56 protein-coding genes (2 of these 56 running past the window's edge) are annotated in these 57,093 nt (G+C 65.3%); 20 read left to right on the forward strand and 36 right to left on the reverse strand.

Annotation, left to right across the window (positions count from 1 at the left end; genetic code table 11):
• Positions 1–392: the 5' portion of an RNA polymerase sigma factor gene (locus shn_RS14170; protein ID WP_024270843.1), read on the reverse strand. Its footprint begins 163 nt before the window's first position; only the first 392 of its 555 coding nucleotides appear in the window; the start codon lies at positions 390–392; its stop codon lies off the left edge, out of view.
• A 7-nt stretch (positions 393–399) separates the two neighbouring features.
• Entirely contained in the window at positions 400–579 is a 180-nt protein-coding gene (locus shn_RS14175; protein ID WP_245337296.1) for a NepR family anti-sigma factor, read from the reverse strand.
• Positions 580–740: 161 nt separating this feature from the next.
• Between shn_RS14175 and shn_RS14180 the strand changes: the two genes are divergently transcribed.
• Entirely contained in the window at positions 741–1,535 is a 795-nt protein-coding gene (locus tag shn_RS14180; RefSeq protein ID WP_064330985.1) for a response regulator, read from the forward strand.
• A 325-nt stretch (positions 1,536–1,860) separates the two neighbouring features.
• Here the strand turns inward: shn_RS14180 and shn_RS14185 are convergent, their stop codons facing one another.
• The 9 genes from shn_RS14185 to shn_RS14225 form a co-directional block, all read right to left on the reverse strand.
• Positions 1,861–3,444: an FGGY-family carbohydrate kinase gene (locus shn_RS14185; RefSeq protein ID WP_064330986.1), complete on the reverse strand. Its 1,584-nt coding sequence runs from the start codon at positions 3,442–3,444 to the stop codon at positions 1,861–1,863.
• Entirely contained in the window at positions 3,444–4,136 is a 693-nt protein-coding gene (locus shn_RS14190; RefSeq protein WP_064332608.1) for an HAD family phosphatase, read from the reverse strand. Before shn_RS14190 ends, shn_RS14185 begins: the two co-directional genes overlap by 1 nt.
• Positions 4,137–4,215: 79 nt before the next feature.
• Complete coding sequence (locus shn_RS14195) at positions 4,216–5,700, reverse strand: mannitol dehydrogenase family protein (protein WP_064330987.1); 1,485 nt, start codon at positions 5,698–5,700, stop codon at positions 4,216–4,218.
• A gap of 57 nt (positions 5,701–5,757) precedes the next feature.
• Positions 5,758–6,531 carry an L-iditol 2-dehydrogenase gene (locus shn_RS14200; protein WP_064329354.1) on the reverse strand — a complete coding sequence of 258 codons (774 nt, stop codon included), beginning with the start codon at positions 6,529–6,531 and terminating at the stop codon, positions 5,758–5,760.
• Complete coding sequence (locus shn_RS14205) at positions 6,528–7,529, reverse strand: ABC transporter ATP-binding protein (protein WP_064329353.1); 1,002 nt, start codon at positions 7,527–7,529, stop codon at positions 6,528–6,530. Before shn_RS14205 ends, shn_RS14200 begins: the two co-directional genes overlap by 4 nt.
• A gap of 23 nt (positions 7,530–7,552) precedes the next feature.
• Complete coding sequence (locus shn_RS14210; RefSeq protein ID WP_064329352.1) at positions 7,553–8,377, reverse strand: carbohydrate ABC transporter permease; 825 nt, start codon at positions 8,375–8,377, stop codon at positions 7,553–7,555.
• A gap of 69 nt (positions 8,378–8,446) precedes the next feature.
• A complete protein-coding gene (locus tag shn_RS14215) occupies positions 8,447–9,319 on the reverse strand; it encodes a carbohydrate ABC transporter permease (RefSeq protein ID WP_064329351.1) in 873 nt (290 codons plus the stop codon).
• A 256-nt stretch (positions 9,320–9,575) separates the two neighbouring features.
• Positions 9,576–10,889 carry a sugar ABC transporter substrate-binding protein gene (locus shn_RS14220; protein ID WP_064330988.1) on the reverse strand — a complete coding sequence of 438 codons (1,314 nt, stop codon included), beginning with the start codon at positions 10,887–10,889 and terminating at the stop codon, positions 9,576–9,578.
• 159 nt (positions 10,890–11,048) lie between these two features.
• Positions 11,049–12,002, reverse strand: coding sequence for a sugar-binding transcriptional regulator (locus shn_RS14225; protein WP_064330989.1), 954 nt, complete (start codon positions 12,000–12,002; stop codon positions 11,049–11,051).
• Between the two features lie 246 nt (positions 12,003–12,248).
• Here shn_RS14225 and shn_RS14230 point away from each other — a divergent pair, with 246 nt between their 5' ends.
• Both shn_RS14230 and preA read left to right on the forward strand, forming a co-directional pair.
• Positions 12,249–13,610, forward strand: a complete 1,362-nt coding sequence (locus shn_RS14230) for an NAD(P)-dependent oxidoreductase (RefSeq protein WP_064330990.1) — start codon at positions 12,249–12,251, stop codon at positions 13,608–13,610.
• A gap of 15 nt (positions 13,611–13,625) precedes the next feature.
• Positions 13,626–14,939 carry an NAD-dependent dihydropyrimidine dehydrogenase subunit PreA gene (preA, locus tag shn_RS14235; protein ID WP_064330991.1) on the forward strand — a complete coding sequence of 438 codons (1,314 nt, stop codon included), beginning with the start codon at positions 13,626–13,628 and terminating at the stop codon, positions 14,937–14,939.
• A 267-nt stretch (positions 14,940–15,206) separates the two neighbouring features.
• Here preA and shn_RS14240 read toward each other — a convergent pair whose 3' ends face one another.
• Positions 15,207–15,845, reverse strand: a complete 639-nt coding sequence (locus shn_RS14240; RefSeq protein WP_064330992.1) for an exopolysaccharide biosynthesis protein — start codon at positions 15,843–15,845, stop codon at positions 15,207–15,209.
• A 162-nt stretch (positions 15,846–16,007) separates the two neighbouring features.
• On the opposite strand from shn_RS14240, the gene shn_RS14245 reads away from it, so the two are divergent.
• Positions 16,008–16,937 (forward strand): DMT family transporter, encoded by a 930-nt coding sequence (locus shn_RS14245; protein ID WP_245337297.1) that lies wholly within the window; start codon positions 16,008–16,010, stop codon positions 16,935–16,937.
• A gap of 78 nt (positions 16,938–17,015) precedes the next feature.
• A complete protein-coding gene (locus shn_RS14250) occupies positions 17,016–18,239 on the forward strand; it encodes an OpgC family protein (RefSeq protein ID WP_064330993.1) in 1,224 nt (407 codons plus the stop codon).
• On the opposite strand, the gene shn_RS14255 is transcribed toward shn_RS14250, so the two are convergent.
• The gene (locus shn_RS14255) at positions 18,220–18,870 is read right to left on the reverse strand and encodes a TetR family transcriptional regulator C-terminal domain-containing protein (protein WP_064330994.1); all 651 of its coding nucleotides are present in this window, start codon (positions 18,868–18,870) and stop codon (positions 18,220–18,222) included. The genes shn_RS14250 and shn_RS14255 overlap by 20 nt on opposite strands.
• Before the next feature lie 269 nt (positions 18,871–19,139).
• On the opposite strand from shn_RS14255, the gene shn_RS14260 reads away from it, so the two are divergent.
• The 4 genes from shn_RS14260 (at position 19,140) to shn_RS14275 (ending at position 22,523) form a co-directional block, all read left to right on the forward strand.
• Positions 19,140–20,390 carry a Zn-dependent hydrolase gene (locus shn_RS14260; protein ID WP_064330995.1) on the forward strand — a complete coding sequence of 417 codons (1,251 nt, stop codon included), beginning with the start codon at positions 19,140–19,142 and terminating at the stop codon, positions 20,388–20,390.
• A 101-nt stretch (positions 20,391–20,491) separates the two neighbouring features.
• Positions 20,492–20,686 (forward strand): hypothetical protein, encoded by a 195-nt coding sequence (locus tag shn_RS14265; RefSeq protein ID WP_064330996.1) that lies wholly within the window; start codon positions 20,492–20,494, stop codon positions 20,684–20,686.
• Positions 20,687–20,697: 11 nt separating this feature from the next.
• Entirely contained in the window at positions 20,698–22,152 is a 1,455-nt protein-coding gene (gene hydA, locus shn_RS14270) for a dihydropyrimidinase (RefSeq protein ID WP_064330997.1), read from the forward strand.
• A complete protein-coding gene (locus shn_RS14275; RefSeq protein WP_064330998.1) occupies positions 22,149–22,523 on the forward strand; it encodes a hypothetical protein in 375 nt (124 codons plus the stop codon). The genes hydA and shn_RS14275 overlap by 4 nt, the downstream gene beginning before the upstream one ends.
• Before the next feature lie 215 nt (positions 22,524–22,738).
• Here the strand turns inward: shn_RS14275 and shn_RS14280 are convergent, their stop codons facing one another.
• Positions 22,739–23,152 (reverse strand): cupin domain-containing protein, encoded by a 414-nt coding sequence (locus shn_RS14280; RefSeq protein WP_064330999.1) that lies wholly within the window; start codon positions 23,150–23,152, stop codon positions 22,739–22,741.
• A 122-nt stretch (positions 23,153–23,274) separates the two neighbouring features.
• On the opposite strand from shn_RS14280, the gene shn_RS14285 reads away from it, so the two are divergent.
• From shn_RS14285 to shn_RS14320, 8 genes are all read left to right on the forward strand, one after another.
• Positions 23,275–24,078 (forward strand): ABC transporter ATP-binding protein, encoded by an 804-nt coding sequence (locus shn_RS14285; RefSeq protein ID WP_064331000.1) that lies wholly within the window; start codon positions 23,275–23,277, stop codon positions 24,076–24,078.
• Positions 24,078–24,413, forward strand: coding sequence for a hypothetical protein (locus shn_RS14290; RefSeq protein WP_064331001.1), 336 nt, complete (start codon positions 24,078–24,080; stop codon positions 24,411–24,413). Before shn_RS14285 ends, shn_RS14290 begins: the two co-directional genes overlap by 1 nt.
• Positions 24,414–24,416: 3 nt before the next feature.
• Complete coding sequence (locus shn_RS14295; RefSeq protein ID WP_064331002.1) at positions 24,417–25,301, forward strand: ABC transporter permease; 885 nt, start codon at positions 24,417–24,419, stop codon at positions 25,299–25,301.
• Positions 25,298–26,167, forward strand: coding sequence for an ABC transporter permease (locus shn_RS14300; protein WP_064331003.1), 870 nt, complete (start codon positions 25,298–25,300; stop codon positions 26,165–26,167). Before shn_RS14295 ends, shn_RS14300 begins: the two co-directional genes overlap by 4 nt.
• Before the next feature lie 25 nt (positions 26,168–26,192).
• Positions 26,193–27,185, forward strand: coding sequence for an ABC transporter substrate-binding protein (locus tag shn_RS14305; RefSeq protein WP_064331004.1), 993 nt, complete (start codon positions 26,193–26,195; stop codon positions 27,183–27,185).
• 317 nt (positions 27,186–27,502) lie between these two features.
• A complete protein-coding gene (locus tag shn_RS14310) occupies positions 27,503–28,708 on the forward strand; it encodes an efflux RND transporter periplasmic adaptor subunit (protein ID WP_084438020.1) in 1,206 nt (401 codons plus the stop codon).
• Between the two features lie 198 nt (positions 28,709–28,906).
• The gene (locus shn_RS14315; protein ID WP_064331005.1) at positions 28,907–32,218 is read left to right on the forward strand and encodes an efflux RND transporter permease subunit; all 3,312 of its coding nucleotides are present in this window, start codon (positions 28,907–28,909) and stop codon (positions 32,216–32,218) included.
• Positions 32,219–32,367: 149 nt separating this feature from the next.
• The gene (locus tag shn_RS14320) at positions 32,368–33,048 is read left to right on the forward strand and encodes a Crp/Fnr family transcriptional regulator (protein WP_064331006.1); all 681 of its coding nucleotides are present in this window, start codon (positions 32,368–32,370) and stop codon (positions 33,046–33,048) included.
• A gap of 21 nt (positions 33,049–33,069) precedes the next feature.
• Here the strand turns inward: shn_RS14320 and ureG are convergent, their stop codons facing one another.
• From ureG to shn_RS14430, 22 genes are all read right to left on the reverse strand, one after another.
• Complete coding sequence (gene ureG / locus shn_RS14325) at positions 33,070–33,681, reverse strand: urease accessory protein UreG (RefSeq protein ID WP_064331007.1); 612 nt, start codon at positions 33,679–33,681, stop codon at positions 33,070–33,072.
• A 94-nt stretch (positions 33,682–33,775) separates the two neighbouring features.
• Positions 33,776–34,447 (reverse strand): urease accessory protein UreF, encoded by a 672-nt coding sequence (locus tag shn_RS14330; protein WP_064331008.1) that lies wholly within the window; start codon positions 34,445–34,447, stop codon positions 33,776–33,778.
• Positions 34,440–34,910, reverse strand: a complete 471-nt coding sequence (gene ureE, locus shn_RS14335; protein WP_084438025.1) for an urease accessory protein UreE — start codon at positions 34,908–34,910, stop codon at positions 34,440–34,442. Before ureE ends, shn_RS14330 begins: the two co-directional genes overlap by 8 nt.
• A gap of 105 nt (positions 34,911–35,015) precedes the next feature.
• On the reverse strand, positions 35,016–35,849 hold the full coding sequence (locus shn_RS14340; protein WP_064331009.1) for a GGDEF domain-containing protein: 834 nt from the start codon (positions 35,847–35,849) through the stop codon (positions 35,016–35,018).
• A 141-nt stretch (positions 35,850–35,990) separates the two neighbouring features.
• A complete protein-coding gene (gene ureC / locus shn_RS14345) occupies positions 35,991–37,697 on the reverse strand; it encodes an urease subunit alpha (RefSeq protein ID WP_064331010.1) in 1,707 nt (568 codons plus the stop codon).
• Positions 37,698–37,699: 2 nt separating this feature from the next.
• Positions 37,700–38,392 (reverse strand): hypothetical protein, encoded by a 693-nt coding sequence (locus tag shn_RS14350; protein WP_064331011.1) that lies wholly within the window; start codon positions 38,390–38,392, stop codon positions 37,700–37,702.
• An 11-nt stretch (positions 38,393–38,403) separates the two neighbouring features.
• Entirely contained in the window at positions 38,404–38,838 is a 435-nt protein-coding gene (locus shn_RS14355) for a lysozyme inhibitor LprI family protein (RefSeq protein ID WP_371328565.1), read from the reverse strand.
• Between the two features lies 1 nt (position 38,839).
• Positions 38,840–39,145: an urease subunit beta gene (locus shn_RS14360; RefSeq protein WP_064331012.1), complete on the reverse strand. Its 306-nt coding sequence runs from the start codon at positions 39,143–39,145 to the stop codon at positions 38,840–38,842.
• Between the two features lie 10 nt (positions 39,146–39,155).
• Complete coding sequence (locus tag shn_RS14365) at positions 39,156–39,410, reverse strand: DUF1272 domain-containing protein (RefSeq protein WP_064331013.1); 255 nt, start codon at positions 39,408–39,410, stop codon at positions 39,156–39,158.
• A 4-nt stretch (positions 39,411–39,414) separates the two neighbouring features.
• Complete coding sequence (locus tag shn_RS14370; protein WP_064331014.1) at positions 39,415–39,717, reverse strand: urease subunit gamma; 303 nt, start codon at positions 39,715–39,717, stop codon at positions 39,415–39,417.
• Positions 39,718–39,814: 97 nt separating this feature from the next.
• Positions 39,815–40,666, reverse strand: a complete 852-nt coding sequence (locus shn_RS14375) for an urease accessory protein UreD (protein WP_064332613.1) — start codon at positions 40,664–40,666, stop codon at positions 39,815–39,817.
• Positions 40,667–40,874: 208 nt separating this feature from the next.
• Complete coding sequence (locus shn_RS14380) at positions 40,875–41,993, reverse strand: branched-chain amino acid ABC transporter substrate-binding protein (protein WP_064331015.1); 1,119 nt, start codon at positions 41,991–41,993, stop codon at positions 40,875–40,877.
• Positions 41,994–42,105: 112 nt separating this feature from the next.
• Positions 42,106–42,450, reverse strand: a complete 345-nt coding sequence (locus shn_RS14385; RefSeq protein ID WP_064331016.1) for a DUF6867 family protein — start codon at positions 42,448–42,450, stop codon at positions 42,106–42,108.
• A gap of 106 nt (positions 42,451–42,556) precedes the next feature.
• The gene (locus tag shn_RS14390; RefSeq protein WP_064331017.1) at positions 42,557–43,282 is read right to left on the reverse strand and encodes an ABC transporter ATP-binding protein; all 726 of its coding nucleotides are present in this window, start codon (positions 43,280–43,282) and stop codon (positions 42,557–42,559) included.
• Entirely contained in the window at positions 43,282–44,190 is a 909-nt protein-coding gene (locus tag shn_RS14395; protein ID WP_064331018.1) for an ABC transporter ATP-binding protein, read from the reverse strand. The genes shn_RS14390 and shn_RS14395 overlap by 1 nt, the downstream gene beginning before the upstream one ends.
• On the reverse strand, positions 44,190–45,578 hold the full coding sequence (livM, locus tag shn_RS14400; RefSeq protein ID WP_064331019.1) for a high-affinity branched-chain amino acid ABC transporter permease LivM: 1,389 nt from the start codon (positions 45,576–45,578) through the stop codon (positions 44,190–44,192). The genes shn_RS14395 and livM overlap by 1 nt, the downstream gene beginning before the upstream one ends.
• Positions 45,579–45,581: 3 nt before the next feature.
• Positions 45,582–46,484, reverse strand: coding sequence for a branched-chain amino acid ABC transporter permease (locus tag shn_RS14405; RefSeq protein ID WP_064331020.1), 903 nt, complete (start codon positions 46,482–46,484; stop codon positions 45,582–45,584).
• 284 nt (positions 46,485–46,768) lie between these two features.
• Positions 46,769–49,195, reverse strand: coding sequence for an FAD-dependent oxidoreductase (locus shn_RS14410; RefSeq protein ID WP_064331021.1), 2,427 nt, complete (start codon positions 49,193–49,195; stop codon positions 46,769–46,771).
• Positions 49,196–49,317: 122 nt separating this feature from the next.
• Positions 49,318–49,872 (reverse strand): sarcosine oxidase subunit gamma, encoded by a 555-nt coding sequence (locus shn_RS14415; RefSeq protein WP_064331022.1) that lies wholly within the window; start codon positions 49,870–49,872, stop codon positions 49,318–49,320.
• 10 nt (positions 49,873–49,882) lie between these two features.
• Positions 49,883–52,840, reverse strand: a complete 2,958-nt coding sequence (locus tag shn_RS14420) for a sarcosine oxidase subunit alpha family protein (RefSeq protein ID WP_064331023.1) — start codon at positions 52,838–52,840, stop codon at positions 49,883–49,885.
• Positions 52,837–53,112, reverse strand: a complete 276-nt coding sequence (locus shn_RS14425) for a sarcosine oxidase subunit delta (RefSeq protein WP_064331024.1) — start codon at positions 53,110–53,112, stop codon at positions 52,837–52,839. The genes shn_RS14420 and shn_RS14425 overlap by 4 nt, the downstream gene beginning before the upstream one ends.
• A 7-nt stretch (positions 53,113–53,119) precedes the next feature.
• Complete coding sequence (locus shn_RS14430) at positions 53,120–54,370, reverse strand: sarcosine oxidase subunit beta family protein (RefSeq protein WP_064331025.1); 1,251 nt, start codon at positions 54,368–54,370, stop codon at positions 53,120–53,122.
• A 203-nt stretch (positions 54,371–54,573) separates the two neighbouring features.
• Here shn_RS14430 and cysQ point away from each other — a divergent pair, with 203 nt between their 5' ends.
• From cysQ to shn_RS14445, 3 genes are all read left to right on the forward strand, one after another.
• Positions 54,574–55,380 (forward strand): 3'(2'),5'-bisphosphate nucleotidase CysQ, encoded by an 807-nt coding sequence (cysQ, locus tag shn_RS14435; RefSeq protein WP_064332614.1) that lies wholly within the window; start codon positions 54,574–54,576, stop codon positions 55,378–55,380.
• Positions 55,381–55,571: 191 nt separating this feature from the next.
• Positions 55,572–56,984, forward strand: a complete 1,413-nt coding sequence (locus tag shn_RS14440) for a hypothetical protein (protein WP_133035756.1) — start codon at positions 55,572–55,574, stop codon at positions 56,982–56,984.
• A 24-nt stretch (positions 56,985–57,008) separates the two neighbouring features.
• A protein-coding gene (locus tag shn_RS14445; RefSeq protein ID WP_084438027.1) for an ABC transporter permease crosses the window boundary here: on the forward strand, positions 57,009–57,093 show its 5' end (the start). The gene runs 710 nt beyond the window's last position; only the first 85 of its 795 coding nucleotides appear in the window; the start codon lies at positions 57,009–57,011; its stop codon lies beyond the right edge, outside the window.

Below are 57,093 nucleotides of genomic sequence, written 5' to 3' on the forward strand. Positions count from 1 at the left end.
TAGGAAAAGCCCGACGCGCCGACGAGGATAATCGCCTCGCGCTGCTCGTCCGGCAGCTTTTCCAGCGCCTTCTTGAAGTCCTGCATGTCGAGCGAACCATATTGCGAGGGGTGCTGCGCCATGTTCTCCGTGAAGAGACCATCGGAATCCTGCACCTCGCGGCCGCGCTTGCGCATCTTGCTGTAAAGCTCGTTGCGCAGGATCGTGAAGAGCCAGGCCTTCATGTTCGTGCCCATCTCGAACTGTTCCTGCTTGGCCCAGGCCTTCATGATCGTGTCCTGCACGAGATCGTCGGCCTGGTCGTGCCGGCCGATCAGCGAAATGGCGAAGGCGCGCAGGCTTGGCAGAACCGCCAGCAGCTCCCGCTTGAACGTCGTCTGTTCCTGATCCATCGTACCCTCACTCGACCCGTTGGACGCGGCTTTCCACAGCATCCAGTTTTTCGAGAAGATCAAGGAACCTTTGGGGAAGCGCCTCATCCTGTACCTGATGGTAGAAGGCGCGAAGCTTCATCGCAATCTGTGCATTGGGATCGTCGCTCGCGGGAGATCGTTTCCCGCCTCTTTTCTTCTTGTCCACGCTATTCACTGTGCCACTCTCATTTTTCATTCGCGCCTTGTGACGAATTCGGCGTGAAAATGCCTGGCTTCAAAAAAAGTTCCCGTCCCCGGAACCTTAATTTGGCTTCCGCGTTCAAACCGTCAACTGCCACTCAAACAAATTCAGAACAGGGGACCACCATGCCGATTTCCGACCGCATCGGACCGCACCTTCCGGCGCTTCGCCGCTATGCCCGCGCCCTGACCGGAACACAGCCCTCCGGCGATGCCTATGTGGCCGCGACCCTCGAAACCATTCTTGTCGATCCCTCCGTGATGCCGGAGGGCGAGGACGACAAGGCGACGCTCTTCGGTCTTCTCAGCCGCATCATTTCCTCCCTCCCCGTTTCGGTAAGCCGGGGCGCCGGCACCATCTCGCCCGGCACGGAGGCCCCGTTCGACCTGTCCGGCGTTCCCCCGCTCGCCCGGCAGGCGCTGCTGCTGGCGACGGTCGAGGGCTTTACCGTCGAAAAGACCGCGGCCATCCTCGATGCCGAGCCGACCACCATCCGCACCCTGCTCGACGCCGCCTTCGCGGAAATCGCCGCGCAGGCCGAGACCGGCATCATGATCATCGAGGACGAGCCGCTGATCGCCCTCGACCTTGCCCACATGGTCAACGGCATGGGCCACCGCGTCACCGGCATCGCCCGCACGCAGAGCGAAGCCGAAATATTGTGGAGCGACAGCCGACCCGGCCTCATCCTTGCCGACGTGAAGCTCGCCGACGGAAGCTCCGGCATCGATGCGGTGAATTCCATCCTCACCCGCACAGGCATTCCCGTGATCTTCATCACCGCCTATCCCGAGCGGCTTCTCACCGGCGAGCGCCCGGAGCCGGCCTTCCTCGTTTCCAAACCGTTCAATCCGGAGCAGGTGAAGGTGCTCATCAACCAGGCTCTTCTCTTCACCCCGCAAGCGCGCGCCGCGGCCTGATCTCGCTCCCGGACGGCCGCAGCGGCGGCGCGGCCGGCGGCGGTGGGAGGCACGCCCACCGCCGCCTTTTCTTGCCTGCCATCCGGGCGACGGCAGGCATGTGCACAGCCGCTTTTCATTTTCTCGCCATGCCACAAAAGAAAACAGCCAGCGTCTGGGAGACACTGGCTGCTTGAGTATCCACGGACCGGAGGGGGACACGGTATCGTGGTCGATCACCGGTCGAGGGCCTCGCATTTGGGGGACATGCGCTGACCGGTGACGGGAAGGAAACTCTCAGCGGGGGACTTGGTTCCGGCCGATCGAAAATTTTTTCGGGACATTTTCAGTCGATCGCTTCCAGTTCGGCGCGATGCCGTTGGAGCGCCAGGAAACGGCGATAGTCCCGGTCGTAGCCGGCCTTGCGGGCGGGATCGGGAAGGAAGGTGCTGCTTCCCGGAGACATCTGCCGGCCTGCAGCCGGCAGGTCGGCGTGCACTCCGCCGGCAACCGCCGCCACCATGGCCGTCCCGAGCAGCACCGCATCGCCGGTCTGCGGCACGACGACGCGGCAGCCGGTGACATCCCGGTAGAGCTCCATCAGCAGCGGATTGCGCACATGGCCGCCGGTGACATGCAGCGTATCGAGCGGGTAGCCGCCCGCGCCGAGCTTTTCGAGGATATGACGGATGCCGAGCGCGATGGCGACCGAGGTCCGCCAGTAGAGGCGGCAAAGCCCGTCGAAGGAGGCATCGAGCGAAAGGCCGCTGATCACGCCGAGCGCGTGCGGATCGGCCAGCGGCGAGCGGTTGCCGTGAAAATCCGGCAGCACATGCAGCCGCGCGGCGAAAGCCTCGCCCTCCTGCGCCTGCATCTCGCGGATGCGCGCGACGATGCGGGCATGGTTCGCCGCCGAGGGGTCGCCGCCCGCGCTGTGCGTGCGCACGACATGGTCGAGCAGCGCACCCGTCGCGGACTGGCCGCCCTCGACCAGCCACCAGCCCGGCAGCACCGCCTCGTAATAAGGCCCCCACATGCCGAAACCGAACCGCTTCTCGCGCGAGAAGGCGACGATGCAGCTCGACGTGCCGCCGATGAGGGCAAGCTGCCGCTCCAGCACCTCCGGTGCGCCGGCAAAGGCCCCGAGCACGCCGAGCGTGCCGGCATAGGCATCGATCAGGCCCGTCGCGACCACGCAGCCCGCATCGAGGCCGAGTTCTGCGGCCGCTTCCGGCGTCAGGCGCCCGACAGCCGCGCCGACCGCCAGCGTCTCCTGCGGCAGCGCACCGCGTTCGTGCAGGTCCTCAAGGCCGATCGCCGCCAGGAAACCGTCGTTCCACGGCTGCTTTTCATGGGAGAGATAGTTCCATTTCGCCGTCATCGTGCAGCGCGAGCGGGCATTCGACCCCGTCGCCCGCCAGGTCATGAAATCGGCGAGATCGAAGACATGGCCCGTCTTCGCCCATTGCGCCGGCCGGTGGCGCTTCAGCCACATCAGCTTGGGCATTTCCATTTCCGGCGACATGACACGCCCGGAATGGGCCAGCACCGGATGGTCCGTCGCCGTGCAGAGATCGGCCTCTTCCAGCGCGCGGTGATCGAACCAGGCGATCGTGTCCCAGCGGGCCTCCTCGCCGCCGGAAACGGCCAGCGGCCGTCCCACCGTGTCCCTGACGACCAGCGAGCAGGTCGCGTCGATGCCGAGCGCCGCGATGCGGCCCGCCTCGACGCCCGCAAGCGCGCGGGCCGCCTTGATCGCGGCACAGGCCGCCTGCCAGATGTCCTCCGAATCATGCTCGGCGTGGTTCACGCTGGGCCGGCGCAGGGCGATCGGGTGTTCGGAGCGTCCCAGCAGAGCGCCGCTCCGGTCGAACACGCCGGCGCGGGCACTGCCCGTGCCGATGTCCACCGCAACGATCAGATCGCGCATCAATGCTCTTTCCCGCCGGCCTCTTCCTTGCGGACAAACTGTAACAATTCCCGCATGTCGTCAAACAGGGCGTCGGGATTGAGGCTGAGCAGCGCGTCGCGATGGCGCGGCGTGCGCGCATGGGAGCCGCCGGTGAAGGCGACCACCCGCATGCCGGCGGATTTCGCCGCCGTGATGCCGGCCGGGCTGTCCTCCACCACCACGCAATGGCCGGGCGCAACGCCCATGACCGCGCTGGCATGCAGGAAGAGATCGGGCGCCGGCTTGCCGCGCGCGACCATGCTGGCGCTGAAGATGTTCGGCTCGAACCTGTCGATGAGGCCGGTGACGGAAAGCGACAGGCGGATGCGCTCGAGCTGGCTGGAGGAGGCCACGCAATGGGCGATGCCGAGCCCGTCCACCGTCTCGGCAATGCCCTCGATGGGCTGCAGCTCGGTGCGGAACCGCTCGTAGAGCACCTTGCGCATCGCCTCCAGGAAGGCCGTATCGATCGCCAGCCCGTAGTCGGCATGCAGGATTTCCGACATGCTCTTCAGGCTGCGGCCGAGGAAACGCTCGTGGGCCTCCTCGGCGCTCATCGTGACGCCCGCCGCCGCCAGCGCCTCGACCAGTACCGCGATCGAGATCGGCTCGCTGTCGACGAGCACCCCATCGCAATCGAAGATCACCAGTTCTGTCTGTTTGGCGGCCATGACGTCCCGTTCCATTGTCAGGCCCCCGTGGTACTGTCTGCTCTCCTTGTTGGAAAGCCCCGCATTTGTGGGGATTTCCTCAATTCACCAGCCTGTCGTCCAGATATGCCTTCAGCGTTGCCCGGGTGCCCTTCTGCTGGAGGGATTTGAGGGCGGTTGTGAAGCGTCTGGCGAAGCGGTTTGATGTTGCGACGGTACCGAAGATGTCCTTGAGTTCGAGGAAGGCGCCTGGGTTGGTCGTTGCGGCGCTTGCGGCGGCGCGGATGCGCTCGATGTTGGGGTCGTTGAAGGTGATGGGCCTGCCGCTGTCCGTGGTGCCGGCGAGGTAGTGGCACCAGAGCGCGGAGACGAGCGCGAGGCCGACGACGTCCTCGCCGCGCGCCAGCCGGTCGGCGGTGGAGGGCAGGATGAACTTCGGCTGGCGGTTGGAGCCGTCCTGGGCAAGGCGCGGGATCGTGTCGGCGATCTTGGGATTGGAGAAGCGGCGTTCGATCAGCGCGAAATAGTCGTCGAGGTCGGTGTCGGGCACGGGCGGGATGACGGGGATGATCTCCTCGCGCTCGAGCTTGGCGAGGAAGGCGCGGATGTCGGGGTCCTCCATCGCCTCGTGCACGAAGTGGATGTCGAGCAGGGCGGCCGGATAGGCGATGGCGGCATGGCCGCCGTTGAGGATGCGGATCTTCATGTGCTCGTAGGGCGCGACGTCGGGCACGAACTGCACGCCGACCGTCTCCAGCGCCGGGCGGCCCTCAGGGAAACGATCCTCCAGCACCCATTGCCTGAACTCCTCGCAGAAGACCGGCCAGGCGTCGTCGATGCCGTATTCGTCCGCCACGATGCCGATCTCGCGCGGGCCGGTGGCCGGCGTGATGCGGTCGACCATGCCGTTCGGGAAGGCGACATTGGCGTCGATCCAGTCGGCAAGGTCGGGATCGGAGAGGCGGGCAAGGCCGGAGACGGCGGCGTGCGTGACCTCGCCATTGCCGGGGATGTTGTCGCAGGACATGACGGTATAGGGCGCAATGGCCTTGTCCCTGCGCGCCCTGAGGCCGGCGAGGATGAGGCCGAAGACGGTCTTCGGGTCGTCCGGGTTGGCAGCATCGGCGGCGATGGCGGGATGGGCCGGGTCGAAGAGGCCGGAGGCCGGGTTGATGAAGTAGCCGCCCTCGGTGATGGTCAGCGAGACGATGCGGATGGCGGGGTCGCAGAGCTGGGCGATGGTGGCCGCCGCATTGCCGGGCGCGAGGTAGCCGATCATCGCGCCGGTGACGCGCGCGCCGGAGCGGTTGTTGTCCTGCTCGACGACGGTGGTCAGGAAATCCTGGCCGGCCAGCTTGTCGCGCATCGCCGCGTCGGAGGGCAGCACGCCGGCGCCGATGATCGCCCAGTCGTGATCGCGGCCAAGGTTGAACAGGTCGTCGAGATAGACGGCCTGGTGCGCCCGGTGGAAATTGCCGACCCCGAAATGCACGATGCCGGCCTTGAGGCTGCCGCGCCCGTAGGCCGGAACGCCCGCGGTCCTTTCGACCGTATCGAGGGTGGCGAGCGACAGTTTCGTGGTCATGGTCCATTCCTTCCGGTTGTCCGGTCTCGTCTCGTTGCCGGTCCGCCCATGCGGGCCTCAGCTCATCCAGTTGCCGCCGTCGACATTGTAGGTCTGCGCGACGACGTAGTTGCTCTCCTTGGAGGCGAGGAAGATCGCCATGCCGGTGAGGTCGTCCGCCGTGCCCATGCGGCCGAAGGGCACCTCTTCGCCGACCAGGCGCTTCTTCTCGCCGAGCGGCCGGTTCTCGTATCTGGCGAAGAGCGCGTCGACGCCGTCCCAGTGCTCGCCGTCGACCACGCCGGGCGCGATGGCGTTGACGTTGATGCCGTGTTTGATGAGGTCCAGCCCCGCCGACTGGGTGAGGCTGATGACCGCCGCCTTCGTCGCGCAGTAGACGGCGACCAGCGCCTCGCCGCGCCGGCCGGCCTGGCTCGCCATGTTGATGATCTTGCCGCCGCGGCCCTGCGCGATCATCTGCCTGGCCGCCGCCTGCAGCGTGAAGAGCGTGCCGGCGACGTTGATCGAGAACAGCCTGTCGTAGCTTTCCCGCGTGATCTCGACGATCGGGGCGAGATCGAAGAGGGCGGCATTGTTGACGAGGATGTCGATGCCGCCGGCCTCCTTCACGCAGGCCGCGACGGCCGCATCGATCGACGCCTGCCGCGTCACGTCCATCTCGACCGCATAGGCGGCCGGCCCGATCTCGCCTGCCGTCGCCCGCGCCCGCCCGATGTCGATGTCGGCGACGGCGACGCGCGCGCCCTCGCGCACATAGGCCTCCGCGAAGCTGCGGCCGATGCCGCGCGCCGATCCGGTGATCAGCGCGCTCCTGCCCTCCAGCCGTTTCATCGGATCGCCTTCCCGGCATCGTCGAAGCGGTGGATGCGGGCCTCGTCGGGGGTGAGGAAGACGGTGTCGCCGTGGGTGACGGGGAAGTCGCCGCCGGCGCGCACGGTCACCATGCCGATGCCCTCGGCATTGACATGCAGGAACGTGTCGGAGCCGAGATGCTCGGCGACGCCGACGACGCCCTTCCAGGTGCCGCCCTCCTTGGAGAGGCGGATATGTTCCGGCCTTATGCCGACGGTCGGGGCGTTCCAGGGCCTGGCCGCCTCGCCCTTGACGAAGTTCATGCGCGGCGAGCCGATGAAGCCGGCGACGAAGAGGTTGTCGGGCTTGTTGTAGAGATCGAGCGGCGAGCCGACCTGCTCGATATTGCCGGCGTTGAGCACGACGATCTTGTCGGCCATGGTCATGGCCTCGACCTGGTCGTGGGTGACGTAGATCATCGTCGTCTTCAGCTGGTGGTGCAGCTCGGAGATCTCCAGGCGCATCGTGCCGCGCAGCGCCGCGTCGAGGTTGGAGAGCGGCTCGTCGAACAGGAAGGCCGAGGGTTCGCGCACGATCGCCCGGCCGATCGCCACGCGCTGGCGCTGGCCGCCGGACAACTGGCCGGGGCGGCGTTCGAGATAGTTGGCGAGGTTCAGGACGCGCGCGGCCTCCGCCACCTTCTTCTCGATGACGGCCGGATCGGTCCTGGCCATCTTCAAGGGGAAGGCGATGTTGTTCTTCACCGTCATGTGCGGATAGAGCGCATAGGACTGGAACACCATGGCGAGCCCGCGCCGGGCCGGGGCCTCCCCGGTGACGTCCCGCCCGTCGATCTCGATCGTGCCGCTCGTCGTGTCCTCCAGGCCCGCGATGAGGCGCAGCAGCGTGGACTTGCCGCAGCCCGACGGGCCGACGAAGACGACGAACTCGCCGTCCTCGATGGTCAGGTCGATGCCCGGAATGACCTGCGTGGCGCCAAAACTCTTGTTGACCTTTTTAAGGATGATCTTGCCCATGATGGTCCCTCCCGTCTGTTTCGTTACTTCACGGCGCCGAAGGTGAGGCCGCGGACAAGCTGTTTCTGGCTGAACCAGCCCATGATCAGGATCGGGGCGATGGCGAGCGTCGAGGCCGCCGAGAGCTTGGCCCAGAACAGGCCCTGCGGGCTGGAGAAGGAGGCGATGAAGGCGGTCAGCGGCGCGGCGTTCGTCGTCGTCAGGCGGATCGTCCAGAACGCCTCGTTCCAGGCGAGGATGATGTTGAGCAGCATGGTGGACGCAATGCCCGGCACCGCCATCGGGGTCAGCACGTAGACGATCTCGCCCCAGAGCGAGGCCCCGTCCATGCGCGCGGCCTCCAGGATCTCGCCGGGGATCTCGCGGAAATAGGTGTAGAGCATCCAGATGACGATCGGCAGGTTGATCAGCGTCAGCATGACGGTCAGCCCGACGCGGCTGTCGAGCAGGCCCGTGTCGCGGAAGATCAGGTAGATCGGCACCAGCACGGCGACGGCCGGCATCATCTTGGTCGACAGCATCCACATCAGGATGTCCTTGGTCCTTCTCGTCGGCGAGAAGGCCATCGACCAGGCGGCCGGCACGGCGACCAGCAGCGCCAGCAGCGTCGAGCCGACCGAGATGATCACCGAGTTCAGGAAGAACTTGAAGTAGTTGCTCTGCGCCTGCACGGCCGCATAGCTCTCCACCGTGCCGGACGGGACGATGCCGAAGCCCTGGATCGCCTCGGTCTCGGACTTGAACGAGGTGATGATCGTGTAGAGGATCGGGAAGAAGAGGATCAGCGCGATGATCCAGGCGGCGATGGTGAAGACGACGGTTCGTCTGGTCGAGACGGCTCTAGCCATGGTCGTATCCCCTTGATGTGAGCTGTTCCAGGAACGTGCGGAGCGGTTGTGCGTCCGGAACGGCGGCAGCTATTTGTCCAGGTTCTTGCCGACGGCGCGCATCAGGAAGAAGGCGACGATGTTGGCGAGGATGACGGCGATGATGCCGCCGGCCGAGGCGCCGCCGACGTCGTAGCCGAGAAGCGCGGTGCGGTAGATCAGGAACGGCAGGTTGGTCGAGGCATAGCCCGGCCCGCCATTGGTGGTGACGAGGATCTCCGCATAGACGCCGAGCAGGAAGATCGTCTGGATCAGGATGACGACGGTGATCGAGCGGGCAAGATGCGGCAGCGTCAGGTAGACGAAGCGCGAGACGAAGCCGGCCCCGTCCATCTCCGCCGCCTCCTTCTGCTCGCCGTCGAGCGATTGCAGCGCGGTCAAGAGGATGAGGGTGGCAAACGGCAGCCATTGCCAGGCGACGATGATGATGATCGAGAACAGCGGATACTGCGCGAACCAGTCGACCGGCTGCAGCCCGAGCGCCCGGTTGATGTCCGCCAGCACGCCGTAGCCCGGATGCATGATCATGTTCTTCCACACCAGCGCGGCCACCGGCGGCATGACGAAGAAGGGCGAGATGATCATGATGCGCACGATGCCCTGCCCCCACATCGGCTGGTCGAGCAGCAGCGCAATCGCGATGCCGCCGACCACGGTGATCAAGAGCACCCCGCCGACGATCAGCAGCGTGTTCCAGATCGACTGGAAAAAGGCCGGGTCGGTGTAGAAATACTGATAGTTGAACAGCCCGGCCCAGCTGACATTGGCCGGGTTCAAAAGGTTATAGTTCTGGAACGAGAACCACAACGTCATCGCCAGCGGCACGATCATCCAGACCAGAAGCAACCCAACAGAGGGCGCCAACATCAAACGCGCCAAACCACGCGTGTTCTCCGTCGCCATGATCTTCCTCCCGAAGCCGGTATGGCCGGCCAATGCAGTCACGACATCATTACAGGGCGAGCCGCCCCTCATCCCCCTGCCGGGACCTTCTCCCCTCAAGCGGGGAGAAGGGGCAGAACGGAGAGCCCATCGCTCCTCTCCCCGCGTACGGAGAGAGGATGCCGGCAGGCCGGTGAGAGGCAAACGCCGGAAACGACACCCCATCTATCGGCTGCCCGGAGCGCGTCCGGGCAGCCTGTCCTTGGGGAGGAGGCAATTACTTGATGTAGCCGGCGCGGGTCATCTCGCGTGTCGTGACCTGCTGGGCCTGGGCGAGCGCGTCGTCGACCGACATCTGGCCGGCGAGGGCTGCCGAGAAGAGCTGACCGACCGTCGTGCCGAGACCCTGGAACTCGGGGATCGCGACAAACTGCACGCCGACATAGGGCACCGGCTTGACGGCCGGGTTCTTCGGGTCGGCGGCATTGATCGAGTCGAGCGTCATCTTGGCGAAGGGCGCGGCCGCTTCATAATCCGCATTCGCATAGAGCGAGGAGCGCGTGCCCGGAGGAACGTTCGCCCAGCCTTCCTTCTCGGCGACGAGCTTGGTGTAGTCCTTGCTGGTCGCCCAGGCGATGAACTTCTCCGCCGCCTCGGCCTTCTGCGTGCCTGCGGGGATGGCGAGGTTCCAGGCCCAGAGCCAGTTGCCGCGCTTGCCGAGGCCCGTGTCGGGCGCCAGCGCATAGCCGACCTTGTCGGCGACCGTCGATTCCTTCGGGTTCGAGACGAAGGAGGCGGCGACCGTGGCGTCGATCCACATGCCGCAATTGCCCTGCTGGAAGAGCGCCAGGTTCTCGTTGAAACCGTTGGAGGATGCGCCCTGCGGGCCGGCATCGTTCATCAGCTTGACGTAGAAATCGAGCGTGTTCTTCCATTCCGGCTGGTCGAACTGCGGCGCCCAGTTCTCGTCGAACCAGCGGGCGCCGAAGGCGTTGGCGGTGGCGGTCAGGAAGGCCATGTTCTCGCCCCAGCCGGCCTTGCCGCGCAGGCAGATGCCGTTGATGCCGGCCGTGCGGTCGGTCATCTTGCGGGCGGCCTCACCGATGAACTCCCAGGTCGGCGCGTCGGGCATGGTGAGCCCGGCCTTCTCCATCAGGTCCTTGCGGTACATGACGAAGGAGGATTCGCCGTAGAACGGCGCAGCATAGAGCTTGCCGTCCTCGCCCGTCAGGCCCGAGCGGATGGCCGGCAGGAGGTCGTCGGCATCGTAGTCGGCGCCGAGATTGTCGAGCGCCACGAGCCAGCCCTGCTTGGCCCAGATCGGAACCTCATAGGTGCCGATCGTCATGATGTCGTACTGGCCGCCCTTCGTCGCGATGTCGGTCGTGACGCGCTCGCGCAACACGTTCTCCTCAAGCGTCACCCAGTTCAGCTCGATATCGGGGTTCTTGGCCGTAAAATCGTCCGTCAGCCCCTGCATGCGGATCATGTCGCCATTGTTGACGGTGGCGATGGTCAGCGTTTCGGCATTGGCGAAACCGCACAGGAGCGCAGCCGAGCAGGTGCCCAGCAAAAGGGTCTTCAAATTCATCATCTTCCTCCCAGAAAGGTATTGAGCATTTGCTTTGCTCATGGGCAATTACTCGCATATTGTCGCGACAAGTCAACGGCCAATCGTTGCTGCACCGCACAAAGCGAGACAGCGACCGTTGAATCTCATGGAGAATTTTTACCGGGAAGACGGTCCGGATCAGGCCGAAAGCAGGTGGCGGGCGGTGGCCTCGTCGGTGATGACGCCGTTGATCATGCGCCCGCGCAGCGCCGCCAGAAGCGCCGCATATTTGCGCTTGCCCTTGGCAAGGCCGATGACGGTGGTGGTCTCGCGCGGCGGCAGCGGCACGGAGGCGACACGCTCGTTGATGCTGCCTTCGAGCAGCTTGCCGTCACGATCGAACATCCAGCCGCAGATCTCGCCGGCGGCCCCCTCCTCCATCAGACGGGCCATCTCCTCCGGATCGAGGAACCCGTCGAGGCAGAGCGGCGCATCCGCGCCGAGCTCGCCGATGCCGACGAAGGCAACGTCCGCCTCGCGGCCGAGCTGGAGGGTCGATTGCACGAGGCTCTGCTTGTGCAGAAGGTCGCGCTCCTCCGTGGAGGAGACGAGAACCGGCAGCGGCATCGGATAGTGCCGGGCCTTCACCGCATCGGCCATGGAGAAGATGACGTTGTAGTAGGCCGCCGAACCGTCCGGCCCGATATTGCCGGTCAGCGACATGATGCGGTGCTGCGGACATTCCATCGCCGGAAGCTGGTCGATCGCCGCCTTCAGCGTGCGCCCCGTGCCGACGGCGAGCACGATCGGCTCGGATTTCTTCAACCAGCGTTCGATCTCCGCCGCGCCCGCCTCGGCGATGCCGATCGTCGTGGAAGTGGAGCCAGGGTCGCTCGGCACGATATCGACATGCACGAGGCCGAACTTCTTCTTCAGCTCCTCGCCAAGCTCCAGGCATTCGGCGATCGGATGGTCGAGCCGCACCTTGATCAGCCGCTCGGCGACGGCGAGCGAGACGAGGCGCTGCGCCGACTGGCGGGAGATGCCCATGGCGGCGGCGATCTCGTCCTGCGTGCGGCCCGCGACATAATAGAGCCAGCCGGCCCTTGCCGCATCGTCCAGCCGCCCGGTTGTTTCCGCCCGCTTCGCCATCGTTTTCCCCTGCTGTTCCAGACGATTTGCTGCATCTTTTCCGGCGACCTGTCAAACGCCATCTGATGGCGCAGCCGGAACAGCTCCCCGCAGGGCGGCAGGAAAACATAACCATAATTCTCATGTTTATTTTTGCTGGAAGCCCTGAAAAACCAGCCTTTCTTTTGAACTTTTACCGTTTGATAAAAAAATAAAGCTGGGTTACCGTTCTCTCATTCAAAAAGCCCACGCGAATGGGAGATAATCATGGGAACGACGCAATCTGGGATCCATCGGGGGCGTCTTGCGCCGACCGAATACGAGACGAACTTTTCCGACCTTCATCCGCGCCTCGACGATCACGAGGCCCTGGTCGCCGCCGACCGCTGTTACTTCTGTCACGACGCGCCGTGCATGACGGCCTGTCCCACCTCCATCGACATTCCGCTGTTCATCCGCCAGATCTCGACGGGCAACCCGATCGGCTCGGCCAAGACCATCTTCGACCAGAACATCCTGGGCGGCATGTGCGCCCGCGTCTGTCCCACCGAGACGCTCTGCGAGCAGGCCTGCGTGCGCAACACCGCCGAGCACCGCCCGGTGGAGATCGGCCGCCTGCAGCGCTACGCGACCGATGTCGCGATGACGGAGAACAAGCATTTCTACGAGCGCGCCGCCCGCACGGGCAAGGCCGTGGCGGTCGTCGGAGCCGGCCCGGCGGGGCTCGCCTGCGCCCACCGCCTCGCCATGAACGGCCACGACGTCGTCATCTTCGAGGCGCGCGAAAAGGCCGGCGGCCTCAACGAATACGGCATCGCCACCTACAAGGCGGTCGATGATTTCGCGCAAGCGGAAGTCGACTACGTGCTTTCCATCGGCGGCATCGAGGTGAAGAACGGCCTGAAGCTCGGCCGCGACTTCACGCTTGCCGACCTCACCGCCAATTTCGACGCCGTCTTCCTCGGCATGGGCCTTGCCGGCGTCAACGCGCTCGGCGCGGAGGGTGAGAACCTGCCCGGCGTGGTCGATGCGGTCGATTTCATCGCCGAGCTGCGCCAGGCGACGGACAAGGCGACCATCCCGGTCGGTCGGCGCGTCGTCGTCATCGGCGGCGGCATGACGGCGATCGACGCCGCCGTGCAGGCGAAGCTGCTCGGCGCGGAAGAGGTGACGATCTGCTACCGCCGCGGCAAGGAGCATATGAACGCCTCGGAATTCGAGCAGGACCTTGCGACCTCCAAGGGCGTGATGATCCGCCACTGGCTGCAGCCGAAGCGCGTCATCGCAAGAGATGGCCATGTCGCCGGCATCGAGGTGGAATATACCGAGATGCGGGACGGCAAGCTGACAGGCACCGGCGAGACCGGGGTGCTGGCCGCCGACCAGATCTTCAAGGCCATCGGCCAGACCTTCGAGGCTGGCGGCCTCGGTTCGCTCGCCATGGCCGGCAACCGCATCGCCATCGACGCGGAAGGCCGCACGTCCATCGCCAATGTCTGGGCGGGAGGCGACTGCGTGAAGGCCGGCGAGGACCTGACGGTTACCTCGGTTGCACAGGGCCGCGATGCGGCCGATTCCATCAACCGCATGCTGGCCGCCGGTGCGCAGCCCGCCGTTGCCGTCGCTTGAAGGGGAGGATGAAACATGGCTGATCTTCGCAACAATTTCGTCGGCATCAAGTCGCCCAACCCCTTCTGGCTGGCCTCCGCGCCGCCGACCGACAAGGCCTACAATGTCGAGCGCGCCTTCAAGGCGGGCTGGGGCGGCGTGGTCTGGAAGACGCTCGGCGAGGAAGGCCCGCCGGTCGTCAACGTCAACGGCCCGCGCTACGGCGCGATCTGGGGCGCCGACCGCCGGCTGCTCGGCCTCAACAATATCGAGCTGATCACCGACCGCGACCTCTACACCAACCTGCGCGAGATGAAGCAGGTCAAGATGAACTGGCCGGACCGGGCGCTGATCGCCTCCATCATGGTGCCCTGCGAGGAGGAGAGCTGGAAGGCGATCCTGCCGTTGGTGGAAGAGACCGGCGCGGACGGCATCGAGCTCAATTTCGGCTGTCCGCACGGCATGTCCGAGCGCGGCATGGGCGCGGCGGTCGGCCAGGTGCCGGAATATATCGAGATGGTCGTGCGCTGGTGCAAGCAGTACACCCGCATGCCCGTCATCACCAAGCTGACGCCCAACATCACCGACATCCGCAAGCCGGCCCGCGCCGCAAAGGCCGGTGGCACCGACGCCGTGTCGCTGATCAACACGATCAACTCGATCGTCTCCGTCGACCTCGACAATTTCGCGCCGAACCCGACGGTCGGCGGCAAGGGCACCCATGGCGGCTATTGCGGCCCGGCGGTGAAACCCATCGCCCTCAACATGGTCGCCGAGATCGCCCGCGATCCGGAAACCTACGGCCTGCCGATCTCGGGCATCGGCGGCATCACCACCTGGCGCGACGCGGCGGAGTTCCTGGCGCTCGGCGCCGGCAACGTGCAGGTCTGCACGGCGGCGATGACCTACGGCTTCAAGATCGTGCAGGAGATGATCACCGGGCTCTCCAGCTGGATGGACGCCAAGGGCCACCGCAGCCTCGACGACATCATCGCCCGCGCGGTGCCCAACGTCACGGACTGGCAGTACCTCAACCTCAACTACATCGCCAAAGCCCGCATCGACCAGGATGCCTGCATAAAGTGCGGCCGCTGCCACATCGCCTGCGAGGACACCTCGCACCAGGCGATCACGCAGTTCGTCGACGGCATCCGGCATTTCGAGGTGATGGAGGACGAGTGCGTCGGCTGCAACCTCTGCGTCAACGTCTGCCCGGTGGAGAATTGCATCACCATGGTGGGCCTGGAGCCCGGCGTCCTGGACCAGCGCACCGGCAAGCCGGTCGACCCGAACTACGCCAACTGGACGACGCATCCGAACAATCCGATGGCGCGGCAGGCGGCGGAGTAAGGGAAGGTTTGAGCCATGGCCGGCGCTTGGCAACAGCCCCGAAGCGCCGGCCTCTATACCCGGCGTCTGCTCCTGGCGCGACCGTTCCGGACGACCATCCTCTCTGGTCGCCCCACACTCTCCGTCATCCTCGGGCTTGACCCGAGGATCCAATGCCACAATGCAACACGGTGCCGTGACGCGTGGATCCTCGGGTCAAGCCCGAGGATGACGGAAGAGGAAAGGGCGGCGGATTATCGGAGAAAAGCGCGGCGCCCGAGCCCAATCTCACCCGAAGAAATGAAAACTCTGCCCCGCGCTATAGGCCAGAAACGCCAGCGCGGCGAAATAGACGATCGTCAGCGCCACCATCACATAGCCCGCAAGCACCACCAGCCCGTCGCGCTGCGAAATGCCGGCGGCGAGCAGGAGGATGGCGACGCCGGGAAGCGTGTTGGAGAAGGGAATGAGCCCGAGCGGCGCCATGAGCAGCAGTCCCGCCCCCATCAGCACCAGGCCGTTGACGCGGTTCATCAGCGCGCCCGTGGTGAGCGCCGTCATGCGCGGCTTGAAGAACCGGTCGATCTTGCGCAGGAACGTCACGCCACGCTCCAGCACGGGCCGGAGCTTGCCGCTTTCGAGCCGCCGGTCGGCGACCTTGCCGGGCAGCCAGGGCAGCCGGTTGAGCGTGATCGCCGCGCTGATCAGCACGATGCCGGCGCCGAAGACGGTGGAGACGCCGGGGATCGAGACGGGGAACAGGAACGGCAGAGACAGGAAGGCGCAGAGCAGCAGCAGGCCGCTTTCGCCCATCATCGCGAGCAGGTCGCGCAGCGTGATGTGCTCACCCTTGATCGACTGGATGATGTCTTCGAGCAGTTCGCTCGTCTTGCGGTCCGTGTCCTTGAAGCCGATGGCCGTCGTCATGCAATGTCCTCTCGCGTGCCGCCGGCCTATGGGCGGCGATTGCGGCTTTCCTGTGGGAGCGGCGCACCCCGATTTTTCGCACTTGCGGACGCAAGACCGCCGCGCACACTTGCCGGAATTGCTCTATGAGCATGCCGCGCCGCAGACAATAGGATGATTTTCTTGACGAAGCGTATGCCGGCCCCGGCAGGCCTTTCCATTCATGCCAAAGGCCACGAAAAGCTGAAGGGCCACCTCGCCATGCTGCTCTTTGCGGTGCTGATCGCCGGCTCCTTCTCCTTCGGGGGGCTTGCGGCGCGCTACATGGAGGCCGAGCCGCTGATGCTCTGGCGCTACATCCTGACCGTCGTCGTCATGGCGGCGCTCGCCTTCGGCGCCTTCCGGGTTCCGGTGGCCCTGCCGAAGCAGGCCTGGCGCTTCCTGCTGCTCGGCGGGCTGATCGCCGTCTACATGCTCACCATGTTCTTGGCGCTGGAATTCACCAGCCCCGTCGCCACCGGCGCCGTCTTTACGCTGATGCCGCTCCTGAGCGCCGGCTTCGCGCTGCCCGTGCTCGGGCAACGGACCCGGCCCGGCGTGCTCGCCGGCCTGCTCATCGCCGCCGCCGGCGCCGTCTGGGTGATCTTCCGCGGCAACATCCAGGCCATCCTCGCCTTCGATGTCGGCGCCGGCGAGATGATCTTCTTCGTCGGCGTCATCTGCCACGCGCTCTACGTGCCGCTGATCCGCCGCTTCGACCGGGGAGAACCCGCCGTCGCCTTCGGCTTCTGGGTAACGGTCGGCGCCGCGCTCTGGCTGGTGCCGCCGGGCATTCGCGGCCTCGTCGAGACGGATTTTTCCGCCCTGCCCTTCGCCGTCTATGCCGCCGTCACCTATCTTGCGGTGGTCACCACGGCCGGCACCTTCCTGCTGCTGCAATATGCTTCGATGCGCCTGCCCGCCTCCAAGGTACTCGGCTATGGCTACCTGACGCCGAGCTTCATCATCCTGCTCGAAGGCATTCTGGGCCATGGCTGGGCGAGCCTGCCGGTGCTGGCCGGCGCCCTCGTCACCGCCGGTGGCCTGGCGCTGATGGCGCTTCTGCCGGATTGATTTTTTCTGGAACGATTCGCCGCCTCATGCGTTGCGGACCCGTTGGGGCGCACCTTGAGTATTGGCGGAGCGCATAATTTGAAGCGGTTTGAGATCATCGACGGCATGCGGGGCTACTTCCTCGTCTTCATGCTGATCAATCACCTCGTCTTTGTCGGCGGTTACTGGATGATGGAAGTGAACCACCGCCAGTTCGCCTTCGTGGAGGACGCCCAGGGCTTCGTGTTCCTCTCGGGTCTGCTCATCGGCATGGTCTATGCCCGCAAGATGCTGAAATACGGTTATGACACCGGCCGCCAACTCATCCGCAACCGCGCCTTCGAGCTCTACCGCTACGCCATGGGCACGGTCATGGCGGTGCTTGTCGTGCAGATGTTCCTGCCCGACGCCTATCGGCTCTGGTACAACTGGCTCGGCTATACGAATTTCGACGAACCGCTGCGGCTGGCGGCGATCGCCACCTTCCTGTTCCAGCCGACGTTCATGGACATCCTGCCGCAATACATCGTCTACATGCTGTTCGCCCCGCCGCTCGTCTGGCTCTGCCTGAAGGGAAAATGGGCGCAGGTGCTGGCCGGTTCGCTGATCGTCTGGATGGCCGCGCAGCTCGGCCTGCAACGCTTCCTCACCGATCCCCTGAACACCCTGTTCACCGGCTCCGACGGCCAGGGCATCCGCGCAAGCTTCAACATGCTGGGCTGGCAGATCGTGTTCTTCTCGGCCCTGGTCATCGGTGCGCTGACCGCGCAGGACAGGATCGACTGGAACCGCATCTTCTCCCCGGAAAAGACGCGGCTGCCGAAGGTCGCGCTCGCCATCTGCCTGTTCTTCCTGCCGCTGCGCATCGTCACGGCCTGGGACCTGCTGCCGCAGTCCGTGCTCGACAAGTTCGCGACCATGGAGATCCGCGCCGATTTCGGCCCGGTCTACCTCCTGAACTTCGCGGCCGTCGCCACCGGTCTCGCCTGGCTGCTGATCGCCGGGCCGAAGCACCACAACCTTTGGGTCCGCAAGCTCGCGGGCATCGTCACCGGCGTGTTTACCCTGCGCTTCCTGCGCCTGCTCGGCCGCCATTCGCTGCAGGTCTATGTCTGGCATGTCGCCATCGTCTACGCGGTCTATTATGCGGACGGGCGCACGCCGGAACTCTCGCAGCTCACCAAGACGTCGATCGCCGTCGTCTGCATTGCGCTTCTCGCCCTGCCCGCCCTGTGGCGCGAACGCGAGCAGATCGCCGCAAGCCTCTTCGGCCAGCCCAAGGCGGAGCCGGCCAAATCGAAATCTACGCCGGCTGCTCGCTGACATTGAGGCCGGTTAGGAAAAGCTGCTCGAGGAAGCGCGCCGCATCCTCGAACCGCCCCTCGCCGGCCTGGTTCTGCCCCAGCACGGCCCGCACCTGCACGTCGAAGTCGGCATAGTGCTGGGTCGTCGACCAGATGGAGAAAATGAGGTGGTACGGGTCGCATTTGGCGATCTTGCCCGCCTTCGCCCAGGTGCGGATGACCTCCGCCTTCTCGTCGACGAGCGATTTCAGCGGCCCCTTCAGCTCGTCCTCGATGTTCGGCGCGCCCTGCAGGATTTCATTGGCGAACAGCCGGCTCTCGCGCGGAAAATCCCGTGCCATTTCCAGCTTGCGGCGGATATAGCTGCGGATCTCCGACACCGGATTGCCCTCCGCATCGAATTCGCGCAAGGGATCGAGCCAGGTATCGAGCACCCGGGTGATCAGCGCCCGGTGCATCGCCTCCTTGGTGCGGAAATAGTAGAGCAGGTTCGGCTTGGACATGCCGGCGACCTCGGCGATCTGGTCGACGGTGGCACCGCGAAAGCCGTGCAGGGAGAAGACCTCCAGTGCCGCTTCGAGGATCTGCTCCTCCTTCGCCTCCTGGATGCGCGTGCGCCGCTGTGTCCTCGCCGCCCTTGGTAATGCCATCGTGCCCCCTCGGCCATCCCGTCGCCGGGAAAAGTGCCGCCAAATTCACCAGTTTAACCAGCCGCCATTTTCTTGGATGCAGCCCAAGTTTTTGGTTTTTCGGCTTGAGTGCCGCAACGGAAGCTGTAATGTTTACCAACCGGTCAAATTATCAGACAGTTATCGCACAAAGGCAACTGCTGATCGGAAGGCGCAAAACAACAAGGGCGCCGCCAGCCGGTGGGAACGAAAATGGGGCTGCAAAAGCCCGATGACATGGGAGCATAGACATGGCCGCACCCGGCGAGAACATGCGTGTCAACGCGGACCGCCTGTGGGATTCCCTTATGGACATGGCGAAGATCGGCCCCGGCATTGCCGGCGGCAACAATCGCCAGACGCTGACCGATTCGGACGCCGAGGGCCGCCGCCTGTTCCAGGCCTGGTGCGACGGCGCGGGCCTCACCATGGGCGTCGACACGATGGGCAACATGTTCATGACGCGCGAAGGCACGGACCCCGACGCCCTGCCCGTCTATGTCGGCTCGCATCTCGATACGCAGCCGACGGGCGGCAAATATGACGGCGTGCTCGGCGTGCTGGCGGGCCTGGAGGTCGTGCGCTCGCTGAACGACCTCGGCATCCGCACGAAGCACCCGATCGTCGTCACCAACTGGACGAACGAGGAAGGCGCGCGCTTCGCCCCCGCCATGCTCGCCTCCGGCGTCTTCGCCGGCGTGCATACGCAGGACTACGCCTATGGCCGCAAGGACCCGGAGGGAAAAACCTTCGGCGAGGAATTGCAGCGCATCGGCTGGGTCGGCGACGAAGAGGTCGGCGCGCGAAAAATGCACGCCTATTTCGAATATCACATCGAGCAGGGCCCGATCCTCGAAGCGGAAGGCAAGGATATCGGCGTCGTCACCCACTGTCAGGGCCTGTGGTGGCTGGAATTCACGCTGACCGGCCGCGAGGCGCATACCGGCTCGACGCCGATGACCATGCGCGTCAATGCCGGCCTCGCCATGGCCCGCATCCTCGAAATGGTGCAGACGGTCGCGATGGAGAACCAGCCGGGCGCCGTCGGCGGCGTCGGCCAGGTGTTCTTCTCGCCGAACTCGCGCAACGTGCTGCCCGGCAAGGTCGTCTTCACCGTCGACATCCGCTCGCCGGACCAGGCGAAACTCGACGGCATGCGTGCCCGCATCGAGGCGGAGGCGCCGAAGATCTGCGAGGCGCTCGGCGTCGGCTGCTCCGTCGAGCCGGTCGGCCATTTCGACCCCGTCACCTTCGACCCGACGCTGGTCGCCACCGTCCGCAAGGCGGCCGAGGACCTTGGCTACAGCCATAGGGACATCATCTCCGGCGCCGGCCACGACGCCTGCTGGGCCGCCCGGGTGGCGCCGGCCACGATGATCATGTGCCCCTGCGTGGACGGCCTCTCGCACAACGAGGCGGAGGACATTTCCAAGGAATGGGCCGCCGCCGGCGCCGACGTGCTGCTCCATGCGGTGATCGAGACGGCGGGGATTGCGGAGTGAGCCGGGCTCGCGGGCAAGACCTGCGAACCCAGCCAATCGACGCGATTTAAGAGAACCGGGCCCCCTCTTCGGGTCAGCCTGACGTCATCGGGAGAAGCAGCATGGCAGGCAAGTCCGTTACCTTTGTCTTCACCGGCCCCAAAGCTGAGGAAGCCGCAGAAGCATTGTGGGTACAATATCTCGATGGTGGCCTCGATGAGGAGATCGAAGCGCGCCTGCTTCAGCAGGGTGTCGGAGAAACTGAATACGAATGGGATGTCGACACACGCACTGTCACCATTTCCACCAAGCAGTAGAGGACAGCGCAATGAGCACAGTCATCAAGGGCGGAACCGTCGTTACCGCGGACCTCACCTACAAGGCGGACGTCAGGATCGAGGGCGGGAGGATCGTCGAGATCGGCCCGGACCTTTCCGGCGACGAGGTGCTGGATGCGGCGGGCTGTTATGTCATGCCGGGTGGAATCGATCCGCATGTGCATCTCGAAATGCCCTTCATGGGCACCTATTCGGCCGATGATTTCGAGAGCGGCACGCGCGCCGGCCTTGCCGGCGGAACGACCATGGTGGTCGATTTCTGTCTGCCCGATCCGGGCCAGTCGCTGCTCGACGCGCTGAAGCGCTGGGACAACAAGTCGACCCGCGCCAATTGCGACTATTCCTTCCACATGTCCGTGACCTGGTGGGGCGAGCAGGTCTTCGACGAGATGAAGGCGGTGGTCGAGGAGAAGGGCATCAACACCTTCAAGCACTTCATGGCCTACAAGGGCGCGCTGATGGTGAACGACGACGAGATGTTCGCCTCGTTCCAGCGCTGCGCCGCGCTCGGCGCTCTCCCCCTCGTTCATGCGGAAAACGGCGACGTCGTCGCCGCCATGCAGCAGAAACTGATGGACGAGGGCAACAACGGGCCGGAAGGCCACGCCTATTCGCGCCCGCCCTCCGTCGAGGGCGAGGCGACGAACCGCGCCATCATCATCGCCGACATGGCGGGCGCGCCGCTCTATGTCGTGCACACCTCCTGCGAACAGGCGCACGAAGCGATCCGCCGCGCCCGGCAGAACGGCATGCGCGTCTATGGCGAGCCGCTGATCCAGCACCTGACGCTCGACGAGAGCGAATATTTCAACAGGGATTGGGACCATGCCGCCCGCCGCGTCATGAGCCCGCCCTTCCGCAACAGGCAGCACCAGGATTCGCTCTGGGCCGGCCTTGCGAGCGGCTCGCTGCAGGTGGTGGCGACGGACCACTGCGCCTTCACGACGGACCAGAAGCGCACCGGCGCCGGCGATTTCCGCAAGATCCCGAACGGCACCGGGGGCCTGGAAGACCGCATGCCGATGCTCTGGACGCACGGCGTCAACACCGGCCGTCTGACGATGAACGAGTTCGTCGCCGTCACCTCCACCAACATCGCCAAGATCCTCAACGTCTATCCGCGGAAGGGCGCGATCCTCGTCGGCGCGGATGCGGATATCGTCGTGTGGGATCCCAAGCGCTCGAAAACCATCTCGTCGAAGAACCAGCAGTCCTCGATCGACTACAACGTCTTCGAGGGCAAGGAAGTGGTGGGCCTGCCACGCTACACGCTGACGCGCGGCGTGGTCGCCATCGAGGAATCGACGGTCAAGACCCGTGAGGGGCACGGCCAGTTCGTCAAGCGTGAGCCGTTTGCGGCCGTCAACAATGCGCTGTCGACCTGGAAGGAGATCACCGCGCCGCGCAAGGTGGAGCGCAGCGGCATTCCGGCGAGCGGCGTATGATCCGCGCCGGCCGCCTCGCCCTTCTCCTCGGCATCGTTCTCGCCGGTCCGGCGGGGGCGGCGGCCGACATCGTCGATGGCAGCTATGGCGACGCGGAAGGCTGCCGCTACGCCGAGACGGGCGAAGCCTCCGGCGCCGATTTCTTCTTCCTGTTGAACAAGGAGGGCGTTACCACCGCCGCCGCCTATTGCGAGTTCAAGGGCGAAGGCAATCGGGTGGGCGGCGCTACGAAGGTCGCCGCCGAATGCCACGAGGAAGGATACGAGGAAACCACACCCTTCGAGCTGACGCTGACGCCCGACAATGGCGGCTACACCGTGAGCTTTCCGGACGGCACGCGCTGGGGGCCGCTGATGCGGTGCAAGATGTGAGGGGCCTGCAAACAGCATTTACCCCCCTCTGTCCTGCCGGACATCTCCCCCTCAAGGGGGGAGATCGGAAGGCCGGTCCGTTTTCCCGGATCATACAGGCATCGCTCGCGACAAGCGCGCATTCTGGTTTGGGGGATGATCAGCGCTCCCAGCCGATCTCCCCCCTTGAGGGAAAGATGTCCGGCAGGACAGAGCGGGGTGCGTTCCCCCGCCGCCTAAATCGCAACCAGCGCCTCGAGATGTGGCAGAAGCACCACGCTCTCCTGCTCGTGGGGATCTGTCCGGGCGATGACGGCCGAGGCCGGCGCGTCGGAGAGATTGGCCGGCAGGTGCGGCACGCCGGCGGGGATGTAGAACATCTCGCCCGCCCGGACGACGACATGGTTCTCCAGACGCTCGCCGTACCAGGTATGCGCCTCGCCGGAGAGCATGTAGATCGCCGTCTCGTGGCTCTCGTGCATGTGCGCCTTCGCCCGCCCGCCCGGCGGGATCGTCAGGAGATGCATGCAGATGCCGGAGGCGCCCACGCTCTCGCGAGCAATGCCCTCGAAGTAGCTGAACCCCTGTTTTCCGTCATAGGTGCCGCCCGGGCGAACCACCCGGCATTCGGCCTTTCGTTCCTCCGCCATCGTCTCTTCCCCCGGATCCAGCGTGAGAATTCCGTGCCCAAAGTGATACCGCAGACAATGCCGATTGCAATGCTGAGAATGGACATGCAGTCTGCCGCAACCCGCGCCGAAGGATGACTGCCATGTCCCACGCCACGCCTTCCAGCACCGTCGTTTCAGCAAAGGACCTCGGCCTCACCTTCCAGACCGCCGACGGCCCGGTGACGGCGCTGACCGGAGTCGACCTTGCCGTCGGGAAGGGCGATTTCGTCTCCTTCATCGGCCCTTCCGGTTGCGGAAAGACGACCTTCCTGCGCGTCATCGCCGATCTGGAGAAGCCGACCTCCGGAAAGATCACCGTCAACGGCATGACGCCGGAAGAGGCGCGCCAGCGCCGCGCCTATGGCTATGTCTTCCAGGCCGCCGCGCTCTATCCCTGGCGCACCATCGAGAAGAACATCGCCCTGCCGCTGGAGATCATGGGCTATTCGAAGGCCGACCAGCAGGCCCGCATCGAGCGCACGCTCGATCTCGTCAACCTTTCGGGCTTCGGCAAGAAATATCCCTGGCAGCTCTCCGGCGGCATGCAGCAGCGCGCCTCGATCGCCCGGGCGCTGGCCTTCGACGCCGATCTGCTCCTGATGGACGAACCATTCGGCGCGCTCGACGAGATCGTGCGCGACCATCTCAACGAACAGCTCCTGAAACTCTGGGCGCGAACCAACAAGACGATCTGCTTCGTCACCCACTCCATTCCCGAGGCCGTCTATCTCTCGACGAAGATCGTCGTCATGAGCCCCCGCCCTGGCCGCGTCACCGACGTGATCGAATCGCCCCTGCCGAAGGAGCGCCCGCTCGGCATCCGCGAAACCCCGGAATTCCTCGAAATCGCCCATCGGGTGCGTGAGGGCCTGCGCGCGGGGCACAGCTATGAGGAGCACGTTTGATGAAGCTCTCCTATGTGCTCTGGCTCTTCGGCGCGACGGCCGTCTTCATCAGCGCGGCGACCGCCTCGCGCGCCTATATCGGCACGACGAACATCCTCTACCTGCTGTTCTCCCTGACGCTCTATGTCGTCGGCAACCTGATGATGCTGAAGCTGATGCGCGAAGGGGGGCTCGGCATCGCCATCTCGCTTTCCGCCATCACCCAATTGCTGCTGATCAACGTCATCGCCTTCCTGTTCTTCGGCGAGCGGCTGAGCAGCACCCAGCTTGCCGGCGTCGGCCTCGGCATTCTCGCCATGGGGCTGATGCTGATGCCCTCCCCGGCGCGGAGCTGAGCCATGGGTGAGGCAAGCTTTTTCCGAGACCGCCTGCTTCCGATAAGCACCGTGCTGCTCGCACTCGTCGCCCTCTGGTACGTCTTCGTCGTCGTGCTCAACGCGCCCTTCGAGCGCGACCAGGCGGCGCGCGCCGGCGGGACGATCGGCTTCGCGGAACTGCTGCCGAAAACCATGGCGCAGGAGCGGCCGGTGCTGCCGGCGCCGCACCAGGTCTTTGCCGAACTGTGGGACACGACCGTCAACAAGGCGGTGACCTCCCGGCGCAGCCTCGTCTACCATGCCTGGATCACGCTTTCCGCGACGCTGGTCGGCTTTGCCATGGGGGCCCTGCTCGGCATCCTGCTCGCCATCGCCATCGTGCACAACCGCGCCATGGACCGTTCGTTGATGCCCTGGGTCATCGCCAGCCAGACGATCCCCATCCTCGCCATCGCGCCGATGATCATCGTGGTGCTGAATGCGATCGGCATTTCCGGCCTGATGCCGAAGGCGCTGATCTCGACCTATCTTTCCTTCTTCCCGATCGTCGTCGGCATGGTGAAGGGGCTGCGCAGCCCGGAACAGATCCAGCTCGACCTGATGCACACCTACAATGCCTCGTCCGCGCAGACCTTCTGGAAGCTGCGCTGGCCCGCCTCCATGCCCTATCTCTTCACCTCGCTGAAGGTGGCGGTCGCCATCTCGCTGGTCGGCGCCATCGTCGGCGAATTGCCGACCGGCGCCGCCGCCGGCCTCGGCGCGCGCCTGCTCGCCGGCTCCTACTATGGCCAGACGGTGCAGATCTGGGCCGCGCTCTTCATGGCGGCGGCGGTGGCGGCGCTGCTGGTCATCGTGGTGGGCTTCGCCCATGGCCTCGTCCTCAAGCGCATGGGGGCACGGGCATGAACCTTTCCATCCTCCTTGCGACCATCGTCTTCTGGCTCGCCGCCTGGGCCTTCAACGAATGGCTGGTGCGCCAAAAGTTTTCGAGCCCGGCCGCGAACAGCGCCGCCCGCCTCGCCGTGCCGCTGGTCTTCGGCATCACCATCCTCGTGCTGTGGGAAGGCGCGGTCCGCGGCTTCGCCATCCCCTCCGTCCTGCTGCCGCCACCGAGCATGATCTGGGCGCGCCTCATCAGCTCCCTTCCGACGCTCTGGGCCGATTTCCGCCAGACCTTCCTGAAATCCGTGCTCGTCGGCTATGCGCTCGGCTGCGGCCTCGGTTTTTTGGTCGCGATCCTCATCGACCGCTCGCCCTTTTTGCAGAAGGGGCTGCTGCCGCTCGGCAATTTCGTTTCGGCGCTGCCGGTCATCGGCGTGGCGCCGATCATGGTCATGTGGTTCGGCTTCGACTGGCCGTCGAAGGTCGCCGTCGTCGTCATCATGACCTTCTTCCCCATGCTGGTGAACACCGTCTCCGGCCTTGCCGCGACCAGCCACATGGAGCGCGACCTGATGCGCACCTACGCCGCCGACTGGTTCCAGACGCTGATAAAACTGCGTCTTCCCGCCGCCTGGCCCTTCATCTTCAATGCGCTCAAGATCAATTCCACGCTCGCGCTGATCGGCGCGATCGTCGCCGAATTTTTTGGAACGCCCATCGTCGGCATGGGTTTTCGCATTTCCACGGAAGTGGGGCGCATGAATGTCGACATGGTCTGGGCCGAAATCGCGGTCGCCGCGGTGGCTGGCTCCGCCTTCTACGGGCTGGTCGCGCTGATCGAGCGGGCCGTCACGTTCTGGCATCCGTCTGTCCGCGGTGGGCAGGCGTAAAAGAAGAAAGAAAGAGGGAACTGACATGAAAAAGACGACCGCATGCACGCTTCTGGCAAGCGCCTTCTCGCTTGCCGCATTCCAGGCGGAGGCCGCCGACAAGGTGACGCTCCAGCTCAAATGGGTCACGCAGGCCCAGTTCGGCGGCTATTACGTCGCCAAGGACAAGGGCTTTTACGAGGAGGAAGGCCTCGACGTCGATATCAAGCCGGGCGGCCCGGACAGCGCGCCCGCGCAGGTGATCGCCGGCGGCGGCGCCGACGTCATCGTCGACTGGATGCCCTCCGCCCTTGCCGCCCGCGAAAAGGGCGTGCCGCTGGTCAACATCGCCCAGCCCTTCAAGTCCTCGGGCATGATGCTGACCTGCTTGAAGGAATCCGGCGTCAAGGGGCCGGAGGACTTCAAGGGCAAGACGCTCGGCGTCTGGTTCTTCGGCAACGAATATCCGTTCCTCTCCTGGATGGCGCACCTGAAGATCCCGACCACCGGCGGGCCGGACGGCGTGACGGTCCTGAAGCAGGGTTTCAACGTCGATCCGCTGATCCAGAAGCAGGCCGCCTGCATCTCCACCATGACCTACAACGAATACTGGCAGGTCATCGACGCCGGCATCAAGCCGGAGGACCTCATCACCTTCAAATACGAGGACCAGGGCGTCGCGACGCTGGAAGACGGTCTCTACGTGCTGGAGGACAAGCTGAAGGACCCGGCCTTCAAGGAAAAGATGGTGAAGTTCGTGCGCGCCTCCATGAAGGGCTGGAAATATGCCGAGGAGAACCCGGACGAAGCCGCCGACATCGTTCTCGAAAACGATTCGACCGGCGCGCAGACCGAGGCGCACCAGAAGCGCATGATGGGCGAAATCGCCAAGCTGACCGCCGGCTCCAACGGCGCGCTCGACGAGGCGGACTACAAGCGCACCGTCGCCTCGCTGCTGGCCGGCGGCTCCGATCCGGTCATCTCCAAGGAGCCGGAAGGCGCCTGGACGCACGAGGTCACCGACGAAGCGCTGAAATAATCGACGCCTTATGCCAAGCCAAGCGTGCGGGGCCTTGCCCCGCACGTTGTGTTTTGCGGCTGTAGAAATCCATGGCTCCCTGCGACAGCCCGTCGCGATTGCCATGGAAATGCCAAACGCCTAAAATAATGAGGCACCATTTCGTTGCCTCTTGTAAGGGCAAGGCGCGCCGATTACATAGACCGCAGCGGGAGCGTGGAGGAGCTGGGGAGCCGTTCCGTGTCCGCCATATAGCTAGGGAATAGGGTCCGGCAAGAACCTCAAGAACAACGCCCGGACCGAGATCATAAAGTCATGCTTTTGGGAAAGTTCGGCCTATGGCTTCTGGACGCAGGAAAATACTCTCTTTTTCCGTCGCGACATTCTTGGCGGTGACCCCGCTTTTCGCCTTCGCCGCCGATCCGGCCGAAGGTGAAGCCGACAAGCAGCAGACGCAAAACCTCCCGGCAATCGTCGTCACCGCCGCCGAGACGCGCACCCTCGTCGACCGCGTGCTTGCCACCGGCTCCGTCCAGGCGGTCGAGGATGTCTATGTCACGCCGCTCGTCGACGGCCTTTCCATCCGCACGCTTGCCGCCGACGTCGGCGACCGGGTCGAGGCGGACGGCACGCTCGCCACGCTGAACGATGATGCGCTGGTTCTGCAGAAGAGCCAGACCGAGGCTTCGCTTGCCAAGGCGAATGCCGCCCTCGCGCAGATCCGGGCCCAGCTCGTCGAGGCCAAGGCCAATGCCGACGAGGCCGTGCGCGTCCGGGACCGGGCCCAGCGGCTCGTCAGGTCCGGCTCGCAGTCGCAGGCCGCCGTCGACCAGGCCGTTGCCGCCGCGGATGCGGCGCTCGCCCGCGTCAATTCCGCCGAACAGGCCATCGCCGTTTCCCAGGCCGACATCAAGGTCGCCCAGTCGCAGATCGACGATATCGACCTGAAGCTCGCCCGCACCGCGGTGAAGTCGCCGGTCGCCGGCATCGTCTCGGCCCGCACGGCCAAGGTCGGCGCCATCGCCAGCGGCGGCGCCGCACCGCTCTTCACCGTCATCCGCGACGGCGAGATCGAGCTGAAGGCCGACGTTTCCGAGGACGGCATCCTCAAGCTCGCACCGGGCCAGAAGGCGACCGTCACGCTCGCCGGCGGAGCCGCCACGCTCACCGGCACGATCCGTCTCATCGAGCCGACGCTCGACCCGCAAAGCCGCCTCGGCCGCGTCTATATCCGCTTCGACGAGCCCGGCAAGGCACGCGCCGGCATGTTCGCGAGCGCCGAAATCGTCGTCGAGGAGAAGCAGGGCATCGTGCTGCCGCTTTCCGCCGTCACCACCGCAGGCGGCAAGACGGTCGCCCGCAAGGTCGAGAACGGCGTGGTCACGCTGGTACCGGTCGAGACCGGCATCCAGGACGGCCAGGTGATCGAGATCGTCAGCGGCCTTGCCGCCGGCGACGAGGTGGTTGCCAAGGCCGGCGCCTATGTGCGCGACGGCGACCGCGTCAATCCGGTGCATGCCGTGCAGGCATCGGCCACGAAATGAATTATGAAGGCTCCGCTGTGGCGGAGCCGCTTCCGCCCAAGGCGGAAAATGCCGGGCTGGGGCGCCCGGTCGCATGGCGGGTGATCCGGGAAGGGGCCGGATGCCTGGAGCAGGTCCGGCCAAGGCGCGCCATGGTTTGCGCCCGGAACTGCAGGCACACATAAGAACGTCTGGTCTCTTACCGAGGACTTTGGGGACATGAATTTTTCAGCTTGGTCCATTCGCAATCCGATTGCGCCGCTGCTCGCATTCTTCCTGTTGATGTATGTCGGCATCCAGTCCTTCTATGCCCTGCCGATCACGCGCTTCCCCAATATCGACGTTCCCCTCATCGCCATCACCGTGGAACAGAGCGGCGCCGCCCCGGCCGAGCTGGAGGTCCAGGTCACCAAGGAGATCGAGGACGCGGTCGCCGGCATCGAGGGGGTCGACGACATCATGTCGACCGTCACCGACGGCAGTTCGGTCACTTCCGTGCTCTTCGAGATCGAAAAGCCGACCAACCAGGCGCTACAGGACGTCAAGGACGCGATCGACCGCATCCGCAGCGACCTGCCGGCCTCCGTGGAAGAACCCGTCGTCACCAAGATCGACGTGGAAGGCCAGGCGATCCAGAGCTTTGCCGTCTCCTCGCCCAACATGACGCTCGAGGAGCTCTCCTGGTTCGTCGACGACAAGGTCAAGCGCGCCTTGCAGGGCCGGCCGGGCATCGGCAAGATCGACCGCTTCGGCGGCGCGGACCGCGAGGTGCGCATCGATCTCAATCCGGGCAAGCTCGATTCCTTCGGCATTTCCGCCGCCGACGTCAACCGGCAGATCCGCAGCATGAATGCCGATGTCGGCTCGGGCCGCGGCCAGGTCGCCGGCGCCGAGCAGGCGATCCGCACGCTCGGCGACGCCCGCTCCGTCGAAAAGCTCAACAGCACGATGATCGCCCTACCGAACGGCCGCTTCGTGCGGCTTTCCGAGCTCGGCATGGTCACCGACACCTATGAGGAGCCTCGCTCCTTCTCGCGCTTCAACGGCAATCCGGTCGTCACCTTCGCCGTGTTCCGTTCGAAGGGCGCCAGCGAAGTGACGGTCGCCGAATCCGTCGCCACCTCGCTCGACACGGTGCGCAAGCAATATCCCGATGTCTCGATCGACCTCGTCGACGACGCCGTCTACTTCACCTATGGCAACTATGAAGCGGCGCTGCACACGCTGCTGGAAGGGGCCCTCCTCGCCGTCGCGGTCGTGCTGCTCTTCCTGCGCAACTGGCGGGCGACACTGATCTCCGCCGTGGCGCTGCCGCTCTCGGCGATCCCCACCTTCTTCGTCATGGACATGCTCGGCTTCTCGCTGAACCTCGTCTCGTTCCTGGCGCTGACGCTGGCGACCGGCATCCTCGTCGACGACGCGATCGTGGAGATCGAGAACATCGCCCGGCATATCCGCATGGGCAAGACGCCCTACCGGGCCGCGATCGAGGCTGCCGACGAGATCGGCCTTGCCGTCATCGCGACGACCTTCACCATCATCGCGGTCTTCGTGCCGGTCTCCTTCATGCCGGGCATTCCGGGCCAGTACTTCATCCAGTTCGGCCTGACGGTCGCGGTGGCGGTGTTCTTCTCCCTTGCGGTGGCACGCCTCATCACCCCGGTGATGGCCGCCTATCTCATGCGCTCCGGCGATGCCGACGGCCATGGCGAGGAGAAGGAAGGCGCCTTCATGCGCTTCTATACCTGGCTGATCGGCAAGACGACGGGCACATGGTATGCCCGCTATGCGACGCTCTTTGCCGCCATCGCTTTCCTCGTCGGCTCGGTGATGCTGCTTTCCACCGTGCCCGGCAGCTTCCTGCCGCCGGAAGACGCCTCCCGCATCGTTCTCTCCGTCGAGCTGCCGCCGGATGCGATGCTTGACGATACCGACCGCACCACCACGCAGATCTATGAACGGATCAAGGGCATCGACGGCGTGGAAAGCGTCTTCGTGCTCGGCGGCTCCTCGCCGAAGGGCGACCTCGAACTGCGCCGCGCCTCGGTGACCGTCATCCTCGACAAGCTCGAACATTCCCTCACCCACAAGCTGGTGAACGACGTCGCCGGCCGGATCCCGGTCATCGGTCCTTATCTTCCGAAGGTGGAGGCGAAGGGCCGCCTGCGGCCGCAATGGGACATCGAGCGGGAGATCTTCGCGGACCTGCGCGACATTCCGGACGTGCGCATCATCAAGCTCAACGATCGCGGCGAACGCGACCTTGCCTTCAACCTCCTGTCCAACAACGAGGCGGACCTCAACAACACCGTCGCCGTGCTGGAATCGAAGCTGCGCGCCGATCCGGTTCTGGCCAATGTCAGCTCCGAAGGCTCGCTGCCGCGGCCGGAACTGCAGATCCGCCCGCGGGACGACCAGATGGCCCGCCTCGGCATCACCACGGCGCAGATCTCGGAAATCGTGCGCGTCGCCACGATCGGCGACATCGATTCCCAGCTCAGCAAGGTCTCGCTGGACGATCGCCTGATCCCGATCCGCGTTCAGGTCGACCGCACGTTCCGTGCCGACCTCTCGGCCATCCGCAACCTGAAGATCCAGACGGCGAGCGGTCAGATCGTGCCGCTGTCGAGCGTCGCCGACATCGACTATTCAGAAGGCCCGAGCTCGGTGAAGCGGCACAACCGCAACCGCGTCGTCTCGGTCGGTTCAGACCTCAAGCAGGGCGTGGCGCTCGACACGGCCACCGCCCGCTTCAAGGAGATCGCCAACAGCATCGACATGCCGCCGACCGTGCAGTTCGCCGAGAGCGGCGATGCCGAGATCCAGGCGGAAATGCAGCAGTCCTTCGCCAATGCCATGCTGCTCGGCCTGCTGCTCGTGCTGATGGTGCTGATCCTGCTTTTCAAGGACGTGATCCAGCCGTTCACGATCCTTCTGTCGCTGCCGCTCGCCATCGGCGGCGTGGCCGCCGGCCTGATCCTGACGCAGAACGCGCTGTCCATGCCCGTCCTCATCGGCATCCTCATGCTGATGGGCATCGTGACAAAGAACGCCATCCTGCTCGTCGACTTCGCCATCGAGATGATGCACCACGGCATGGAGCGGGTGCACGCGATGATCGAGGCCGGCCGCAAGCGCGCCCGTCCCATCGTCATGACCTCCATCGCCATGTCGGCGGGCATGCTGCCCTCGGCGCTCGGCGTCGGCGAAGGCGGCTCCTTCCGCTCGCCCATGGCGATCGCCGTCATCGGCGGCATCATCGTCTCGACGGTGCTCTCGCTCGTCGTCGTGCCGTCCTTCTTCCTCATCATGGACGATCTGTCCCGCCTGCTCGCCTGGACCTTCGGCCGCTTCATCGGCAAGAAGGACGATGAATTGCTGGCCATGGAGCCGGAAGCGCTGACCCGCCTTGCCGATCAGACCAGCCGCGATGTCGCCGACCTCGAAAAGCGCATCGAGGCGCTCGAGAAGAAGAACGGCGGGCGAAAACCGTTCAACGTGGTGCATCACTCGCCGCTCGCCGCGGAATAGTCGCCAGGCGAAACAAACGGCCGGTCCGACAGGCGTCGAACCGGCCGTTTTCGCGTTCATTGATCGAAATCAAATAAGACTTCCCCTTCCTCGACTATCGTTCTTTCATCGAAGACCGATGATGCCTGCGGGAGCATGGAGTGAGATCGATGAACAGGCTGATGAAACCCGGTGCCCGGGAGCGGGAAACCCTGCTGAATTCCGGCCTCCTTTCCGCCCTTGGCGTGGAGAGCGTGGCGGCGATGATGGAGATAGCGGCCATCGGAAACCTGCCGCCGCGTCAGTTGCTGTTTCGCGAGGGTGAGCCGGCGGACATGCTGCATTCCGTTCTCTCCGGCTATGTGCGCGTCTACAAGCTCGACCCGGACGGCCGGGAAGCGGATGTGGAACTCTACGGTCCCGGCGACCTGATCGGCGCCAGCGTCGTGCTCGACGGCGGCCGCTACGGGGCAACCGCCCAGGCCGCCGAGCCCTCCCTCATCGCCCGTTTCGATCTGAAGCGCGTGCGCGACATCGCCGGGCGGCGGCCGGATCTGGCGATGGCGCTCGCTAATGCGCTGACCGGCCAGTTGGCGCGGGCCTTTGCCAGCCTTGCCGACGACCGCCTGCACACAGCGCCGCAGCGCGTGGCGCGCTACCTGCTCGCCCAGTGCCCGGTAGACAAGGCCACCAGCTTCCGCCTGCCCTATCAGAAGAGCCTGCTGGCCGGCAAACTCGGCCTTGCGCCCGAGGCGCTGTCGCGCGCCTTCTCCATGCTGCGGGGCCATGGCGTCAATGTCCGCGGGCGCCTCGTCCATATCGGCGACCCCGACGCCCTTCGCCGGATCTGAAATACCGTAGCCGGGGCGGGATCAGAGCCCGCCCTCGACGCGCAGGAAGTCGACGATTCGTCCGACGCCCTCCCCCCGCTTCATATCGGAAAAGACGAAGGGCCGGGCGGCGCGCATGCGTTCGGCGTCGCGCTGCATGATATCGAGATCGGCCCCGACATGGGGGGCGAGGTCCTTCTTGTTGATGACGAGCAGGTCCGAGCGCGTGATGCCCGGCCCGCCCTTGCGCGGGATTTCCTCCCCCTGGCAGACCGAGATGACATAGATCGTCAGGTCCGCAAGATCCGGCGAGAAGGTGGCGGCCAGGTTGTCGCCGCCCGATTCGATGAACACCACGTCGAGATCGGGGAACCGCCGGTTGAGGTCGGCAATGGCCTGGAGGTTGATCGAGGCGTCCTCGCGGATCGCCGTATGCGGGCAGCCGCCCGTCTCGACGCCGACGATGCGGTCCGAAGGCAGCGCCTGCATGCGCACCAGCGCCTCGGCATCCTCCTTCGTGTAGATGTCGTTGGTGACGACGGCGACGGAATAGTGCTCGCGCATCGCCTTGCAGAGCTTTTCGGTAAGCGCCGTCTTGCCCGAGCCGACGGGACCGCCGATGCCGACGCGCAGGGGACCGTTCTTCGATGTCATGGGAAACCTCCGGAAGATCCGGGATGGCCGGCCGGGAACGCCGCCACCCCGTCATTGAAAATCTGCGCCGCGCCGCGGGCCGCCGCAAGCGCCGTCATGAGCGGAACAGCCGCGTCGCCAGCGTCTCGTGCCGCAGGCTGGCGATATCCGCCCGGATGGTGGCCGAGCCGAGATCGTCGAGCGTCGAGCGGGCGGCGGCCGATGCAAGCGTGAGGATCGGTTCCTCCAGCTCGGCCAGCAGCGCCACGCCGCCCCGCTGGCCGACGACGCCGCAGCGGATGGCGACCGAGACGAGGTTCGAGGCGACCGCGTGCAGATAGGCGGTAAGCGCCGCCTCGGCCGCAATGCCATGGCCGCCCGAAACGGCGCCGACGGCCACCGGATAGGCAGCCGCGGCCCCGAGCGCCGCCAGCACCGGATGCGGCCAGCTCGCCGCGGCGGCGAGGAAGGCCTCGCCCTGCAGCATGGTCTCGCGATGCCGCTCCGCCGAACCGGACAGCGCCTCCGCGAGTTCAGCGACCGCCGCCAGCCGCCCGGCCTCGCCACAGCCGCGATGCGCCTCGGCGAACAGCACCGTATCGTTCCAGAGATTGCCATGCGCCAGGAGGCTCGAAAGCCAGGCGCCGAGCGTTTCCGCATCCCTGACATCGCCGTCGTCCACCACCTGTTCCAGGCCGCCGGAATAGGAGAAGGCGCCGACCGGAAAGGCCGGCGAGAGCCAGGTCATCAGGCGCAGCAGCGCCGCGGGCGACGCCGTGTCAGCCATGGCCGTGGTGGTGGTGTCCGTGTCCCGTGCCGTAATAGGCGCCGCGCAACGGATGGAAGGGTTCGACGACGTCCCGCACCGCAGCGCCAAGCCCCGTCAGCATGTCGCGGATGACGTGGTCGCGCAGGATGAGGATGCGGGCGTCCTCGATCTGCGCCGGCAGGTGCCGGTTGCCGAGGTGCCAGGCAAGCTCGACGAGATGCAGCCGATCCTTCGGCGTCACCTCATAGAGTTCCTCCGCGGCGGCGATGACCTCGATCACCTCGCCTGCTTCGGTGAGCAGGAGATCGCCGTGGGCAAGCTGCACCGGCTCCTTGAGATCCAGCATCACGACATCGTCGCTGCGCATGTGCAGGAGCTTGCGGCGCACATGGCGCTGGTCATGCACGAGCACGACGACATCGATGGGCGTGCGGGTACCGCCGGTTCCGTGCGGCAGGATTTCCGTGGAGCGATGGGGCAAGGGGCGGCCTCGGGTCTGATGGATCAAGTGCCGCCGACAAAAGCATGTTTGCCCTGCCAAGGAAACCGCCGAAGCACGGCATACGTCATTTGGCGTAGGCCGCCGTCAGCGCCGGCGCCCGCCGGCCGCGACGCGGCGGCTCGGCTCCAGCAGCCCCTCGCCCTCGTCCTCGTGGATCGTCCGGTCGCGGCCGAGCGACTTGGCGAGATAGAGCGCCCGATCCGCGGCCTCGAAGACCGCCTCGAACCGCCGGCCGACGGGCCGGTCGGCGATACCGGCCGACAGCGTGACGCCGAGCGGACCCTTGGCGCCCGTGACCCGGCGCGCGGCAACGGAACGGCGCGCTTCCTCCACCAGCAGGCTGCAATCCCCGCGGTCGTCGTTCTCGATAAAGACGGCGAATTCCTCGCCGCCCAGGCGCCCGACGAGATGGGGGGACGCGAACACCCGCTCCAGCTCCTCCGCGACGGCGACGATGACGGCATCTCCCACCGCATGGCCATGCACGTCGTTGACGAGCTTGAACCGGTCGACATCGAACAGCACGAAGAAACCGTTGAGCTTCTTCTCCGCCATATCCTCGATGAAGGCCCGCCGGTTCAGCAGGCCCGACAGCGAATCCAGCCGGCTGAGCCGCTCGAACTTGGCGCGCGACAGCGCCATTTCGTGGATCGCCATTCCCATAAGCCAGGCGATCAGGGCCGATACGCTCGCTGCGATCAGCACCGTCGTGGGGGTGCCGAAACTGAGGGCAGAGGCAAAGGGATAGGGGAGAAGATGGAAATTCGCGAGGATTGCCGCGACCATCAGATAGGCCGCGGTGGCGAGCGTGATGGCCACCAGGACGGTGTTCAGCACGAACATCGAAATATCGGCCCGTGTCTGGAAGACACCCGCCTCCCACTGGGCCCTCAGCCAAAGGGCCAGCCTGCCACGCATAAATCTCTCCACAATGAACAAGGAGACCCTACGGCACTTTCTTTCAGATTCAGCTAATACCTTCGCTAGAAGTTTAACTGCCTCGTTTTGAAACTTCCGTTAAGGAATTTTGCGGGAAGGCCGGGCCGGCTGCACGATCGCCTAAAAAAGGAAATAGCGCTGCGCCATGGGCAGCACGGTCGCGGGCTCGCAGGTCAGCAATTCGCCGTCGGCCCGCACCTCGTAGGTCTCCGGGTCCACCTCGATATGCGGCGTCAGGTCGTTCAGCACCATCGAGGCCTTGGAGATGGCGCGGGTGTTGCGCACCGGCAGGAGCTGCTTGGCGACGCCGAGGCGCTCGCGCAGGCCGAGATCGATCGCCGCCTGCGAGACGAAGGTGACGGAGGAATTGGTGCGCATCTTGCCGAAGGCGCCGAACATCGGGCGGTAGTGCACCGGCTGCGGCGTCGGGATCGAGGCGTTCGGGTCGCCCATCGGCGCCATGGCGATCACCCCGCCGAGCAGCACCATGTCCGGCTTCACGCCGAAGAAGGCCGGGTTCCACAGCACGAGGTCCGCCCGCTTGCCGACCTCGATCGAGCCGATCTCGTGGCTGAGGCCATGGGCGATCGCCGGGTTGATCGTGTATTTCGCGATATAGCGGCGGATGCGCAGGTTGTCGTTCTCGCCCGTCTCGCCGGCAAGGCGGCCGCGCTGGCGCTTCATCTTGTCGGCGGTCTGCCAGGTGCGGATCGCCACTTCCCCGACGCGGCCCATCGCCTGGCTGTCGGACGAGATGATCGAGAAGGCGCCGATATCGTGCAGGATGTCCTCCGCCGCGATCGTCTCCTTGCGGATGCGGCTCTCGGCAAAGGCGATGTCTTCCGGGATCGACGCCGACAGGTGATGGCAGACCATCAGCATGTCGAGATGCTCGGCGATCGTGTTGACCGTGTAGGGCCGCGTCGGATTGGTCGAGGACGGGATGACATTGGCATGGCCGCAGACCTTGATGATATCCGGCGCATGCCCGCCGCCTGCCCCCTCGGTGTGGAAGGCATGGATGGTGCGGCCCCTGATGGCGGCCATCGTGTCCTCGACGAAGCCGCTTTCGTTCAGCGTGTCCGTATGGATCATCACCTGCACGTCGTAATCGTCCGCGACGGAAAGGCAGCAGTCGATCGCCGCCGGCGTCGTGCCCCAATCCTCGTGCAGTTTCAGCGCAGAGGCCCCGGCCTTCACCATTTCCTCGATGGCCGCCGGCAGCGAGGCATTGCCCTTGCCGGCGAGCGCCAGGTTCATCGGAAAGGCATCGAAGCTCTCGATCATGCGCTCGATATGCCAGGCGCCGGTGCAGGTGGTGGCGAGCGTACCATGCGCCGGGCCGGTGCCGCCGCCGAGCATCATGGTGATGCCGCTCGCCAGCGCCTCCTCGATCTGCTGCGGGCAGATATAGTGGATATGGGCATCCATGCCGCCCGCCGTGAGGATCTTGCCCTCGCCCGCGATAACCTCCGTCGAGGGACCGACGACGATGGTGACGCCGGGTTGCGTATCCGGGTTGCCCGCCTTGCCGAGGGCGGCGATGCGGCCGTCCTTGAGGCCCACATCGGCCTTGAAGATGCCGGTATGGTCGATGACCAGCGCATTGGTGATGACCGTATCGACGGCACCTTCGACACGCGTCGCCTGGCTCTGGCCCATGCCGTCGCGGATGACCTTGCCGCCGCCGAACTTCACCTCGTCGCCATAGGTGGTGAAGTCCTTTTCCACCTCGGCGAAGAGCTCGGTATCGGCAAGGCGCACCCTGTCGCCGATGGTTGGGCCGAACATGTTGGCATAGGCGGCGCGGGACATTCTGTAGGACATGGTCAGCTTCCCCGGGAGACAGGAGTCGTGTTCATATGGTCTGGAGCCTTGCCGGCCGGAGCGGCATCGCTCCGGAGTCGGGAATGCTCCAGTCGATCGAGGCGGCCGGCGGCGACCTGGGCATCCACCCAGCGCCGTTCCGCGGCAAAGGGGTGCCATTGCCAGCCCTCATGGCCGAAGCCGGCGATGGAGACGCGCTCGCCCGCCTTCGCGACGCTGTCGAGCACATGGGCGATGACGATCAGCCCGGAGCTCGGCACCACATAGGGCGGCGGGTCGAAGGCGGCCAAGGCCGCATCGAGCGCATGGTGCACCGCGGCCGGGATCACAGCGAGCCGCCGGCCGGTGGCGCGCGCGAACGTCTCGAAGCCGAGCGTGTAATCGTCGCAGAAATCGTCGAGATCGGGATGGCTCTCGGCAAGGGCCGGGCGCATGGCGGCGAACATTTCCGCCGTCCGCACGCACCAGATCTCGCGCGCCTGCCGCACGGCGGCACTCGTCTTCCACCGTCCGCCGCCCAGCATCGCCAGGGCCGGACGGCCGGTATTGCAGACGGCGACGATGTCGGTCCGTTCGCCGCCGCGCCCCATGGAGCGGCAGTCGTTGAAGCGGATCACGACATCGGCGGCATCGATCGTCTCGGCGAGCCCTTCGGGCACGGGGCCGTTTCCGACGATGGCAATCCTGCGCGACACCGCCAGCCTCCTCAATTTCCGGAGATCGCGGAGACGGCCTTCAGTTCGGCCGTGCGCTTGCGTGTCAGATCGGCAAGGCAGCCGGAGACCAGCATCGGCTCCATCGAGCCGCCGCGCGCCTCGAAGCCGGCCAGTTCGCACTGGCCGTCCCGGTAGCCGATCCAGGCGCGCTGGGCGCGCTTCAGCGCATCGACGGCGCCGACATAGTGCTCGCCCATCTCCCCGGCCTGTTCGTCCATCTCGCGTGCCGCGGCCATGGCCGCCTTGTAGGCGGCATTCAGCTCGCCGTCGGCAGCCAGGTAGTCGCGGTCGGCGCAGATGTTCATCTCGATCTGCGCCTGGGCGTTTTCGCAATCGACCTCCGGCTCGCCGTCCTGGGCGACGGCCAGCGGGGCGGAGAGCAGAAGAAACGCCGCGGCGAGCATGAGGCGGAAGCGCGTTACCATGTCAGAGCTTCCCCATCACGCCCTGGCGGAAACCGTAGATCTCGCGCTTGCCGGCAAAGGGGACGAGATGGACCGTGCGGGTCTGTCCCGGCTCGAAGCGCACCGCCGTGCCGGCGGGGATGTCGAGGCGCAGGCCCCGCGTCTTCTCCCGGTCGAAGGCGAGGCCCGGATTGGTCTCGTAGAAATGGTAGTGGCTGCCGACCTGGATCGGCCTGTCACCGGTATTGGAAACGTCGAGGGTGGTGACCGGCAGGCCGGCATTGAGTTCGATATCGCCTGAAGCGGCGATGACTTCACCGGGAATCATGGCTCTTTCCTCACGCTGCTGCGGCCGGCCCGCAGCCTTCGGCTTTCAGGACCCGCCTGGTGGATGCCGGATATTTTGCGAGCAGTGCCGCGGGCCGGATCGGCCGGCGCACGAAGTCGCCGCCGCAGTTCGGGCAGACACCGCCCAGAACGGTCGTCACGCAATCGGCGCAGAAGGTGCATTCGAACGTGCAGATCATCGCCTGCGGGCTTTCCGGCGGCAGGTCGCGGTCGCAGCATTCGCAGTTCGGTCGAAGGTCCAGCATGGTCTCACCTGATCGGTTCGTGCACGGTCACGAGCTTCGTGCCGTCGGGAAAGGTCGCCTCGACCTGGATGTCGTGGATCATCTCGGGAATGCCCTCCATCACCTGGTCGCGCGTCAGCACATGGGCGCCCGCCTCCATCAGCTCGGCGACGGCCCGGCCGTCGCGCGCGCCCTCGACGACGAAATCGGTGATCAGCGCGATCGCCTCGGGATGGTTGAGCTTCACGCCGCGCTCCAGCCGCTTGCGCGCCACGATCGCCGCCATGGCGATCAGCAGTTTGTCCTTTTCGCGGGGGGTCAGGTTCATGGGCGGTCCATCGCTTGATTCCTATCGTGCGATACTAAGCAGGGGTTTTGCGCGCACGACATACGCAAAACAGGAACCCGGCGCGAAACCGCGCGGATCAGAGAGTCCAGACTTTCGGCACGCCAGCGCCACCACGCAAGTGCGAAATGATCGGGATGAGCTTTTTTCTGAGCGCAAAGCCATCGGGCGCGACGAGGCGCAGGACCAGCTTGTCCTGCCACTGGCTGGCGCCGCCCTCCCCATCGGCCAAAAGCCGGCGCAGCGGCGCCAGATGCGCCTCGGCAGCCCGGCCGCAGAAGAGCACGGTCGCGAAGGCACGGGCGCCGGCCAGCACCGCCCCCTCGCCCGCCAGCGTCGCAACCTCGCCGGCAAGGGCGGTTTCCTCCGCATGGACCAGCCGGCCGGCGCGGCGGATGCGCCAGCGATCGCGGAAAAGCCCCGTCTCCATCCGCTCCCCCATCGCCTTTCGGCCGAGCAGGATGGCCTCGACCGCGAGGAACGTGGCGTCCTCGGCAAGATCCACCTCCAGCCGGCGGCTGAGCGCCGCCCGATCGAAAAGAATGGTCTCCTGCGGCAGCCAGTCGACCCGCGCCCCCGCGCCGACGGCAATGCGGGTTTCGACCGTCGCCGTGGCGGCATGCGCCTTGTAGGCGCGTTCGCAGGCCTGCGTCGTCGCCGTCAGGCGCGTTCCGGCCCGGGCCTCCAGGTCCCAGGCGATATGGTCCCCGCCGGTGAGCCCGCCGGCCGTGTTGATCAGCACCGCCTCCATCGCACCGTCGAAGGTCTTCGGCAGACGTATCTTGGCGCAGCCATCCTGGAAGAGCACGTCAAGCCGCGTGCCGTCGGCAGAGGCCTTCGCAGCCAGCCGCCCATGTCCGCGCGCGCGCTGCAGGCGCCCGGAAAGAGCGTTGCCTTCATGACCAGATGGTGGTTCCGCATAGACGTTCATGGCATTCGATACCGGATGTTGGGACATGGGCCGCGCCCAGTCATCCCTTGTTGCACGTTCCATCAGGGCGCCCTGCCGCGCAAGCCCTGCCCGACGCCACATCGCCGTCGCAAAGTCCGGCCGGCGACAAAAAAGCCCGGCACGAAGGCCGGGCTCAAGGTCGAGCGGCCGGGCGGCGTGCAATGCGCCGCCCGTTCCGTCGGAACGATTATTCGTTCTCCACGTAGGTGTACTTGCCGTCTTCACCCTTCTTCCAGGTGTACATGACGTAGTCCGGACGGGTGATGTCGCCCTTTTCGTCGAAGCCGAGCTCGCCGATCGCGGTCTGGAACGGACCGTTGGCCTTGATGGCTTCCGCGATTGCCTGCGGGTCGGTGCCGCCGGCAGACTTGGCGCCTTCAGCGATGACCTGAACGGCAGCATACGCATAGAGCGTGTAGGCTTCCGGCTCGAAGCCGGCAGCGCGGAACTTCTCGACGAGATCCTTGGCGGCCTCGTTCTTGCGCGGATCGGGAGCGAAGGTCATCAGCGTGCCGTCGACGGCGTCGCCGGCGATGGAGGCCAGTTCGTTCGAAACGATACCGTCGCCCGAGATGAAGGTGGCCTTCAGGCCCTGGTCGGCGGACTGGCGCTCGATGAGGCCGAACTCGGTGTGCAGGCCGCCCCAGTAGACGACCGTTACGCCGGCTTCCTTCATCTTCGCGATGAGAGCGGAGAAGTCCTTGTCGCCGACATTGACGCCTTCATAGATGGCTTCGGTGATGCCGGCTTCGTTCGTCGCCTTCTTGGTTTCGTCGGCAAGGCCCTGGCCGTACGGCGTCTTGTCGTGCAGGACGGCGACCTTGGCGTCCTTGAAGTTCGCCGCGATGAAGGCGCCTGCGACGGCACCCTGCTGGTCGTCACGGCCGCACACGCGGAACGTGTTCCACAGGCCGCGCTCGGTATAGGTCGGGTTGGTCGAGGCCGGGGAAACCTGCAGCACGCCGTTTTCAGCGTAGATTTCGGATGCCGGGATGGAAACGCCCGAGTTGAAGTGGCCGACCACGAACTTCACACCGTCGGCAACGAACTTGTTGGCGACCGAAACGCCCTGCTTCGGATCGGAAACGTCGTCGCCGAGCACGATCTTGACCTGCTCGCCGTTGATGCCACCGGCTGCGTTGATGTCGGCAGCGGCCTGCTCGGCACCCTTCTGAAGCTGCGCGCCGAAGGCGGCGTTCGGGCCGGTCAGCGGGCCGCCGACGCCGATCAGGATGTCGGCCCAGGCGCTGCCGCTGAAGGCGACCATTGCAGCCAAAGCAACAGCCGACATGAGAGACTTCTTCATATTGTTACTCCCAAATTTAAAAGCGGGCTCGTTTCAACCGGTCGCAACACCCGCATCATTGCGCCGATATCGTTATGCCGCGCCCGAAAACCGGGCGCGGGCTTCCCTCTGGTTATTTCGCTTTCCAGGAAAAGGGCGATGCCTTTTCATAGAGCCAGTAGTAGTTGTTGGTCATCTGCCGCGTGCGGTAATAGCGGTAGCCGAGCGTAGCAAACAACAAAAGCACGACGGTGTCCACGACATAGTATTGCACCGTCAGCATGGTGCCGTGGAACAGCGCGTGGTGGATGAAACGGATCGCCCCGCCGAGCAGAAGCACGTAAATCACCAGCGTCGTGTAGCTCTGCCAGTTCTCGGCGACGCTCTTTCCCGTGCGCCAGGCCGTCCAGCCGCCCATGATGACGGTGATGAACAGGAACTGCCAGATCGACGGTTCTTCGTAGAGAATTCCCTGCATAATACATACTCCCCTTACAGGGCCGGGCCTCCCGCAGGATATGCGCCAGCCGCCGTAAAACCTAGGATCGGCGCAGGATCCTTGCGGGTCCTGCGCGGGACCGTCCTCAGTGCCGGCCGCCTTCGAGATAGGCGGCGCGCACTTCCGGATTGGCCAGAAGTTCCTTGCCCGAACCGCTCATCGTCACCTGGCCGTTGACCATTACATAGGCCCTGTCGGAGAGCTTGAGGGCGGCGAAGGCGTTCTGCTCGACGAGGAACACGGTAAGCCCCTCGTTCTGGTTGAGCTTCTTGATCGCGTCGAAGATGCCCTTGACGATCAGCGGCGCAAGGCCGAGCGAGGGCTCGTCGAGCAGCAGGAGCTTCGGACGCGCCATCAGCGCACGGCCGATGGAGAGCATCTGCTGCTCGCCGCCCGAAAGCGTGCCGCCGCGCTGGCCCTGGCGTTCCTTGAGGCGCGGGAAGAGCGTGAAGATCTTTTCCACGTCCTCGTTGAAATACTTCAGATTGTCGAGGCTCGCGCCCATCTGGAGATTTTCATAGACCGTCATGCGCGGGAAGATGCGGCGTCCTTCCGGCGACTGCGCGATGCGGCGGCGGGCGATGAGATGCGTCGGCAGGCGGGTAATGTCCTCGCCGTCGAAGGTGACGGTGCCCGTACGGGCCTGCGGGCTGCCGCAGATCGTCATCATCAGGGTCGACTTGCCGGCGCCGTTCGCGCCGATCAGCGAGACGATCTCGCCCTTCTTCACCTCGACATCGACCCCGGCCAGCGCACGGATATTGCCGTAATAGGTCTGCACGCCCTGGACGCTGAGAAGTGTATCGCTCATCAGTGCGATCCTCCCTCAGTGCCTTCGCTCTCCGCGATCACCTCGATTTCCTCGATCACCTCTTCGACCTCATCATCTTCGACACCGAGATAGGCCGCGATAACCTTCGGATCGTTCTTCACATGGTCCGGCGTGCCGTCGGAGATCTTCTGCCCGTATTCGAGCACGACCACGTGGTCGGAGATTTCCATGACGACCGACATGTCGTGCTCGATGAGCAGGATCGACGTGCCGCTGTCCTTGCGGATGGAACGCAGGAGTTCGTTGAGCGCGAGCGACTCGCGCGGGTTGAGGCCCGCCGCCGGTTCGTCGAGGCACAGGAATTCCGGCCCCGTGCACATGGCGCGAGCGATTTCGAGGCGCCGCTGCGCGCCATAGGGCAGGTCGCCGGCCGGATCGTCCGCGCGCTCGATGAGATGCGCCTTCTCCAGCCAGTGCTTGGCGATCTCGATCGATTCGGCCGAGGCCTTCTTGTAGGTCGGGAAACCGAGCAGGCCGAGGATCGTGTAGCCGGAGGCCTTCATCAGCATGTTGTGCTGGGCGACGAGCAGGTTCTCCAGAACCGTCAGGCCCGAGAAGAGCCGGATGTTCTGGAAGGTGCGCGCCACCTTCGCATCGCGGGTGATCTCGAAGTCGGTCATGCGTTCCAGAAGGAACTCCTTGCCCGCCTTCTGGCGCATGGTGATCATGCCCATGGTCGGCTTGTAGAAGCCGGTGACGCAGTTGAAGACCGTGGTCTTGCCGGCGCCGTTCGGGCCGATGAGGGCCGTGATCTCGCCGCGCTGGGCCTCGAAGGACAGGTCGTTGATGGCCATGAGGCCGCCGAAGCGCATCGACAGATGCTCGACCGTGAGGATGGGATCGTTCGTCATCGTGTTCGTCGCTACCGTGTTCGCACCGAGGGCCATCAGCCGTGCCCTTCCTTGGTGAAGCTGCCGGAGACCGCCTTGCGCTCCCTGAGGAAGGCGGTCGGCTCACGGCTTCCGACGAAGCCGCGCGGCTTCCAGACCATGACGGTGACCATGGCGAGGCCGAAGATCAGCATGCGGTAGAGTTCCGGCGTGAAGTCGGGCCCGAAGATCTGCTTCAGGAAGGTCATCTCGCGCAGGAGCTCGGTGCCGCCGACCATCACGGCCGCCGCGACGGCGATGCCGACGAGCGAACCCATGCCGCCGAGGACCACGATGGCGAGGATGATCGCCGATTCGAGGAAGACGAAGCTTTCCGGCGAGACGAAGCCCTGGCGCACGGCGAAGAAGGAGCCGGCAAAACCGCCGAACATCGCGCCGATGGAGAAAGCCGTCAGCTTGGTCGTCACCGTGTTGATGCCGAGCGAACGGCAGGCGATCTCGTCCTCGCGCAACGCTTCCCAGGCGCGGCCGATCGGCATGCGGCGCAGGCGGATCGTCACATAGGCGGTGAGCAGCGCCAGCGCCAGGATGAGATAGAAGAGGAAGATCTTGTAGTAGGCCGAGGACATCGGCAGGTCGAAGGCCTTGGCGAAGTTGTTCGGCGCGCTGACGTCGAACGACCAGATTCCGAAGACCGAGGCCTTGGGAATGCCGGAGACGCCGAAGGTGCCGCGGGTCACTTCCGTCCAGTTGATCAGCACGAGACGGATGATCTCACCGAAGGCCAGCGTCACGATGGCGAGATAGTCGCCCTTCAGGCGCAGCACCGGGAAGCCGAGGATCATGCCCCAGAAGGCGGCGAGGATGCCGGCGAGCGGCAACAGGATCCAGAAGGAGAAGCCGAACTGCTGCGAAAGCAGCGCATAGGAATAGGCGCCGACCGCATAGAACGCGACGTAGCCGAGGTCGAGCAGGCCGGCAAGGCCGACGACGATGTTGAGCCCCCAGGCCAGCATCACGTAGATGAGGATCTGGATGCCGAAATTGTCGACCCATTTCAGCGAGCCCTGCACGCCGAAGAGCATGACCATGATCGGCGGATAGAAGATCAGCGCGACGATGGCGATCTTGCTGAAATTGCGCTTGAAGAAGCTTTCCTCGCCTTCCACCGGCTTGGCCGCGGCGGCCGCCTTGCGGGCAGCGGCCCAGGGGCGCAGGTAGGCGACGGAGAGGAAACGGCCGACGGCGGCGACGATCACGAAGATCGCGAGCAGCCCCCAGCGCTGGTTCAGCACAAGCTCGTTGCGGATGTTCTGCGTGGTCTCGAGACCGACGAAGAGGACGAAGAGGCCGAGCGCGACGAGGCCGGCAAAAAGGCCCTCGCGCAGAGCCTGCGCCGTCAGGTTACCGCCGGCGCGCTCATGAGTGTTCGAAATGTTGGACATGGATCAAACCTTCTCGACTTCCGGTCGTCCGAGAATGCCGGACGGCTTGAAGATCAGGACGATGGCGAGGATGGAGAACGTCGCGACGTCCTTGTAGTCGATGGTGAAGTAGGCGGACCAGAGGCTCTCGATGAGGCCGATGAGCAAGCCGCCGAGCACGGCGCCCGGAAGCGAGCCGATACCGCCGAGAACCGCAGCCGTGAAGGCCTTGACGCCCGGAATGAAGCCGTCGGTGAAGACGGTCACGCCGTAATACATCAGGTACATGGTACCGGCGACGGCGGCGAGCGAGGCGCCCATGATGAAGGTCACCGAGATCGTCCGGTCGACGTCGATGCCGAGCAGCGCCGCCATCTTGCGATCCTGCTCCGTCGCGCGCTGGGCGCGGCCGAGCGAAGTCTTGTTGACGATGTACCAGAAGGTCGTGAGCAGGATGACCGTCAGGAGCATGATGATCAACTGCTTCAGCGAGATCGAGATGCCGAAGACGTTGTAGACCGACGACACCAGCGGCGGGATCGGCTTGTTGCGCGGACCTTGCGTGACCTGGATGAAGTTCGACAGCGCGATCGACATGCCGATTGCGGTGATCAGCGGCGCCAGGCGGAACGAGCCGCGCAGCGGCCGGTAGGCCATCTTTTCGATCGTCCAGTTCCACAAGGACGCCGTCAGCATGGCCGCGGCGATCATGACCAGCAGCAGGAGGACGACCGGAAGGCCGACGAACACGCTGGTGAGGACGAGGAAGACGATGAGAGCGGCAAATCCGCCCAGCATGAAGATATCGCCATGGGCGAAATTGATCATGCCGATGATGCCGTAAACCATGGTGTAGCCGATGGCTATCAAACCATAAATAGATCCAAGCGTCAGCCCATTAACGAGCTGCTGGACGAAATATTCCATTTGCTATCCCCCGGATGCGGTTCCTGAGGGCCGCATCTCTTGTTCTTGTCGCTCTTTTTTCGAGCTTGTTAGACAGTCCGGATTCCATACCGCTTTCGATACAAAAGGGAAGCCCAAAAAGCCTGGATCGACAATTTCTTTAGCAAGGACGGTTAAATGGCGCATTTGGCGCCGGGAAAACCAAAAAATCGGCACGAGAAGCGGCGCTTTTGCCCAAAAAGATGCACGAAAGTCGCAAGCGGCGATGTCCCGGCATGGCACATCGCCGCACGGGCCGGAGCAAATCAGCCGCGCATGCGCGCACCGGAGGGATCGAACAGCGGCTCGGCCTGCAGGCGCGCCGGCAGCATCTCGCCGAGAAGCTCGATCGACCAGCCGGTTTCGACATCGGCGATCTCCTTCGGCACATAGCCGACCGCGACCGAAAGGCCGGCGGCATGGGCATAGCCGCCCGAGGTCACCCAGCCGCGCACCGCGCCGTCGAGATAGATCGGCTCGTCGCCGATGACATCGGCATCCTTCGCCGCGACGACGAAGGTGCGCAGGCGGAGCGCACCGCCCGTTTCCCGCTCTGCCCTTGCCGCATCCCTGCCGATGAAGTCGGCCGCCTTGCCGGTCGCCACGAATCGCTCCAGCCCCGCCTCGACAGGGCCGTAGAGCGGGCGATATTCGCGCGACCAGCTGCCGTAGGATTTTTCGAGGCGCAGGGCGTTGAGCGCCCTGAGACCGAACAGGCGGATGCCGAATTCGGCCCCGGCTTCGAGGATGAGGTCGTAGAGATAGCGCTGGTATTGCGGCTTCATCCAGATCTCGTAGCCGAGATCGCCCGTATAGCTGACGCGCCCGACGATGGCCGGCGCCATGCCGAGATCCATCCGGCGCACCGCCATGAAGGGGAAGGCCTCGCTCGAAACATCCCGGTGCGTCAGCTTCGCCAGCACGTCGCGCGCCTTCGGTCCCGCGATGGCAAGGCCGACGAGCGAAAGGTTCAGCGCCTCCAGCGTCACGGAACCGTCCCGCGGCAGGTGCGTCTCGAACCAGCGCATGTGGTAGTCCTCGGCAATGCCCGAGCCGATCAGCAGGAAGTCCCCCTCGCCGAGCTTGGCGAGCGTGAAATCGCCGATGAGCTTTCCGTCGTCCTTCAGCATGGGCGCAAGCGTCATGCGCCCCGTTTCCGGCAGGCGGCAGGCGAGCAGCCGGTCGAGCCAGGCCGCCACGCCCCTGCCCTTCACCGCATATTTCGCAAAGCCCGAGGTCTCCATCAGGCCGACGCCCTCGCGCACCGCGCGGGCTTCCGCGCCGACGGTCTCGAAATCCGTCGAGCGGCGCCAGGAGAACCGGTCCTCCACGCCTTCAGGCGCGAACCACAGCGGCTGCTCCAGGCCATAGGATGCCCCGAAGACGGCACCGGCCGCCTTCAGCCTGTCGTAGATCGGCGTCGTCTGCAGCGGCCGGCCCGCCGGCAGCTCCTCGTTGGGATAGCGGATGGAGAAGCGGCGCGAGTAGTTCTCGCGTACCTTGGCATTGGTATAGGCGAGCGTCGCATAGTCGCCGTAGCGCGCGACATCCATCGCGAAGACGTCGAAGCCGGGATCGCCGTTGATCATCCAGTTGGCGAGCGCCAGGCCCACGCCACCGCCCTGGCTGAAGCCGGCCATGACGGCGCAGGCGGACCAGAAGTTCGTCATGCCGCGCACGGGCCCGACGAGCGGGTTGCCGTCCGGCGAGAAGGTGAAGGGGCCGTTGATGATCTTCCTGATACCGGCCGTGTTGAAGGCGGGGAAGTGCCGGAAGCCGACTTCCAGCTCCGGGGTGATTCGCGCAATGTCCTCTTCCAGCAGTTCATGGCCGAAATCCCAGGGCGTGGTGAGCGGCGACCAGGGCCGGCAGGCCTTTTCATAGGTGCCCATCAGCATGCCGTTGCGCTCCTGGCGCAGATAGATCTCGCCGTCGAAGTCGACGCAGTGCATCAGCTCCTTGCCATGCGTCCGGTTGAACTCGATGACCTCGGGCATGTCCTCGGTGATGAGATACATATGCTCCATGGCAAGGACGGGCAGTTCGAGGCCGACCATGCGGCCGATCTCGCGCGCCCAGAGCCCGCCGCAATTGACGACATGCTCGGCGACGATCTCGCCCTTGTCGGTGATGACGCGCCAACTGCCGTCCTCGCGCTGCACGAGGTCTTCCACCTTGGTGTGGAGATAGATCTCCGCGCCGTTCTTCTTGGCCGACTTGGCATAGGCGTGCGTCGTGCCATAGGGGTCAAGATGGCCCTCGACAGGATCGAACACCGCGCCGACGAACTGGTCGGGGTCGAGCAGCGGCATCAGCTCATGCGCCTCCTTCGGCGTGAGGAGATGCGCATCGAGGCCCATATAGCGCCCCTTGGCGAGGATCGACTTCATCCAGTCGAAGCGATCCTTGGTCGATGCCAGCATCATGCCGGAGGTCATGTGCAGGCCGATGTCCTGGCCGGAATAGTCCTGAATCTCTTTATAGAGTTCGACCGTGTATTTCTGCAGCTTGGCGACGTTCGGGTCGCCGTTGATCGTGTGCATGCCGCCGGCCGCATGCCAGGTCGAGCCGGAGGTGAGCTCCGAGCGCTCGACGAGCACGACATCGGTCCAGCCGAATTTCGTGAGGTGATAGAGGACGGAGCAGCCGACGACGCCGCCCCCGATAACGACGACCCTTGCATGGCTCTTCATGGAAACTCCGGCTTTCGACGGGTTGAAGGGAATTCGATGCGGCGCGGAATGCAGCCTATTGGGTTCCCCGGATGCCCGGCAAGCCCGAGGTGCGAAGCGCCATGTCGCTCCGGAAGTTTTTGTCAGCGGGTGGCGAAATCGACGGAGAGATCATGGCTGCGCGCCATGAGCTTGAGATCGGCGACAAACGCCTCGGCAAAGCTGCGCATCACCACGAGATCGAAACGATCGACGCCGGTGCGGGCGAGATTGACCGAAAGATGATTGCATAGCATGGTTGCCGCACGCCCGACGGCAAAGGCCCCGGGATGCAGATCGACGGCGATGCCGTTCGCCAGGATGCGCGCGGCATCAGGCCCGGACAGCGTCAGCGCGACGCGGCCGTGGCTCTGGTCGACCACGAAGGCGAAGGCGCCGAGCCGGACGGAAAGCTCGGCGACGAGCGTTTCGGGCGCGTGCACCTCCGACAGCACCAGCCATTCGCCCGGGCCGCAGAAGCGGGCCTCGAACGCGCCGTCGGCGACGAGAATGCCGGCTGCTTCGGCGCCATGGCCGGGTGCCGCCAGCACGACGGCGATGGCCGTGGCGCGGTGGACGGCGAGGTGGTTGGCCCGCTGGCCGGGGACCGCCCCGATCGTGCCGTCCAGCGCGTGTACTGCCTGATAGTCGTAAGCCATAGCCTTCCCCTCACGCCATCAGCTTGCGGTTTTCCGGATCGACGAAGACCGGATCGCAGACTTCGGCGAACGTCTCCACGCCCCGCAGCTTGTCCCAGACGACGATCTTCTCGCCATAGCGCTCCCGGCCCGATTTCAGGAAGGCAAGAGCGATATGGGTCCCGAGCGTCGGCGAGAAGCAGACGGAGCTGACCCAGCCCTGGTCGTTGATCGTCGAGGGCTTGGCACCGTCCTTGAGAAGATGTGCGCCGGCGCGCATGTCCTTGTCCGCCTCCAGTGCCTTCAGGCCGACGAGCTGGGCGCGGTCGGCGGCCGTCAGGCCGAAGCGGGTGGAGAGCCGCTTGCCGATGAAATCCGGCTTGCCGGTGCCCATCATGCGGCCGAGGCCGGCATCGTCGGGCGTCACGCGGCCATCGAGCTCGGCATGGGTGACATGGCCCTTCTCGATGCGCAGCACGTTGAGCGCCTCGACGCCATAGGCGCAGAGGCCCTGCGGTTCGCCCGCCCGCATCAGCGCGTCGGCCACCGCCTCGCCATAACCCGCCGGCACCGCCAGCTCATAGGCGAGCTCGCCGGAGAAGGAGATGCGGAAGAGCCGCGCCTTGAGGTTGCCCTTCAGCCGCACCTCGCGGGCGGCAAGGAACGGGAAGGCCGCATTCGAGAGATCGTCCTCGACGACGGCCTGCAGGATCGTGCGCGCCTTCGGCCCGGCGATCGACATCTGCGCCCATTGGTCGGAGACCGACAGGAAGCGCACGCGAAGCTCCGGCCAGAGCGCCTGCGCGGCAAACTCCATATGGGAGAGCACGCCGGCGGCCATGGCCGTGGTGGTCGTGACGAGGAAATGCTCCTCGGCCAACCGGCTCACCGTGCCGTCGTCATAGACCATGCCGTCCTCGCGCAGCATCAGCCCATAGCGGGCCTTGCCGACGGGAAGCTTCAGCACGGGATTGCAATAGAGCCGGTTCAGGAACTCGGCGGCATCCGGCCCGAAGACCTCGATCTTGCCGAGGGTCGAGACATCGCAGAGGCCGGCATGCTCGCGCACGGTCCGGACCTCGCGGTCGACGCTTTCCCGCCAGGTCTTCTCGCCCGCCTTCGGGAACCAGGAGGAGCGATACCAGAGCCCGGCATCGATGAAGACCGCGCCGTGGCGCGCCGCCCAGCCATGCAGCGGCGAGCGGCGGACGGGCATGGCGTGTTCGTCGCGCGAGGAGCCGGCGAGCGCGCCGAAGGAGACGGGCGTGTAGAACGGCCGGAAGGTGGTGGTGCCGACCTCGGCGGGGCTGACGCCGCGCATCGCGGCGAGGATGCCGATGGCATTGACGTTGCCGAGCTTGCCCTGGTCCGTCGCCATGCCGCTCGTCGTGTAGCGCTTGGCATGCTCGACATGGCCGAAGCCCTCGCGAAGGGCAAGGCCGAGATCCTTGCCGTGCACGTCGTTCTGGAAGTCGACGAAGGCCTTGGACCTGGCGCCCGGCACATGCCAGAGCGCCGTGAAGGACGGATCGACCTCCTCGCCGACGACGGGACGCTCGAAACCGGCGACGGGCCGGCCGAGCGCTTCCACGATGGCCGACGCCTTGCGTGCGCCATCGTCGAGACATTCGGAAAGCCGGTAGTGCCCCGCCGCGGCACCGGCCATGACGAGACCGTCGCCCGCCTCCGGTGCCAGGAACGCCTGCAGCGCCTGCGACCAGACCGGCCTGCCGCCGCGCTGGCAGGCAAGGTGGATGACCGGGCTCCAGCCGCCGGACATGGCCACGGCATCGCAGGCGATCATCTCCTCGAAGCCGCCGCGATCGGCAATGACGGCGCGGACGCGCCGGCGCCCCTTCGTGTCGACGATGCCGCCGCCGCGCACCACCCGCACGCCGTCGGGCGCACGGTCCGCGGCATCGGTGCGGCTGTCGATCAGCGCCGCGATCTCCACGCCCTGCGCGGAAAGGTCCTCGGCCGTGCGATAGCCGGACGAGCCGTTGGTGAAGATCGCCACCGACCGGCCGGCGGCGACACCGAAGCGGTTGGCATAGGTGCTGACGGCGCTCGCCATCATGATGCCGGGACGGTCGTTGCCGCCGAAGACCAGCGGCCGCTCCTCCGCGCCGGTGGCGAGGATCGCGTGTTTCGCCACGATACGCCACAGGCGCTCGACCGGCCGTGCCGCGTCGATCGTGGCGCTGTGCTTCTGCACCCGCTCCACGGCACCGAAGACATTGTCGTCGTACCAGCCGAAGACCGTGGTGCGCGGCAGTAGCGTCACGCCGGGATGGCCGTGCAGTTCGTCAAGCGCGTGCCGGGCAAAGACGAACGGCGCCTCGCCGTCGAGCCTGGTTGTCTCCGACAGGAGCGCACCGCCGAGGACGAAATCCTGCTCGGCGAGGATGACGCGCAGGCCCGAGCGGGCGGCGACCAGCGCCGCGGCGAGGCCCGCCGGGCCGGAGCCGACGACGAGAAGGTCGCAATGCGCCCAGCTCTTCTCGTAGCCGTCGGGATCGCGCGGAAGGTCCGTGCGGCCGAGGCCGGCAGCCCGGCGGATCAGCGGCTCATAGACCTTTTCCCAGAAGGCGGCGGGCCACATGAAGGTCTTGTAGTAGAAGCCGGCGGAGAGGAAGCGCGACAGGCGGTCGTTCACCGCGCCGATATCGAAGGCAAGGCTCGGCCAGCGGTTCTGGCTGGTGGCGGCAAGCCCGTCGTAGAGCTCGGCGACGGTCGCCTTCGTGTTCGGATCGCGCCGCGCGCCCGTGCCGATGGTGACCAGCGCGTTGGGCTCCGCCGGCCCGGCCGTCACAATGCCGCGCGGGCGATGGTACTTGAAGCTGCGTCCGACGAGCAGCCGGTCGTTGGCCAGCAAGGCCGAGGCGAGCGTATCGCCGGCATGGCCGGAAAGGCTCGCCCCGTCGAAGGTAAAGCCAATGGTGTTGCTGCGATCGATGAGGCCACCGGAGGCGAGGCGATAGGCGGTCATTGCGCGCCTCCCCGCGTCGCGACGGCATCCGTCACGGAAAACACGTCATGGGTGAAGTTGTCCCGCTCGACCACCAGCCAGCGCCGGCAGCCGGCGACATGCTGCCAGTGCTCGCGGATGCGCCCGCGCGGATTGGCACGGACATGGACATAATCGTTCCACGCCTCGTCCGAGGCCATGGGCGCCGGGCGGACCGGCGTCGCATCGCCGCGGATCGAAAACTCTTCCTTGGGCCGCACCCCGCAATGGGGACAGGAAATCAGGCTCGCCATGGTATCCTCAATGCAGGTTCGGCTGGGTGCCGGCACCCGCCTCGTCGATGGGGAAACCGCGCTCGAAACGATCGAGCCTGAGCGCGCGCGCCACATGGTGGCTCTCCCCCTTGGCGATGAGATGCGCGAAACAGAAGCCGGAGGCGGGCGTCGCCTTGAAGCCGCCGTAGCACCAGCCGCAGTTGAGATAGAGGTTGTCGATCGGCGTGCGGTCGATGATCGGCGAGCCGTCCATCGACATGTCCATGACGCCGCCCCAGGCGCGCAGCACCCTGACACGGGAAAGGCCGGGGATCATCGTCACCCCCTCCTCCATGACATGTTCGGCGGTCGCAAGGTTGCCGCGCTGGGCATAGGAGGAATAGCCGTCGATCTCCGCGCCGAAGACGAGGCCACCCTTGTCGGACTGCGAGATGTAGAAGTGCCCCGCGCCATAGGTGATGACGTGGTCAATGCATGGCTTCAGCCCTTCGGTGACGAAGGCCTGAAGCACATGGCTCTCGATCGGCAGCTTCAGCCCCGCCATTTCGCCGACGCGGGAGGTGTTGCCGGCCGCCGCGAGCGCCAGCCTGTTGCAGCCGATGAAACCCTTCGTCGTCTCGACGCCCGTCACCAAGCCGTCTTCCCGGCGGATGCCGGTGACCTCGCAGTTCTGGATGAGATCGACGCCGAGCCGGTCCGCGCCGCGCGCAAAACCCCAGGCCACGGCATCGTGCCGCGCCGTGCCGGCGCGTCGCTGCAGGAGGCCGCCGATGATCGGGAAGCGCGCATGGTCGAAATTGAGGAAGGGCAGCATCTTCTTCAGCGTCTCGCGGTCGAGCTGCTCGGCCGCCACGCCCTCCATCATCATGGCATTGCCGCGCCGGACATAGTGATCGCGCTGGCCGTCATTGTGATAGAGGCTGATGATGCCGCGCTGCGACAGCATGACATTGTAGTTCAGCTCCCGCTCCAGCCCTTCCCACAGCTTCAGCGAGAACTCGTAGAACGGCTCGTTGCCGGGCAGCATGTAGTTGGAGCGCACGATGGTCGTGTTGCGTCCGACATTGCCGGAGCCGAGATAGCCCTTCTCCACCACGGCGACGTTGCGGATGCCGAATTCCCGGGCGAGATAATAGGCCGTCGCAAGGCCATGCCCGCCGCCGCCGACGATGATCACGTCATAATGCGGTTTCGGTTGCGGTTCCCGCCAGGCGGGCGTCCAGCCGAGGTTGCCGGCAAGGGCTTGCTTGAAGATCGAAAGGGCGGAGTAGCGCATGCGAAATCCCGGATCAGTCGCCCCACATTCGCATATGCAGCACAAACGGCAAGTCCGGCGTCATCTTGTCGCATCCCAGGTCCGGGTCTTTCCACATGCTGCTATCAGGGCCGGAAAGACGGGGCATTTGCTTTCAGGCCGTCCCGCCGTTATGGCAACAGCAGGAAAGCCGGACCGGAAACATGCAGGCAGACAGGATGGAACTGAGGCAAGTCTTGGAGAGCGCGGCGCTGGCCGCGGGCAGCGCCATCATGGCTATCCACAAGGCCGGGGCCGATGTCCTTTACAAGGCGGACCAATCGCCGGTCACCGCCGCGGACGAGGAAGCCGAGCGGCTGATTCTTGCCGCGCTTGCGCAGCATTTCCCGGACATTCCCGTCGTCGCCGAGGAGGCCGTCGCCGCTGGCCGCGTGCCGGATATTTCCGGCGGCACCTTCTTCCTGGTCGATCCGCTGGACGGCACGAAGGAATTCATCGCCGGGCGCAGCGAATTCACCGTCAACATCGCCCTGATCCGGGACCGGGCACCGGTCGCGGGCATCGTCTATGCCCCCGCGCTCTCGACGGGCTTCATCGCCGACGACGCGCGGGCGGAACGCTTCGAGGTGACCGGTAAGGCCACCATCGCCAGACGGCAGACAATCGGCTGCCGCCGACGTGGCAATGCCCTGACGGCCGTCGCCAGCCGCTCGCATGCCACGCCCGAAACGGCCCGCTTTCTCGACGACCACGGCATCGACGCCTGCACGGCGATCGGTTCCTCGCTGAAATTCTGCCTCGTCGCCGAGGGGCTTGCCGACGTCTATCCCCGCTTCGGCCGCACCATGGAATGGGACACGGCCGCGGGCGACGCGGTGCTGCGCGCAGCCGGCGGAGACACCCGCACGCTCGACGGCGCCCCCCTCCTCTACGGCAAGACCCGCCAGGCGGACGACGCGGATTTCGCCAATCCGAACTTCATCGCCGCGAGCGCCGACTGGAGCACCGCTTCGGCGGCGACCACAAAATAACCAGATTGCTCGACGAGGAATGCGCGCCGGCCAGAAAGGGCGGATTTTCCATCCCTATCCGTCCTGCGGGCGGCCCTTGCAGGTACCGGGCCACCGCGGCATTTTTATTGTCTGTAAAGGCAATTTCGAATAAGTTGCGGCGACAAGCATATAGGCGACGCCCCGTTTGTTGTTGGAAAGAGTGAGCCGACGTGAAAGATGAGAAAGCGCCCCTCGTGGCGGAAACCCCGACCCACGTCGCCGACAACACGAGCAGCCTGCTCGAAATCGCCAAACGCCGCGCCCGCCAGCGCGCAGCAGAGCAGAAGGTCGTGAAGATCAAGCAGAACGCAGGAACGGTTCGACGCCGAATCGATCCGAACGTTCAGGACGAGGACAATCTCGGCTCGCGGGCGGAAACACGGGCGCGGGCGCCCGTCGATATCGTCAGCACCGTCCTTACGTTGCCCAACATTCCCAAGCAGACGAAGGAACGGCCCTGGGGCCTGATCTCCTTTGCCCTGGCGGCCATCCTTCCGACGATTTTCGCCAGCCTCTACTATCTGTTCGTGGCGACACCGCAATATGTGGTCGAAACCCAGTTTTCCGTCCGGGGAGCCAATCAGGCGTCTCTCAACGCGCTCGGCCTGACCGGGCTTGTCGGCTCGTCCGTCCAGGCGGGTGACTCCTACATCGTCGCGGACTACATCCATTCCGCGCAGATCCTGCCCGACATCAAGGATCAGACAGGTCTCGACATCCGGACCGTCTACTCCCGTCCGTCGATCGACTTCCTTTATCGCGAGAATGAGAGCCGGCCTCTGGACGAGTTCCGCGACTATTGGCGGGACATGGTGGAGATCAGCTACAATTCGACGACCGGCAACGTCACCATGCGCGTCTTTGCCTTCTCGCCGTCGGACGCCAAGCAGATCGCCGATGCAGTCCTCACCGTCTCGGAAAACCTGGTCAACACGCTCTCCGACAAATCGCGCAGGCAATTCATCGAGGTCGCCAACCAGCAGGTCGCGCGTTCGGAGGAGCGTCTGCGCAACATCCGCAGCCAGATCACGGATCTGCGCATCACCGAACAAGCGGTCGATCCGACGGCTGTCGCGACCATGGAAGCAGCGATCATCAGTTCGCTCGAGCAGGAACTGGCGACACTGCGCACCCGCTACAAGGCGCTGGTTGATTCCGTCAGCAGGGACGCCCCATCCGCGCGCGTCATCGAGCGGCAGATCCTTGCGCTCGAAGAGCAGCTTGTCGAACAGAAGAACCGCATCAGCGGCGACAAGACGGGAGACACGGGCGGCAAGACAACGCGCAGCGGCCTGGAAGCCGGCCGTGCACTGCCCGAGATGATCGACCGCTTCACCGAACTCACCGTCGAACAGGAATTTGCCGTCAAGGCCTACACGACGTCGCTTGCCGCGCTGGAAACGGCCATGCAGGAAGCGCAGAAGCAGGAGCGCTATTTCGCCGTCTACGTTCCCCCGCGGGAGCCGGAAATCGCCCTCTACCCGCTTGGCATGGTCAACACGCTCATTGTGCTTGCAGCCGCAAGCTGCCTTTGGCTCATTGGTTATTTCGCAGTCCGGTCCGTGAAGGATCACGCGATCTGATCGCGTTGAAGAAAGGGTAGCGGAATGGCTTTGCTCGCCGACAGGCCTCTCAGTTATGCCCTTGGGGAAAACGCCCGCGTGATCTCGGCGCTCGTCGTTCGCAGCGCGG

It is taken from the genome of Shinella sp. HZN7, assembly GCF_001652565.1.
Classification (GTDB): Bacteria; Pseudomonadota; Alphaproteobacteria; order Rhizobiales; family Rhizobiaceae; genus Shinella; species Shinella granuli.

Coding starts and splice junctions, on each gene's coding strand:
- shn_RS14260 (WP_064330995.1), top strand. CDS start 19,140: ATGGCCGCACCCGGCGAGAACATGCGTGTCAACGCGGACCGCCTGTGG.
- shn_RS14265 (WP_064330996.1), top strand. CDS start 20,492: ATGGCAGGCAAGTCCGTTACCTTTGTCTTCACCGGCCCCAAAGCTGAG.
- preA (WP_064330991.1), top strand. CDS start 13,626: ATGGCTGATCTTCGCAACAATTTCGTCGGCATCAAGTCGCCCAACCCC.
- shn_RS14365 (WP_064331013.1), bottom strand. CDS start 39,410: ATGCTGGACCTTCGACCGAACTGCGAATGCTGCGACCGCGACCTGCCG.
- livM (WP_064331019.1), bottom strand. CDS start 45,578: ATGTCCAACATTTCGAACACTCATGAGCGCGCCGGCGGTAACCTGACG.
- shn_RS14305 (WP_064331004.1), top strand. CDS start 26,193: ATGAAAAAGACGACCGCATGCACGCTTCTGGCAAGCGCCTTCTCGCTT.
- shn_RS14315 (WP_064331005.1), top strand. CDS start 28,907: ATGAATTTTTCAGCTTGGTCCATTCGCAATCCGATTGCGCCGCTGCTC.
- shn_RS14355 (WP_371328565.1), bottom strand. CDS start 38,838: ATGGTAACGCGCTTCCGCCTCATGCTCGCCGCGGCGTTTCTTCTGCTC.
- shn_RS14185 (WP_064330986.1), bottom strand. CDS start 3,444: ATGCGCGATCTGATCGTTGCGGTGGACATCGGCACGGGCAGTGCCCGC.
- shn_RS14255 (WP_064330994.1), bottom strand. CDS start 18,870: ATGGCATTACCAAGGGCGGCGAGGACACAGCGGCGCACGCGCATCCAG.
- shn_RS14370 (WP_064331014.1), bottom strand. CDS start 39,717: ATGAACCTGACCCCCCGCGAAAAGGACAAACTGCTGATCGCCATGGCG.
- shn_RS14205 (WP_064329353.1), bottom strand. CDS start 7,529: ATGGGCAAGATCATCCTTAAAAAGGTCAACAAGAGTTTTGGCGCCACG.
- shn_RS14295 (WP_064331002.1), top strand. CDS start 24,417: ATGGGTGAGGCAAGCTTTTTCCGAGACCGCCTGCTTCCGATAAGCACC.
- shn_RS14190 (WP_064332608.1), bottom strand. CDS start 4,136: ATGGCCGCCAAACAGACAGAACTGGTGATCTTCGATTGCGATGGGGTG.
- shn_RS14220 (WP_064330988.1), bottom strand. CDS start 10,889: ATGAATTTGAAGACCCTTTTGCTGGGCACCTGCTCGGCTGCGCTCCTG.
- shn_RS14280 (WP_064330999.1), bottom strand. CDS start 23,152: ATGGCGGAGGAACGAAAGGCCGAATGCCGGGTGGTTCGCCCGGGCGGC.
- ureC (WP_064331010.1), bottom strand. CDS start 37,697: ATGTCCTACAGAATGTCCCGCGCCGCCTATGCCAACATGTTCGGCCCA.
- shn_RS14300 (WP_064331003.1), top strand. CDS start 25,298: ATGAACCTTTCCATCCTCCTTGCGACCATCGTCTTCTGGCTCGCCGCC.
- shn_RS14240 (WP_064330992.1), bottom strand. CDS start 15,845: ATGACGACGGCCATCGGCTTCAAGGACACGGACCGCAAGACGAGCGAA.
- hydA (WP_064330997.1), top strand. CDS start 20,698: ATGAGCACAGTCATCAAGGGCGGAACCGTCGTTACCGCGGACCTCACC.
- shn_RS14420 (WP_064331023.1), bottom strand. CDS start 52,840: ATGACCGCCTATCGCCTCGCCTCCGGTGGCCTCATCGATCGCAGCAAC.
- shn_RS14210 (WP_064329352.1), bottom strand. CDS start 8,377: ATGGCTAGAGCCGTCTCGACCAGACGAACCGTCGTCTTCACCATCGCC.
- shn_RS14180 (WP_064330985.1), top strand. CDS start 741: ATGCCGATTTCCGACCGCATCGGACCGCACCTTCCGGCGCTTCGCCGC.
- shn_RS14330 (WP_064331008.1), bottom strand. CDS start 34,447: ATGGCTGACACGGCGTCGCCCGCGGCGCTGCTGCGCCTGATGACCTGG.
- shn_RS14375 (WP_064332613.1), bottom strand. CDS start 40,666: ATGAACGTCTATGCGGAACCACCATCTGGTCATGAAGGCAACGCTCTT.
- shn_RS14230 (WP_064330990.1), top strand. CDS start 12,249: ATGGGAACGACGCAATCTGGGATCCATCGGGGGCGTCTTGCGCCGACC.
- shn_RS14410 (WP_064331021.1), bottom strand. CDS start 49,195: ATGAAGAGCCATGCAAGGGTCGTCGTTATCGGGGGCGGCGTCGTCGGC.
- shn_RS14425 (WP_064331024.1), bottom strand. CDS start 53,112: ATGGCGAGCCTGATTTCCTGTCCCCATTGCGGGGTGCGGCCCAAGGAA.
- shn_RS14430 (WP_064331025.1), bottom strand. CDS start 54,370: ATGCGCTACTCCGCCCTTTCGATCTTCAAGCAAGCCCTTGCCGGCAAC.
- shn_RS14405 (WP_064331020.1), bottom strand. CDS start 46,484: ATGGAATATTTCGTCCAGCAGCTCGTTAATGGGCTGACGCTTGGATCT.
- shn_RS14310 (WP_084438020.1), top strand. CDS start 27,503: ATGGCTTCTGGACGCAGGAAAATACTCTCTTTTTCCGTCGCGACATTC.
- shn_RS14390 (WP_064331017.1), bottom strand. CDS start 43,282: ATGAGCGATACACTTCTCAGCGTCCAGGGCGTGCAGACCTATTACGGC.
- shn_RS14285 (WP_064331000.1), top strand. CDS start 23,275: ATGTCCCACGCCACGCCTTCCAGCACCGTCGTTTCAGCAAAGGACCTC.
- shn_RS14290 (WP_064331001.1), top strand. CDS start 24,078: ATGAAGCTCTCCTATGTGCTCTGGCTCTTCGGCGCGACGGCCGTCTTC.
- shn_RS14215 (WP_064329351.1), bottom strand. CDS start 9,319: ATGGCGACGGAGAACACGCGTGGTTTGGCGCGTTTGATGTTGGCGCCC.
- shn_RS14360 (WP_064331012.1), bottom strand. CDS start 39,145: ATGATTCCCGGTGAAGTCATCGCCGCTTCAGGCGATATCGAACTCAAT.
- shn_RS14195 (WP_064330987.1), bottom strand. CDS start 5,700: ATGACCACGAAACTGTCGCTCGCCACCCTCGATACGGTCGAAAGGACC.
- shn_RS14385 (WP_064331016.1), bottom strand. CDS start 42,450: ATGCAGGGAATTCTCTACGAAGAACCGTCGATCTGGCAGTTCCTGTTC.
- shn_RS14340 (WP_064331009.1), bottom strand. CDS start 35,849: ATGCGTGGCAGGCTGGCCCTTTGGCTGAGGGCCCAGTGGGAGGCGGGT.
- ureG (WP_064331007.1), bottom strand. CDS start 33,681: ATGACATCGAAGAACGGTCCCCTGCGCGTCGGCATCGGCGGTCCCGTC.
- shn_RS14320 (WP_064331006.1), top strand. CDS start 32,368: ATGAACAGGCTGATGAAACCCGGTGCCCGGGAGCGGGAAACCCTGCTG.
- shn_RS14395 (WP_064331018.1), bottom strand. CDS start 44,190: ATGGCCCTCGGTGCGAACACGGTAGCGACGAACACGATGACGAACGAT.
- shn_RS14200 (WP_064329354.1), bottom strand. CDS start 6,531: ATGAAACGGCTGGAGGGCAGGAGCGCGCTGATCACCGGATCGGCGCGC.
- shn_RS14380 (WP_064331015.1), bottom strand. CDS start 41,993: ATGAAGAAGTCTCTCATGTCGGCTGTTGCTTTGGCTGCAATGGTCGCC.
- shn_RS14275 (WP_064330998.1), top strand. CDS start 22,149: ATGATCCGCGCCGGCCGCCTCGCCCTTCTCCTCGGCATCGTTCTCGCC.
- shn_RS14225 (WP_064330989.1), bottom strand. CDS start 12,002: ATGGCGAAGCGGGCGGAAACAACCGGGCGGCTGGACGATGCGGCAAGG.
- shn_RS14415 (WP_064331022.1), bottom strand. CDS start 49,872: ATGGCTTACGACTATCAGGCAGTACACGCGCTGGACGGCACGATCGGG.